A 56483-nucleotide genomic window follows, 5' to 3' on the forward strand; every position below is an offset into this window, starting at 1 on the left:
GCGCAAGCAGCCGTCAGCGCGGCGGCCGTCACCTGGCGGTCGGCCACGCCGTCGCGGTAGAAGCTGTAGCTGGCCTTGCCCTCGGCATCCAGTGCGGCCAGTGCCAGCGCGCTGGGCGCACGCACCGGCGTGGGCGCTGCCAGGGCCACGCCAGCATCGTGCAGGCCGCGCGCCAGTTGTCGCCCCAGCATGTCGCCCGACAGCGGGTTGAGGTACAGCGCGCCCACCCCTTGCAAACCCAGCGCGCGCGTGAGGTTGTAGACCGCGCCGCCCGCGCAGGGCTTGAGGCGGCCATCGGGCTCTTCGATCAGGTCAAACAAGGCCTCGCCCGCCGTGGCCACGCGCAGCGGCGGCGCGGTGTGGGCGGGGCTGGAGTCGGCGGATTGGATAGGGAAAACCATAAGTAAATCCACTTGATTTATTAACTCGTCGGCCACTATAGTTCGATCCCATCCACCCGACAAGAGTGGTTCACCTGCCAGCCGCGCAGCACGGGGCCGACAGGAATCTGCCATCCCAAAACCCGGAGACAACACCATGCAACGCACCCCCGCCTTCGCGCTTTCTGCCCTTGCCCTCACCGGCGCCCTGGCCTGCGGCCTAGCCCAGGCGCAGACGTCCGAGCCCGTCATCGGCCTCATCACCAAGACCGAGACCAACCCCTTCTTTGTGAAGATGAAAGAGGGCGCCACGGCCGAGGCCAAGAAGCTGGGCGCCAAACTGGTGTCGGCCGCAGGCAAGACCGATGGCGACAACGCGGGCCAGGTCACGGCCATGGAGAACCTGATCGCCGCAGGTGCCAAGACCATCCTCATCACCCCCAGCGACGCCAAGGCCATCGTGCCCGCGATCAAGAAGGCGCAGGCGCGCGGCGTGATGGTGATTGCGCTCGACAGCCCCACCGAGCCCATGGATGCGACGGACGCGCTGTTTGCCACCGACAACTACAAGGCGGGCGAGCTGATCGGCCAGTACGCCAAGGCAGCCGCTGCAGGCAAGAAGCCTGTGATTGCCACGCTGGACCTGTTCCCCGGCCACCCCGTGGGCGCACAGCGGCACAACGGCTTCCTGAAGGGCTTTGGTCTGCAGGCCAACGATGCCAAGAGCAATGAGTTGTCGCGCCCCGCCGAAGTGGTCTGCATGGCCGACAGCTTTGGCGACCGCGCCAAGGGCCAGACCGGCATGGAAAACTGCTTGCAGAAGAACCCTGACATCAACATCGTCTACACCATCAACGAGCCCGCTGCCGCCGGTGCCTACAACGCGCTCAAGGCCGCAGGCAAGGAGAAGAACGTGCTCGTCGTCTCGGTGGACGGTGGCTGTGCGGGCATTGCCGACGTGGGCAAGGGTGTGATCGCCGCCACCAGCCAGCAGTACCCACTGCGCATGGCCGCCATGGGCGTGGCGGCAGGCGTGGACTATGCCAAGACCGGCAAGAAGGTCAGCGGCTACACCGACACCGGCGTGACGCTGATCGCTGCCAAGCCCATGGCGGGCGTGGACAGCAAGGATGTGAAGACCGGCACCGACCTGTGCTGGGGCGCCAAGTAAGAGCCGTTCTCAAAACTCTTCTGGCGTCGTTGCTGCGTCTTGTCGTACTACCGTACTGCCTGCGACGCAGCGCCTAGCCAGAACCGCTTCGCTGAGTTTTGCGATCGGCTCCCAACCGTCAACTGCTTTCTGAGCGCCCCCTTTGTCCACCCGCACGGAGCCGCCATGTCCTCGACCGCTTCCAAACTACCGCCCCTGGCCACGCTGGGGCCGTTCATCGCGCTGATCCTGGCGTGCGCCTTTTTTGCCACGCAGAGCGAGCGTTTCCTGTCGGCGCAGAACTTCGCGCTCATCCTGCAGCAGGTCATGGTGGTGGCGGTGATCGCCATCGGCCAGACGCTGGTCATCCTCACGGCGGGCATTGATCTGTCGTGTGGCATGGTGATGGCTCTGGGCGGCATCGTGATGACCAAGATGGCGGCGGACTACGGCCTTTCGGCCCCCGTGGCGATTGCCTGCGGCATGGCGGTGACCATGCTGTTCGGCCTGATCAACGGCCTGCTGGTCACCAAGATCAAGCTGCCGCCCTTCATCGTCACGCTGGGTACGCTCAACATCGCGTTTGCCGCCACGCAGCTGTACTCGGGCGCGCAGACCATCACCGACATCCCGGCTGGCATGACCGCACTGGGCAACACCTTCCAGCTGGGGCAGACCGCCATCGTCTGGGGCGCGGTGCTCATGCTGGTGCTGTACCTCGTCACCTGGTTTGCGCTGCGCGAGACCGCGCCGGGCCGCCATGTCTACGCCGTGGGCAACAGCCCCGAAGCCACGCGCCTTACCGGCATTGCCACCGACAAGGTGCTGCTGGGCGTGTATGTGCTGGCGGGCCTGTTCTACGGCATCGCGTCGGTGCTGTCGGTGGCCCGCACTGGCGCGGGTGACCCGAACGCGGGCCAGACCGAAAACCTCGACGCCATCAGCGCCGTGGTGCTGGGCGGCACCAGTCTGTTTGGCGGGCGCGGCATGATTTTGGGCACGCTGGTGGGGGCGCTCATCGTGGGCGTGTTCCGCAATGGACTCACGCTGATGGGCGTGTCGTCGGTCTACCAGATCCTCGTCACCGGCATCCTCGTGATCCTGGCCGTGGCCACCGACCAACTCTCGCGCAAAGGAGTGCGTTGATCATGACCACCTCCCCACACACCACGAACGCCCCCCTGGTCATGCAGGCCAAGGGCCTGGTCAAGCGCTACGGGCAGGTCACCGCGTTGGATGGCGCCGACTTTGAACTGCGCGCCGGGGAGATCCTGGCTGTGATCGGCGACAACGGCGCGGGCAAATCGAGCCTCATCAAGGCGCTGTCGGGCGCCACCGTGCCCGACGAAGGCGAGATCCTGCTCGACGGCCAGCGCATCCAGTTCAAGAGCCCCATCGACGCACGCCGCGCGGGCATCGAAACCGTGTACCAGGACCTGGCCGTGGCCCCGGCCATGACCATTGCCGAGAACCTGTTTCTGGGCCGCGAACTGCGCCGCCCCGGACTGCTGGGCAGCGCGCTGCGCATGCTCGACAAGAAAAAGATGCTCGAAGAAAGCGTGGCCCGCATGGCCGAGCTGAAGGTCGGCATCCGCTCCATGACACAGGCGGTGGAGACACTCTCGGGCGGCCAGCGCCAGTGCGTGGCCGTGGCGCGCGCCGCAGCGTTTGCGCGCCATGTGGTCATCATGGATGAACCCACCGCCGCCCTCGGCGTGAAGGAGGGCAACATGGTGCTGGAGCTGATCCGCCGCGTACGCGACAAGGGCCTGCCCGTCATCCTCATCAGCCACAACATGCCCCATGTGTTCGAGATTGCCGACCGCATCCACATCGCCCGCCTGGGCAAGCGTGCGGCGGTGGTCAACCCCAAGAAGATCAGCATGAGCGACACCGTGGCCGTGATGACGGGCGCTATGGCGGCCACCGACCTGCCCGCTGAATGCCTTGCCTGAAGACGCTGCCATGCTCAAAAACATCGACCCGCTGCTGACCCCCGACCTGCTCAAGGTGCTGGCCGAGATGGGCCACGACGACGCCATCGTGCTGGCCGACGCCAACTTCACCGCCATGAGCCTGGGCGCGGGCAAGCCCGTGCTGCGCCTGCCCGGTATCGGCATGGCGCGCGCCGTGCAAGCGGTGGCCAGCGTGCTGCCGCTGGCGCAGGATGTGCCGCATCCTGTGGCCTACATGCAGGTGGGCGGCACCGAGGTGCCCTACCGCTCAGCCCTGCAGCGCGAAACCATGGACGTGCTGGCGCGCGAGGGCGTGGCCAGTGAGCAGGCCGAAGGCGTGGAGCGTTTTGCGTTCTACGAACGCGTCAAAAAGGCCTATGCCATCGTTGTGACGGGAGAGCTGCAGCCCTGGGGCAACTTCCTGCTGCGCAAGGGCGTCATCGGCGACACTCTGAACGCCTGATCGTTTCATCACCATGCTGGACACCGACGCATCCCTACCCGCCGTTGACAACACTGCCGCCAGCCCCGCGCTGCTGCGCCAGCGCGGCTCCAACCATGTGGGGCTGCGCCAGTTCAACGAGCGCGTGGTGCTGCAGGCGCTGCGCACCCATGGCAGCCTGGCCAAGGCCGAGATGGCGCGGGTCACGGGCCTCACGGCGCAGACCATCGGCCTCATCACCGCCCGGCTGGACGAAGACCAGTTGCTGCGCCGCGAAGCGCCCGTGCGCGGCCGCGTGGGCCAGCCCTCGGTGCCGATTGGCCTGAACCCCGACGGCGCCTTTGCCATCGGCATCAAGATCGGCCGCCGCAGTGCCGACTGGCTGCTGGTCGATTTCACCGGCCATGTGCGCGAGCGCATCGTGCTCGACTACGCCTTCCCTGACATCGACGTGCTGTTGCCTGCGATCCGCACGCACCTGAACCAGCTGCTCGACGGCCTGGGCCCGCTGCGCTCGCGCGTGGTAGGGGTGGGCGTGGCCGCGCCGTTCCAGCTCGGTGGCTGGCACCGCATGCTGGGGCTCACCGAGGCCCAGTCCGAAGCCTGGAACAACATCGATCTGGCCGAGCAGGTGCAGCAGATGACCGAGCTGCCCGTGAGTTTTGCCAAGGACACCTCGGCCGCCTGCGTGGCCGAGCTGCTGCAGGGGCGCGGGCGCGACATCCCGAGTTTTTTGTACCTGTTCATGGACACCTTTGTGGGCGGCGGGCTGGTCATCAATTCGCACCTGCACCGGGGCTTGCACGGCAATGCAGGCGCGGTGGCCTCGCTGCCGCTGTCACCAGCCCTTCCCGGGCAGGCCCCCGCGCAGCTCATCAGCCAGGCATCGCTGTGGGAGCTGGAGCAGCGCTTTCGCGAACATGGCCTCGACCCCATGGCCGCCTACGACAAGCGTGTGCTGCAGGCCCCGTGGCTGGAACACAGCCGGGGCTGGATTGCGCGCGCTGCGGCGGGCCTGGCGCACTGCATCGTCTCGGCCACGGCGTTCCTGGACCTGGATGCCGTGGTGGTCGATGGCGCCGCAGCCCCTGAGCTGCTGCAGGCCCTTTGCGAAGGCGCCCGCCACGCGCTGGCCGACTACAACTGGGAGGGCTTGCACCAGCCGCCCCGGCTGGAGCTGGGCACCATGGGCTCGGACGCCCGCGCGCTGGGTGGGGCGCTGCTGCCGCTGCATGCCTGTTTTGCGCCGGATACGGACATCTTCCTCAAGGCCTGAGAAGGGCGTGGGGTTGTGAAGGTTTACTATTAAAAATATAGCTATTTGCGCATATCCATCAAGCGCTAGGCCGTATTTCTATTCAAATTTCTCGGCCAAGGCTGCTTCAGGCTCAGCTCCCGCCGCGATCCAGACCCGCCAGGATCGCCCGTGCCACTTCGGCAAACCCCGCGCCCCGCTCGCCCTCGGTCACATAACGCGGCAGGTGCTGCAGTTGTGGCACAAAGCGCGCGATGTTGGCCACGCCCACGCTGTGGGGGAAGTGCTCGAACATGAGCTGGTCGTTGGTCGAGTCGCCCACATACACCCAGCGGTCGATCTCCGCGTCGAGGTCGCGTCCCAGCAACTCGCGCACGATCCAGCGCGCGCCCTCCAGTTTGTTGTGCGCCCCGAACCAGCCGTTGATGTGGATGCTGCTCACGGTGGCGTTCATGCCTGCGGCGCGCAGGATCGCCACGCATTGGTCGATCCGCTCTTGGGGCAGGTGTGTGAACTCGCTGTGGTCGATGGCGATGTCCGTTTCGCGTCCGGGCGAGTCGGTCGCGCGGCGGGCGCCGGGCACCCTGGCTTCGATGTCAGCCAACACTTGCTGCATGCGGGCGAAATGGGCTGAGCGCGTGGCTGCATCCTGTTGATATCGTTTTAATAGCGCATCGCGCTTGTCCAGAGAGCGCTGCAGGGCCACAGCACCATTCTCGGCCACGATGGCATCCACAGGCCAGGCGGCCGCAAAGGGCTCGCTCCAGCCTACGGGGCGACCCGTGATGGGGATCACGGCCAGTCCCCGGGCCTTGAGCGACTCCATCGCCTGCACCACGTGCGCAGGCACAACCCCCTCCGTGGTCAGCGTGTCGTCGATGTCGGTGAGCAGGCCGACGAGGCGGGCGGGAGGATTCCAGGTACTCAACGGAAGCATGGGGGAACGAGAAGGCATAGGGATGGCGAGAGGGGGCGTTGGTGAAAGTCGCGGAGGGCTGTCGCTCGGGCTTGCACCTTTTTCTGTGGACGAAGAGATGGCTGCTTCTAACGGACACTTTGGGCAGGTTGCCCACGCGCCAGGCTCGGGAGTTTCTCTGCGACCCTTTCGGGGGGCATGGGCACCATGTCCCCGCCACGGAACTCGAATAGCTGCAGGGTGGCCAATGGGACCTGTTCCAGGCCACGACCCTTTTCGTCCACGACGTGCAAATCGCCTGGCTGCGGCTTTGGCACAAACAGGTCGGCGGTGTTTCTGGCGCGGATCAGTACAGAGCGTTTGTATCCATCATCGGTGCCTCCGAACTCTGGGACTACGAATATGGCCTGCCGCTCTTTGTCGAGTGACAGGGCAAAGCGATACAGCGTGTCCCAATACGCCAGGTTGGGCCTGAGCGCCTGTTTCTCCTGCGCATGCAGGCCTGCCAGGGCCGCAACAATCGCTGCGCCTCCGACAAGGGCAAAAACCGGGCGCGTCTCTCGCGGCCAGACGACCGCCAGGCAGGCTGAAAACGCCACCCACGGCACGAACAGGTAACGGTCCGGACTGTGAATTCCCGGAAAGGCCGTCAGCGGTATCAGCGGCAGCAGGACGATGCCCAAGGACACGAAGAAAACAGGCGCATGGAGGCGGCGCTTCACCGCCGCGAGGCACAGAAGGCCGAGAAATACAACGGCAAGGATGTTGCCGGGCGGTTTGGAGCCGAGGAGCAATTTGGGAACCCGGAGCAACTGGCGCAGGGCCTCGCTGGCATCGAAAACCCCCTGGCTGTAGCCTCCCACGAGGCGCCCAAGTAGCAGGTAGCGCCACCCTATGTAGAGCAGTGCAATCAGCACAAACGGTATCAGTGCGCGCACTCGTTGCGGCCGCGTGCCCACGGGCAGGAAGGGCAAGAGGACGACCAGGGGTACATAGACTTCCTTGCAGGTAGTCGCCAGCAGGTAGGCCAGGGCCGACAGCCCCAGCCAGTATCCGCGCCCGCCTTTGAGATACCGGGTCCAGCCCAGTATCGACAGCATGGCGAACACGAAGCCGGTCGCATAGTGCCCATGCATCAGGCCCGCCGCGATGTGGGCAGTGGGCTTGCCAAGCAACAGCGCAACGGCGCCGATCAGTGCGGGCAGGGGCTCCACCCACTCTCGCAACACGGCATAGAACAACGCGGCTCCCAGCCCCACAAGCAGCAGCAAGTGCGCGTAGTGGCCAGCGGCGGCCATGCCGAACAAGCTCAGGTTGATGTCGTAGAACAGCAGGTTCCATGGAGCGACATTGGCACTGGAGTGCCCTTGGGCAATGTGGGGCTCCAAGAAATATTGCCAGGGTGTGTATTGGGCGGCGTAGCTCAGGTGAGCGCCGTCATCCCAGCGCCAAGATCCCTGGAGTGATGCGCCATGCACCAGCAGGGTGAGCAAAGACAGAAGCAGTGTGGCGCTGAGACACTCGATCCAGGGATGGCGGTCGATGTGTTCGCGCAGCGCGTGGCGCGCGGCTTTCAATGCTGGAGCGTCCATTGCCAATGACGCAGGAAGTTGAGCGCTGCAGGCGTGTAGTGGCTAGGAGTGCGGGCGGCAGAAGGAGCATCGGCTGCGACGCGCGATAAACGGGTCCCGCGTGGTACCACCTCCAGCGCCCAGGGGCCCACCCTGGGCTTGTCGGTAGCACCACGCGATCCTCGGTTTTCGTACGTTTCGCTTCGATGCCTTCTGCCGCCCACACTCCCAGGCACATCACGCCCTCGGGTCAAAGTCTTCAGCAGCAGCAAGTCCGCACCGACCAGGGCGAGTGCGGAAATGGTGGAGCCGATGCCAGTCCTGGTGCAAAGCGGCGCCATGGAGAAATTGATCGGCTGACTGCGCAAGAATTTCCCCCTCTTGTGCGGGCTATGCGCCCTGCAGCGCCAACCCCGCATGCTCGCGCAGCGGGTGGAAATGGATCTTCGGAAACCGCTCTTGCGCCAGGCGCACGTCATACGGGCTGGTGCACAGGTAGGCCAGCGTGTCGGCCGCGTCGTGCGCCAGCCGCAGCGGGTAGGCGTCGGTGAACGCGCGCAGGTCGGCCGCATTGTCGGCGGTGATCCAACGCGCGCCGGTGTACTGGCAGCCTTCCAGGCGCACGTCGGCGTCGTACTCGGCCTTGAGGCGGTGCTGCACCACTTCAAACTGGAGCTGGCCCACGGCGCCCAGCAGCATGTTGCCGCCTGCGTCGGGCTTGAAGACCTGGATGGCGCCTTCCTCGCCCAGCTGGGCCAGGCCCTGCTGGAGCTGTTTGGTGCGCAGCGGGTTCTTGAGCACCACGGTCATGAACATTTCTGGCGCGAAGAAGGGCAGGCCGGTGAACTGCAGGTTGGCACCATCGGTGATGGTGTCGCCCAGCTGCACGCCGCCGTGGGTGGTAAAGCCAATGATGTCGCCTGCGTAGGCTTCTTCGACGGCCTCGCGGCGTTGCGACATGAAGGTCACCACGCTGGTGGGGCGCAGCTCCTTGGAGGTGCGCTGCACCTTGAGCTTCATGCCCGGCGTGTATTTGCCCGAGGCCACGCGCACAAAGGCGATGCGGTCGCGGTGGTTGGCATCCATGTTGGCCTGCACCTTGAACACCACCCCGGCAAAGCCTTCGTCTTCGGGCTGGATGGTTTTCACCACGGGTTGCTTGTTCACTTCAAGCGTGCTCACGCGCGGGCCGGGGGGAGGGGCCATATCCACCAGGGCATCGAGCACTTCCATCACCCCGAAGTTGTTCACGCCGGAGCCGAAGAACACGGGGGTGAGCTTGCCAGCCAGGAAGGCTTCATGGTCCCACGCGGGCGATGCGCCCACGGCCAGTTCCATGCTCTCCAGCGCGGCGTCGAACTCAGCGCCAAAGCGTGTGCGCAGAGTCGCCTCGTCCGACAAGGGGATGGCCTCGAAGTCCTGTGGGCGGCGTTCGCTGCCGGACTCGAACACCGTCATGGTCTTGGTGCGCAGGTTGATGATGCCGCCAAAGCTCTTGCCCTGGCCCACAGGCCATGTCATCGGGCAGCAGGGCATGCCCAGCTCGCGCTCCACCTCGTCCATGATGTCCAGTGGGTCGCGCACTTCGCGGTCCATCTTGTTGACGAAGGTGATGATGGGCGTATCGCGCTGGCGGCAGACCTCGATCAGGCGGCGGGTCTGTGCTTCCACACCGTTGGCCGCGTCGATCACCATGAGGGCCGAGTCCACGGCGGTGAGCACGCGGTAGGTGTCTTCCGAGAAGTCCTTGTGGCCGGGCGTGTCGAGCAGGTTGATGACATGCTCGCGGTACAGCATCTGCATGACCGAGCTGGCCACCGAGATGCCGCGCTGCTTTTCGATTTCCATCCAGTCGGAGGTGGCGTGGCGGCTGGCCTTGCGGCCCTTCACGGCGCCTGCGATCTGGATCGCGCCCGAGAACAGCAGCAGCTTTTCCGTCAGCGTCGTCTTACCCGCGTCGGGGTGGGAAATGATGGCAAAGGTACGGCGGCGCCGGGTTTCTGGGGCGTAGGACACAGGGGGTTCCTGAATGGGATGGGTGCGGGGCAGAGCGCCCTGCGCAAGAATCTTCGGGCCGGGACCGGCGTGGGACGCAGGGGCGGCAGTGGCGGGATTTTACTGTTCCGTGCAAGGCCGAGGACGGATTCATCCCGGGGCATGGTGCGGGGAATGCACTTGCTTTTATAATCCGTCGATCCGAGGAGCGTTGCAGCGTCCCCAGCACAGGCGGGGCGTGAGGCTCGGAGTCATCTAGCAACGACGCTCATCCACTTCTCGTGTGGTGAGCTTTTTCACTCCCGCGACCAGTGGTTTTTCAAACATGCTTTGGAGCAAGAAACCATCATGAACGCACGCGTCAACGCCCCGGTCAACACCGACTGCATCATTGCCGACATCGGCCTGGCCGCATGGGGCCGCAAAGAAATCCGCATCGCCGAAACCGAGATGCCCGGCCTCATGGCCATCCGAGAGGAATTCGCGCCCAAGCAGTCGCTCAAGGGCGCCCGCATCACGGGCTCGCTGCACATGACGATCCAGACCGCCGTGCTGATCGAGACGCTGCAGGCCCTGGGCGCTGAGGTGCGCTGGGCTTCTTGCAATATTTTCTCCACGCAAGACCACGCCGCCGCCGCCATTGCTGCCGCCGGTACGCCCGTGTTTGCCATCAAGGGCGAGACCCTGGCCGAATACTGGGACTACACCCACCGCATTTTTGACTTTGGCCCCGCCGGCACCGAAGGCGAAGGCCCCAACCTGATCCTGGACGACGGCGGCGATGCCACGCTGCTGATGCACCTGGGCAAGCGCGCCGAAAAGGACGCCTCGCTGATCGCCAACCCCACCAGCGAAGAAGAGACCTGCCTGTTTGCCTCCATCAAGGCCAAGCTGGCTGAGGACCCGACCTGGTACAGCCGCAAGAGCGCCCAGATCATCGGCGTGACCGAAGAAACCACCACCGGCGTGCACCGCTTGAAGGAAATGTCGGCCAAGGGCTCGCTGATGTTCCGCGCCATCAACGTGAACGACTCGGTGACCAAGAGCAAGTTCGACAACCTGTACGGTTGCCGTGAATCGCTGGTGGACGGCATTAAGCGCGCCACCGACGTGATGATCGCTGGCAAGGTGGCCGTGGTGGCCGGCTACGGCGACGTGGGCAAGGGCAGCGCCCAGGCCCTGCGTGCACTGAGCGCCCAGGTGTGGGTGACCGAGATCGACCCCATCAACGCCCTGCAGGCCGCGATGGAAGGCTACAAGGTCGTGACGATGGAATACGCTGCCGACAAGGCCGATATCTTCGTGACCACCACCGGCAACAAGGACGTGATCCGCCACGAGCACATGCTGGCCATGAAGGATCAGGCCATCGTCTGCAACATCGGCCACTTCGACAACGAGATCCAGGTGGCGTCGCTGGAGCAGTACGAGTGGGAAGAGATCAAGCCCCAGGTGGACCACGTGATCTTCCCGGACGGCAAGCGCATCATCCTGCTGGCCAAGGGCCGCCTGGTGAACCTGGGCTGCGGCACGGGCCACCCGAGCTTTGTGATGTCGTCGAGCTTTGCCAACCAGACCATTGCCCAGATCGAGCTGTTCACCCACAGCGACTACTACGAAAACGGCAAGGTCTACGTGTTGCCCAAGCACCTGGACGAAAAGGTGGCCCGTCTGCACCTCAAGAAGGTGGGCGCCATGCTGACCGAGCTGACCGACGAGCAGGCCGCCTACATTGGCGTGCCCAAGCAAGGCCCGTACAAGCCGGACACCTACCGCTATTGATCCCGCGCCCCAGGCGCATTGCGCGCCTTGGCGGCATGCCGTCGGGGCGCTGGTGGATCACTGCATCGTGGTTGCTACTATTGTGATAGCTGCTTGCGCTTGATGGATAAGCGCTGGAGGCTGATTTGACTCTTAAAGGATGAGCGCCATGCGTGCAGATGTATTTTTGGTGGAAGCGGGCCATGCGGCCACGCGCTCGCAAGCGCAGCGGCTGATTGCTGCGGGCGTGGAGTGGCGTCTGTCACCCCTGGCGCCCTGGCAGAAGGTGGTCAAGAACGGCGATGACATCCCGTCCGTGGCCGAGGTGAAGCTGTTGGACGATGCCGAGGCCAAGTACATCTCTCGCGGTGGCCTCAAGCTGGAAGGCGCCTTGTTGGCCACGGGGCTGTCCGTGGCCGGGCTGCGCTGCCTGGATGTGGGGCAGAGCACCGGCGGCTTTACCGATTGCCTGCTGCAGCAGGGCGCAGCGCAGGTCATCGGTGTGGACGTGGGCCATGGCCAGCTCCACGAGCGGCTGCGCAGCGATCTGCGTGTGGTCTGCGTGGAGGGCGTGAACGCGCGCTCGCTGACCGCCCAGGCGCTGCAGGAAGCCTGCGAGCTGGCGCTCTCTGAAGTCGTCGAAGCCGACGAAGACAACGAAACCCAGCCCGAGGCGCCCTACAGCTGGATGCGCAACGGCGGCCTGGTGGACGAAGCCTACGACGATAGCGGCGACGCCAAGGACCAGGACATCGAAGCCTTCAAGTCCGAGCGCGCCCAGCGCGCCGAAGCCCGCGCGCAGGGCACACTGCCCGTCCAGCGCCGACGCCGCGCCGAATGCGCGGGGGTGGACACGACACCGGCGTTCGACCTGGTGACGGGTGATCTGTCCTTCATCTCGCTGACCCTGGTGCTGCCCGCCATCGCCGCATTCCTGCGCCCTGACGGCCACCTGCTCATGCTGGTCAAGCCGCAGTTTGAACTGCAGCCGGGCCAGGTGGGCAAGGGCGGTGTGGTGCGGGATGCCGCCCTGTATGCCGTGGTGGAAAAACGCATCCGCGACTGCTGCGCCGAACTGGGTCTGGCCGTACAGGCCTGGCTCGAAAGCCCCATCCAGGGCGGCGACGGCAACCATGAATTTTTTGTTTATGCGAGGAGGGCACCATGATTGCTGCCAATGCCCAGGGCACCGGTTTTCCGGTGAGTTTTGAATTTTTTCCGCCCAAGACGCCCGAAGGTGCGGACAAGCTGCGGGCTGCGCGCCAGCAGCTGTATGCGCTGCACCCGGATTTCTGCTCGGTGACCTACGGCGCCGGTGGCTCCACGCAGGAAGGCACTTTTGGCACGGTGCGTGAAATCTTGGCCGAAGGTGTGAGCGCCGCCTCGCACTTCTCGTGCATTGGTGCCACACGCCAGTCCGTGCGCGAGCAGCTCGCCACGCTCAAGGCCATGGGCGTCAAGCGCCTGGTGGCATTGCGTGGCGATCTGCCCAGCGGCTACGGCGCGGGCGGCGAGTTTCAGTACGCCAGCGACCTGGTGGCCTTCATCCGCGCGGAGACGGGCCGGGATTTCCACATCGAAGTGGCCGCCTACCCCGAGGTGCATCCCCAGGCCAAGTCGCCCGAGGCAGACCTGAACGCCTACATCGCCAAGGTGCAGGCGGGTGCGGACTCGGCCATCACCCAGTATTTCTACAACAGCGATGCCTATTTCCGCTTTGTGGAAGACACACAGCGCCTGGGCGCCACCGTGCCCGTGGTGCCCGGCATCATGCCCATCGGAAGCTCCACGCAGCTGATGCGTTTCTCGGACGCCTGCGGTGCCGAGATTCCCCGCTGGATCCGGCTGCGCCTGCAGGCGTTTGGCGACGACACAGCCAGCATCAAGGCCTTTGGGCTGGATGTGGTGACCGACCTGTGTGACCAGCTGCGCAGCGCGGGCGTGCCCGCACTGCATTTCTACACCATGAACCAGAGTGCGGCCACTCTGGAAATCTGCCGCCGCCTGGGGATCTGACGGCCACGGCTTGGCTACCATTAGCACTTTGCAACATTTGCAGGGGGGTGGTGGTCATGGAACGAGCTGGGGTGGCGGTATGGTGTGCGCTGTGTGTGTGGGTGTTGGGCATATCGGGCGTTCAGGCGCAGACCCGCTACCACTGCCGGGACGATAGCGGGAACACCTTCGTCCTGTCGCGGCCATGTCCTGACGGTGCCCGCACCACAGCCGCTGTGGCGGGGCCTGCCCCGGCGCAATATTCATCGCCACGTTATGACAGCTATTCGCCGGTGCGGTCATCGCCCGAAACCCCAGACCACCATCAGTATCTGAGCGCGCGCTGCCGGGCCCTGGATGAAAACATCCGGGGAGCGTATGGCCGGGGCATCAAGGCCGATGTGGTGGAAGGAATGCGGCGCGAATACCGGCGCGATTGCCGGGAGGAGGAGCAGGATGCGTACTCACGGCTTTCGGCGGAGCGCCGCCACCGCGACAAGCAGCGCCGGGAAGACGAAAAGTCTGCCCAGGTTGCAGCACAGGCTTCCAGGGAGCAGCAGGAGCGGCACGCCCAGCAATGCGCCGAGTCTCGCCGCATTCTTACCAACAAACGCGCCAGAACGGATTTGACGGATGGAGAGAAAAACGATCTGCGACGGTTTGAGGAAGCATTTCTGGAGCGCTGCAAGCGCTAGCGCCCACCTGCGGCTGCTGCCCCTGCTGGTTGCGGCCTACTGTGCGTGGTTGCCTGCTGCGCAGGCAGAGGGGGCCGGTAACACGGCAGAGCCCTCCACCCCGAATGCCGTGGATGCCGCGTTGGCCGAGGCGGGGCTGCTGGATGAGGAGGTGCAACCTCTTGGTGAGCCCATTGACGCTCCATGGGCTGCGCCTTCGGGGGAGTCTGGCCGGTACGAGGTGGCGCCAGAGACCGGACTCGCGTCCTGGTACGGGCCTGGGTTTCACCGGCGCAAGACAGCCAGTGGTGAGCGGTTTGACATGCACGCAATGACCGCTGCGCACCCCACCCTGGCCTTTGGCACATTCATCTGTGTGCGCAGTCAGATCACGGGCCGAGGGGTTGTGGTGCGCGTGAATGACCGGGGGCCCCATGCGCGGGGCCGGATCGTGGACTTGAGCCGCGCTGCAGCCATTGCCCTGGGGCTGCACGGTCTGGGGCTCAAGCCGGTGGAGGTGTTTCCTGTGGCCAATGGAGAATCGACCTGCCCTGAAGAGTGAGGACGTGGGGGCGGATGGGCCGTAAGAACGACCCGCCACTTGGACGCATCAGCCGCCTGATTCCAGGGTGTGCGTGGCGTGTTTGTCCTGGGCCAGCAATTCCACCATTTGTGGCAGTGCGGTTTTGAGCGCGGCCTTCAGGGTGAAGGGCGGGTTGATCAGAAACATGCCACTGGCTGGCAAGCCTGGGCGCTTGACGTCGCCAGCAGCGTTTTCGGTGAGCTTGCTGTTCTTGACGGTCAGCGTGGCATGCAGCCAGCTTTTGCCTGCCTTGGTGGCCAGGGTCTTGAGACGGCGAGGCAGGTCGTGCGCCTCGGGGCGCGGGATGATGGGGTACCAAAATGCGTACGTGCCGGTGGCAAAGCGCTTGAGCGAATCCGCCGCCATATCGAGCACCTTGGCATAGTCGCTCTTGATTTCATAGCTGGGATCGCACAGTACCAAAGCGCGGCGGGCCGGTGGAGGCAGGAATTTCCTGATCCCTTCGAACCCGTCTTCGTGCAGCACGGCCACCTGGCGGCCTGCTTCGAGCTGGGCCACGTTGCCCGCCAGAGCGCGCAGGTCGGTGGGATGCAGCTCAAAGAGCTTGAGTTTGTCGTGGTCGCGCAACAGGCGCTGGGTGATGAACGGGGAGCCTGGGTAAACCCGCAGCGTGTTGCCCTGGTTGAAGGCACGGACCATGTCCACATAGGCCTGCAGGGCCGGCGTGAGGGTTGGGGCCGTGGGGGCAAACAGGCGGACGATGCCGTCTGCAGCTTCGCCGCTGGTGCTGGCGTAGTCGCCATCGAGCCGGTAGAGGCCCGCGCCCGCATGCGTGTCCAGCACGGTGAGGGCCGCGTCTTTCTCGGTAAGGTGTTGCAAGGCGGCGATCAAGACCGTGTGCTTGAGCACATCGGCATGGTTGCCTGCGTGGAAGGCGTGGCGATAACTGAACATGGCTCTATGGTAACGAGTGCGCCCTGTCGCCTCACTGGGCCGGGTCGAGGGGTGGCTGCACTGGGTGGCGGGCACCAGACGCCGGTTCATGGTTCCATGCGAATTTGTCATGGGCTTGGGGCGGCCAGGAACCATGGCGCGGCACAATCGGCGTATCTCTGACCAGGGTGTGTAACTTTTTTGGCAGACGGGAAGCCTTTTGTTTCTGTAGCGCGTGCTGGCATGCTTCATGATTGCGTTTGGAGCGGTGTTGGCACCCGTTCACCCACAATCTCTGTCGAAACAAGCCCGCACGCCACACCCTTTTCACCATGATCGCAAGTTCCAGCCAAGCCCCAGCCAGCGGTGTCAGCCATGTGGATGCGCTGCCGCCAGGCACCCGCCTCGCTGAGTTCGAGATCCTTGCGCTCCTGGGGGTTGGCGGGTTTGGCATGGTCTACAAAGCCTTTGACCACTCCCTGCACCGGGCCGTGGCGATCAAGGAATACATGCCTTCGGCGCTGGCGGGGCGTGCGCAGGGCCAGTCGCTCTGGGTGAGATCCTCGTCGGACCAGCAAACGTTCCAGGCCGGGCTGGCCTCTTTTGTGGGTGAGGCGCGCCTGCTGGCGCAGTTTGACCACCCTTCGCTGGTCAAGGTGTTCCGCTTCTGGGAGGCGAACAACACCGCCTACATGGTCATGCCCCTCTACAGCGGCATGACCTTCAAGCAGGCCCGTGCCCAGATGCGCACCCCGCCGCCCGAGATCTGGCTGCGCAAGGTGCTGTGGTCAGTGCTGGGTGCCCTGCGGGTGCTCCATGACGGTAAGACCCTGCATCGGGATATTTCGCCCGACAACATTTTTCTGCAGGACATCGGCCCCCCGGTGCTGCTCGACCTGGGCGCTGCCCGGCACGCGATCAACGACCAGGACCGCAAACACACCGCCGTCCTCAAGGTCAACTACGCGCCCATAGAGCAATATTCCGATGGCGACGAGGATTTGCGCCAGGGCCCGTGGAGCGACCTGTATTCCCTGGCTGCGGTGGTGCATGGCTGCTTGTGCAACGACACGCCGCTGCCTGCCACGTTGCGCTCCATCCGCGATCGCATGGTGTCGTTCTCCCGCGTGGCCAGAACCGTCAAGCGCCAGTTTGGTGTGGAGTATTCCGCGCCTTTCGTGGCGGCGATCGCGCAGTCGCTGGCGCTCAAGCCGGAGGACCGGCCGCAGAGCATCGACGCGTTCCTGCAGCTCATGGAGATGACGTCCGCGCCGGAGGGGAGCGAGCACTTCGACTTCCGGAACGACCTGGGGGATATCTGGGTGGAGCCTGCCGATCAGCCGGGCCCGGGCTTGGTAACGCCCACGGTGGATGTGACCTCAGCACCCAGCATCGTGGCAGAGATGCACGCCCAGGCGCAACGCGCCACCGGGAACGGAGTGGCCCACGATGCCGGAGGGCGTGCCACTCCCGCGGGCGAAGCGAATGTTGGCGGAGACACCGTGATGCTGGGCGGCCCGGACACTGTGGCTGCCGATGCGGGTGACACGGTCTTCATCGACGCAGGAGACACGGTGGTGGTCGATGACTCCCGCTACGACGATCCCGCGGGCGGCCACAAGCCGGGGAACACCACCCGCCATGCGTCCGACCATCGGCCACAGCCATTGGAGCGGGAGATCGCCCGCCCCCACGGCAAGGCGGTGAAAACCACGCGGCGCTCGCCGGTTCTGGTGTGGCTCGGGGTGGCTGTGGTGGCCGTGGTGGTTTCTGCCGCCGGCCTGCGCTGGGCCCAGAGCAGCAAGGCGCCGCAGGACGACATCATCACCGAGATGGCAGAGCCGCCCGCAGCGCCGCCGCCTGCAGTGATGGAGACGGCGCTGCAGGACCCGGCCGCAGCGGCCTCTGCTGCTGTGGACGGCGCTGCGAGCGATACGGTGGCTGCTGCATCCATGCCTGCGCCAGCACTTGTCCCTGCTGCTGCTCCGCGCGCCCCCACTCGTGCGCGACGGGCCGCCCCTGAGCCGGCTCCGACCCCGATCGTGGTGCATGAGGAGCCGCCCCCGCCACCGCCCCCCGTGGTGGCCGAGCCCAAGCCCCGCCCGCCACCACCGCGTGTGCCCAACCCGCAAGAGGCCTGTGCAGATGCCAATTTCCTCGCACGCCCCATGTGCATCCACCAGGAATGCCAGAAGCCATCCCAGGCCAACCAGCCCATCTGCGTGGAGAACCGCCGCCGCTACGAAGCCGACGAGCAGCGCCGCCGGCAGACCCCCAATTAGCCGTGGGCGAGGGGGCCGTGGGCTGCTTTCCGGCTACGGGCTTGCGCCACAGGCCTGCAAATTCGTATAATCGCGGGCTTCGCAGCGCTTTTGTGGTCCCGCGGCGAAGACTTTACGCCACCTAAGAGGCTTCCTTCAGAGAAGCACCGACCGTGGAAAAGGACCCGCCAAACCCTCTTTTGAAGAGAAAACTCATGACTACTACTTTCAGCGCAAAGCCCGCTGAGGTTGTGCACGAGTGGTTTGTGATTGACGCGACCGACAAGGTCCTCGGACGAGTAGCCAGCGAAGTTGCTCTCCGTTTGCGCGGCAAACACAAGGCCATTTACACGCCTCACGTCGATACCGGTGACTTCATCGTCATCATCAACGCCGCCCAGCTCAAGGTCACCGGCACCAAGTCCCTGGACAAGGTGTACTACCGCCACTCGGGTTACCCCGGCGGTATCACGGCCACGAACTTCCGCGACATGCAAGCCAAGCACCCCGGCCGCGCGCTGGAAAAGGCTGTCAAGGGCATGCTGCCCAAGGGCCCCCTTGGCTACGCGATGATCAAGAAACTCAAGGTGTACGGTGGTGCTGAGCATCCCCACACCGCCCAGCAGCCCAAAGTGCTGGAAATCTAAGGAGCCTTGAGATGATTGGTGAATGGAACAATGGCACCGGCCGTCGCAAGTCCAGCGTCGCCCGCGTGTTTCTGAAAAAAGGCTCCGGCAAGATCACGGTGAACGGCAAGGACATCCAGTCCTACTTCGGCCGCGAAACCTCGATCATGATTGCCAAGCAACCCCTGGCGTTGACCAACCATGTCGAAACCTTCGACATCCAGATCAACGTGCACGGTGGTGGTGAATCCGGCCAGGCTGGCGCTGCCCGCCACGGTATCACCCGTGCTTTGATCGACTACGACGCATCCCTCAAGCCCGTCCTGAGCCAAGCTGGCTTCGTGACGCGTGATGCCCGTGAAGTCGAGCGTAAGAAGGTCGGTCTGCATTCCGCACGCCGCGCCAAGCAGTTCTCCAAGCGTTAAGCTGGTTGGGCTCTGGAGGGATGGCGGCTTTTGGGCTGGCATCCTTCTCCCTGCGAAGCTTTCCTCGGACTGCTTTACAGAACAAAAAACCGCCTTCGGGCGGTTTTTTCGTTTAAGGTGCGCTCTTTTCTCCGAGCCATCCTGATGTTTCACCCCTTCTCACCATGCGCCTTCGCCTTCTGCGCCGCCGACTGACGATCAGCGCCCCGAGGGTGGCCATCCGCAGTGCCTTGCCCTGGCCCCTTCGCTGGCTGGCCCTGGCCGTGGTTTTTGGTTTCTGTGCGGCAGTAGCCCTCTGGGCCTTTGAGTTTGGAAAGTCCATCGCAGGGCTGGATACCGTCTCCCGTGACGAACTCCTGCAATTGCGGGCGGAAGTGGATCGCCTGCGGGCTGAGGGGCAAGAGCAACAGACGGTAGCCCATACGGCGGAGAGTCTTCTGGTGGCCGAGCGGGCTGCCAAGGAAAGCCTGATGGCGCAGGTTCGGCAGCTGGAGACCGACAACCGCACGCTGCGCGAAGACCTGGGGTTCTTTGAAAAGCTGATTCCCGCCGCAAAGGCCGAAGGGCTGGCGATCCGTAGTCTGCAGGCCGAGGTGCTGGGGGGAATGCAGCTGCGCTGGCAGGTCCTGGTGATCCAGGCGACGCGCAATGCCCCCGAATTCAATGGCCGGCTGGAACTGGTGCTGACGGGCACCCAGGATGGCAAGCCCTGGACCCAGACCCAGCCAGCCCAGGGACAGCCGCTGCAGGTCAAGCAGTACCGGCGCATTGAGGGTGTGCTCGATCTGCCCCCCAGCGCCGTGGTAAAAACCGTGACCGCACGCGTGCTGGAGGGCTCTGCGGTTCGCGCCGTGCAGGCGATGACCATCGACTAGTCCGGCGGCAGGGTTGGGAAGGCCCCTCCGGGGAGCCTCATCCAGCCTGCTGCAAGGCCCCATGCAGCCCTGCGCCGGTCGTTGTGGCAGGCAGGGGTGATGTGTGCGGGGCTTCGCGCCGTAGCCGTTTTCCGTGGGCTTTCTGCCCCGTCGTTTTCCGTTTGCATGCTCCGGGTTGGAGCATGCGCATTGAGGAGTTTTCACCCATGTTTTCCCGCAAGAAGCAGCCACCGATCAAAAGCCTGATCGCCCAGGGCACCCGGATCGAGGGAGATGTGCACTTTGCCGAAGGCATGCGCATTGATGGCGAGGTGGTGGGGGACATCCGTGCGGGTTCGGAGCAGCCCAGCATCCTGGTGATTTCCGAGACGGCGCGCGTGGAGGGGGCTGTGCATGCCGACCATGTGATCGTCAATGGCCAGGTGGTGGGGCCTGTGCACGCTGCCGAACTGCTGGAGCTGCAGCCCAAGGCCAAGATCACCGGCAATGTGCACTACAAGGCGCTGGAGATGCACCAGGGCGCCGTGATTGCCGGGCAGATGTGCCCGGTGGCTGTGCTGGTGGAGGAAAAGCCCCCACTGAAGTTAGCGTCAAACGGGCAGTGAACTGAATTCCCGAGAAGACTGCAGTACTATTCACCGCAAACTTTGAACCCGGAGTACCCCATGAGCGCTGTTGCCGAAAACATCCAGACCGAAATGCCTGCCCCCATCCTGTTTACGGACAGCGCGGCGGCCAAGGTGGCGGACCTGATTGCCGAAGAGGGCAACCCTGACCTGAAACTGCGCGTTTTTGTGCAAGGTGGCGGTTGCTCGGGTTTTCAGTACGGCTTCACCTTTGATGAAATCACCAATGAAGATGACACCACCATGACGAAGAACGGTGTGTCGCTGTTGATCGATGCCATGAGCTACCAATACCTCGTCGGCGCCGAGATCGACTACAAGGAAGACCTGCAAGGGGCTCAGTTCGTTATCAAGAACCCCAATGCCACGACGACCTGCGGCTGTGGCTCCAGCTTCTCTGCCTGACACGGAGAGGGTAGGGGTCAGGTGGTACACACCGCTCTGTACCTGACCTCTGACCACGTAGCCGCCCGCATGGGCGGCTTTTGTTTTTTCAGGCTGGGTAAACAGCGCCCAGCACACGGGCTCCCGCAGCGCCGGTCACACTGGCCAGGTTGCCGGGCCGTCCGTGCAGCGCCTGCCGTGCCAGCCAGGCAAAGGCCGCCGCCTCCACCTGCAATGCGGGCAAGCCCAGGGTATCGGTGGCGGTGACCTGCACGCCAGGGCAGGCTGCCTGCAGCCGTGCCATCAAGTAGGCATTGAGTGCGCCACCGCCGCACATTGCCATCGTTTTGCTATTTTTTTTGTAGCTGTTTGCGCTTATTGCACATGCGCGGGCGGTGTATTCGGTCAGGGTCGCCTGTACGTCGGCAGGGTTTGCCTGTGCGAACGGCGCCAAGTGGTGTGCGAGCCATGCGGGGTTGAACAGATCGCGCCCCGTGCTCTTGGGGGGTGGCTTGTGCAAAAAGGGTTCGTCCAGCAGCGATGCCAGCAATTCCGGCAGCACCTTTCCGCTGGCAGCCCACGCGCCTCCTGCGTCGAAAGCCTGGCCGGTGTGCCGTTGGCACCAGTAGTCCATCAGCGCGTTGCCGGGGCCGCAGTCAAAGCCCAGCACACTGCCGTCGGCGCCCAGCACGCTGAGGTTGGAGATGCCGCCGATGTTGAGCACCAGCACGGTCTCACCCGCGCGGCCAAAAACCCCCTGGTGAAACGCTGGCACCAGGGGTGCACCCTGTCCACCTGCCGCTACATCGCGGCTGCGGAAATCGGCCACCACGGTGATGCCGGTGCGCTCCGCCAGCAGGGCTGGGTTGCCCAGCTGCAGGGTGTAGCCCGTGCCATCAAATTCCTGGGGACGGTGGCGCACCGTCTGCCCGTGGGCGCCGATGGCGCGGATGGAGGATGCTGGCTGCCCGCTGCGCTTGAGCAGCGTTTGCACAATCTGCGCGTAGGCCCGCGACAGGGCGTTGCCTGCCAGCGCGGCGCGGTGCAATTCGTCAGTGCCCGAAGTGTTGAGGGCCATCAGTTCGGCTCGCAGTTCGGGCGCGAAGGGTGCGCTGGCATGGTGGGTGACCACGCAGTGCGAGTCGGAAAAATCGGCCAGCACCCCGTCGATGCCATCGAGCGAGGTGCCCGACATCAGGCCGATGTACAGCTCGGATGCACTCACAGGAGCCGTGTGGACTGTGAAGGCGTGGACGAAAGAGCCTCAGGTCCAGGGGCCTCAAAGCCCAGGCAAGCGGCGCGGCCGAGGCCTGTGGCTGCCGCGCAAGGGCCGCCGCGCCGCGTATGCGGCGCTTCGCTTGCGTGCGCTGGCGGCGTCCCCCCGTGGGGGGAAGGCGCGAAGCGACTCAGGGGGGGCTTCACTTCACTCTGCGCTGGCTTGTTCGATCCGTGCAGCGGCCGACAGCTGGATGCGCATGTTGGCAGCCAGGCGGTCAAACGCAGGGCGCGAAGCCGCTGAGACTGGCGCTGCGGCCTCGCTCTGGGCCACGATGGTCTGCGGATCCTGGTGTACGCCGTTGACGCGGAACTCAAAGTGCAGGTGCGGGCCGGTGGCCCAGCCTGTGGCGCCCACGGCGCCCAGGGTCTGGCCTTGTTCGACCGACTGTCCCTGGCGCACGTCGATGCGGCTCAGGTGGGCATACACGGTGACGTGCTGGTTGCGGTGCTTGACGAAGACCACATTGCCAAAACCGTTCTGCACGCCTGCAAACTCCACCACGCCATCGCCCACGGTGCGCACTGCAGTGCCGGTGGGCGCGGCGAAGTCGGTGCCCAGGTGGGCGCGCCAAGTCTTCAGGATGGGGTGCAGGCGCATCTTGAAGCCGCTGGTCACGCGCGAGAACTCCACCGGGGATGTGAGGTACGCGCGGCGCATGCTTTCGCCGTCCAGCGTGTAGTAGGCGCCCTTGGCGGCACCGGGTTCCTGGAACCAGACGGCCTCATGGGTCTTGCCGTTATTCACGAACTCGGCGCTCAGAACGCGGCCACTGGACAGGGGCTCGCCATCGGCTTCCAGCGTTTCGTACACCACCGAGAAGCGGTCGCCCTTGCGCAGGGAGCGGCGAAAGTCGATGTTGCCCGAGAACAGCTCGGCCATCTGCACGGCCACGGCGTCGGGGATGTTGGACGCATCGGTGGCGGCAAACAGCGAGCTGTGGATGATGCCGCCCGCCAACCGACTGTTGGTCGTCATCTTGGCGGTTTCGATGCGCGTCGCAAACTTGTTGTCGCCCGTGCGCTCGACGATCAGGCGGCGGAAGTTGCCGCTGTCATCGGGCACCCAGCGCACGGTCAGACGAATCAGGCGGTGGTCGTCAGTGGTTTCTGCCGACACGATGCGGCCGGTGCGGCCCAGCACATTTTGTCGCACAGGAGTGTCACCACGCATGAATGCAGCGGCGGCCGGGTCGGCAACGCCCATGCGCTGCAGCAGCGACTCGGGGGTGTCGCTGCTGCGCACCTGTTCGGAGCGGAACAGCGAAAAGCCCGGGGCTTCCAGCTCGCCCAGCACGAGGTTTTCTGCCAGCGATTCAACGGGGTAGCTCACCATGCGCACCGGCAGCTCGGCCGGGTCCGGCGCAAAGGACGCCACAGCGAATGCGCCGCCACCACCCGTCAGCAGGATGGCTGCGACGGCGGCGGTGATGCGTTTGGGATGTTGTTGGATCGTGCGGGACAGCCGGTCAAGCAAAGCCGAGCTGGCGGTGGTCAAGCCGTGAATCAATGGTCTATCCCCAGGGTGAGAGTGAATCCGTGACACTTCCCCGGTGCTGGCGCGGGGCAAGGCATGGAGCACAGACTGTCAGGCTGCAGCCGTTCGACAGAATGGTCAAAAACAGGTCGAAACAGCGGTCCCACTAGAATCCGCCTCAAGCAATGTGGGCTGAAGTATAGCGGTGCATGCTGTCTAGACATCCCAAAAAACCCTTATGAATCAATCTGCTGTTACAACAACCCCGGTCTCTGATGGTGTAAGACAGGCCCTCGAAATCTCCCTGCGTGGCGTGCAAGAGCTGCTGCCGCAGGACGAATGGGTCAAGAAGCTGGCGCGCTCGGAGGCCACAGGCCAGCCGCTGCGCATCAAACTCGGGCTCGATCCCACGGCTCCCGACATCCACATCGGCCACACGGTGGTGCTGAACAAGATGCGGCAATTGCAAGATCTGGGCCACCAGGTGATTTTCCTGATCGGGGACTTCACCAGCCTGATCGGCGACCCCTCGGGCCGCAACAGCACGCGCCCGCCGCTCACGCCCGAGCAGATCAAGGTGAACGCCGAGACCTATTACAAGCAGGCCAGCATGGTGCTGGACCCGGCCAAGACCGAGATTCGCTACAACAGCGAGTGGAGCGAACCCCTGGGCGCGAGCGGAATGATCCAGCTCGCCTCGCGCTACACCGTGGCGCGCATGATGGAGCGCGACGACTTCCACAAGCGCTTCACCACCGGCCAGTCCATTGCGGTGCACGAGTTCCTGTACCCGCTGATGCAGGGCTACGACTCGGTGGCGCTCAAGAGCGACCTGGAGTTGGGCGGCACGGACCAGAAGTTCAACCTGCTCATGGGCCGCCATCTGCAGCAGGAATACGGCCAGGAGCCGCAGTGTGTGCTCACCATGCCGCTGCTGGTGGGGCTCGATGGCGTGGACAAGATGTCCAAGTCCAAGAACAACTACATCGGCATCACCGAAGACGCCAACACCATGTTCGCCAAGGTGCTGTCCATCAGCGACACCCTGATGTGGGACTGGTACACGCTGCTGTCGTTCAAGAGCCTGGCTGAGATCGCCGCACTCAAGGCCGAGGTGGAGGGCGGGCGCAACCCCAAGGATGCCAAGGTGATGCTGGCCAAGGAGATCACCACGCGCTTCCACAGCGCGGCGGCGGCCGATGCGGCCGAACAGGACTTCATCAACCGCAGCAAGGGCGGCGTGCCCGAAGACATTCCCGAGGTGGCGCTCTCCGGTGCGCCGCTGGGCATCGGTGCCTTGCTCAAGCAGGCCAACCTGGCGCCCTCGGGCAGCGAGGCCAACCGCCTGATCGACGGCGGCGGCGTGCGTGTGGATGGCAGCGTGGTCAGCGACAAGGGCTTGAAGCTGGCTGCGGGCACCTACGTGGTGCAGGTGGGCAAGCGCAAGTTCGCAAGAGTGACTTTGTCCTGATTTTTAAGTCAGATTGGCCGGCAGCGCTTGTCGAATAAGCGCTGGCAGCTATCAAAATAGAAGCGCTGAAGCCGCAAGGCCCAGCGCTTTCTTCATCAGGCCCCGTCCAGGTTGTCGTTCAAATCCGGGTCGGGCACATCGCCAATTGCCTGGCGGGTGGCCTCGGCCTGCACCTGCAGCCAGGCGCAGAAGGCCTTGATCTCCGGCCGCTGCGCGCTGCGTGGCCCCACCATGAGCCAATAGGCCAGCGGCGAGTCGATGCGGTGGCCGGGCAGCACCTCCACCAGGTCGCCAGCGGCCAGCGCATCGGCAATCAGCGGCATGCGCGCCAGTGCCAGGCCCTGGCCGGCCAGCGCGGCCTGCACGATCTGGTGGGCGTAGTTGAAGTACAGCCAACGCTGGGGTTGCAGCTTGGTCAGGTCGCGCGTGTCGAACCAGCGGCGCCAGCTCAGGTACTCCAGGTAGTGCGTGCGGTGGGCGTCGCCTGCCTCGATCAGGGTGAACTGCGCCACGTCGGCCGGCGTGCGCAGCGGTTTGCCGCTCTTGAGCAGCCAAGGGCTGGCCACCACGGCCAGTTGCTCGCCAAACAGGCGGATGCCGCCTTGCGTGGCGCCGGCGGGCATGGCGTAGCGCAGGGCCAGGTCCACGTCCGAGGTTTCCAGATCGACCTGCACGTCGCTCGCATCAATGCGTATGTCGATGCCCGGGTTGTCGCGCTGGAACTCCTCCATGCGCGGGATCAGCCACATCGATGCAAAGCTGGCCCAGGTGGTGATGGCCACACTGCGTCGCCCGGCCGTCTGGCGCACCAGGCGCACGGCGGCGTCCATGCGCTCCAGCGCCGGGCCCACCGCGCGCTGCAGCTGCGCGCCCGCGCTGGTCAGCTCCACCGCGCGGGTGTGGCGCAGAAACAGGGGCACGCCCACTTCTTCCTCCAGCGCCTGGATCTGGCGGCTTACGGCCGACTGGGTGAGCGCCAGTTCGTCGGCGGCGGCGCGGAAGTTCAGGTGTTTGGCCACCGCGAGAAAGGCGCGCCAGTGCCCGGTGGCCACGGGGCGGGTGCGCAGAACAGCGGGGGAATATTCGGCAGAGGCCATGGCAGGTGTCCTGAAGACGATTCATGCGTTGACGGAATGAATAGCGTACCGCGTTTTCATTGGACTGTGTATGGTGGAAGGCGCACCATTCAGGCTCCTCAACACGTTTTACTGAAGCCAAGGAGCCTGTCATGTCCCCCCGCAACGTTCTGGAATCGCAACAATCCGTCCACGCCGCCCTGGCTGGCCGTCGTGCGGCCGGTTGCTGGAAACTGGCCACAGGCCGGGCCTTGTCGCTGCGCCCGCACACCCATGGTGTATTGCAGATTGCGCAGGGGCAGGTCTGGCTCACCCTGAGCGGGTCTTTGGCAGATTTGCCGGGGGCGGCGGCCGATCATGTGCTGCGGGCTGGGGAGCAATTGACCATTGCGCCGGGCCAGCATGTGGTGATGGAAGCCTGGAACCCCCGGGGCAACGCTGAGGCCGTGGCTTTCCGTTGGGACAGCGTGGTGGCACCCGCCACGGCGCAGCCCGCCAGCCTGGCCGCCCGCGACTGGGAATGTGGCGTGGTGCAGCCGCTGCGCGACCTGGTGCAGGCACTGGGGCAAGGCGGGCGCGCCCTGGGTGCGGCGCTGGCCGATGTGACGGGCGCAGGCGGCCGGTTTGCCGCCGGTCTGGCCCGGTTTGCTCTGCATCGGATAGCAGCACCGCTACAGCGCAAGCCAGCTTGAAGCGTATATGCAGGAAAAGCATCAATAGGTGCCGTGCTTTTCATTGGACGTTGTTCTGCAAGCCGCGCACCATACGGTCTTATTAGGGTTTACCCGGAGAACACCATGACAACCTCTCACGCTCTTCATCTGTTTGCATCTTCGCGCGCTGTGGCCGCCGCCGCCGGTAGCACCGGCACCGTGGCTGCAGGGGCTGCCGTCACCCTGGCCCCCAAGGCCGCGATGGTCCTGCGCATTGCGGAAGGCCAAGCCTGGGTCACCCTCGGACAGGGGCTGGGCGACAGCAGCGACGTGTTCCTGTGCGCTGGGCAGTCGCTGCCCGTGGCTGCGGGCCAGTCTGTGGTGGTCGAGCCGCTGAACGGCCGCCGTCTGCAGTACCGCTGGGTGGATGGCGATGCCGCCAGTGCCCGCCCCGCATCCTGGTGGCGCCGTGCGTCCGTTGGCAACGGGGCTCCCGCCTGGGGCGATGCCTGCTGCGCCTGACCTGATCTGAGGCGCTCGGTCGCCTCGGCTGGGGTGTGGGGTTAGAGTCGAAAGAGCTGCTAGCGCTTGTCCATCAAGCGGTAGCAGCTCTTTTTTTGATAGCGAACGGAACAAGCACCAGGCCGTCAGCGCGGGTCTTCCCCCAACAGCCCGATCAGCTGGGTCTGCAGCGTCGTCAGCAGTTCATCCGACAACGCGGGCTGCGCCGCAGCGGTGGCTCGGGCCAGCACCAGCCCGCCGACCATCGTGGCCAGGACTTGCATGGCGCGCGCTCGGTCTTGTGGCGGTATGGGGGCGCTGCCCGCCCCGGCACTGCTGTCTGCCAGCAACTGCGCAAAACGCTCGATATTGCGCTCAATGCCCTGAGCAAACACTTCGGATAGCTCGCCGCCCGCCCGCGCAGCGTCCACCGCCAGCGCGGCGGCCGGGCAGCCCGAGCCCGGCGAATCGCGGTGCTGGGGCGAGAGGTAGCTCTTTATGCGCTCGCCGATGGTGGTGTTCGGGGTGGCGCCGTCTAGCGGGGCGATGGACCAGTCGAATGCTCTCGCACACGCCTCCTGCACCAGCGCGTCCTTGGAGGCGAAATGCCGGTACAGCCCGCCATGGGTGAGCCCGGCATCGCGCGTGATGTCGGCCACGCCCACGCCGGTCAGCCCCCGCTCGCGGTACAAGCGGGAGGCTGCATCCAGGATGCCCTGCCGGTTCTCTGCGGCCTGTGCTTTGGAAACCTTCATGGGAGCCTCTTATTGATTGCGAGCGTACGCAAAAAGCGGTTGTGCCTTTATGATGATGGTTGCAATCATAAAGGCGCGGGCCCTTTCCGCGCGTCGCTGCAGCGTCCCAGAACCGGTTCTTGGTGCTGCGCCTAATTTGTCTGATGAGGTGAATGCATGAAAAAAATGATCCCTGGCGGCCGTGGTGCCGAGGTGTGGAGTGGTTTGTGCTGCGACAAGGCGGTGGCCTGATGCGGCGCGTTGTGGTCACGGGCATGGGCCTGGTGTCGCCGCTGGGCTGCGGCGTGGAACTGGTCTGGCAGCGCCTGCTGGCCGGGCGCTCGGGCCTCTCACGCCTGCCGGACGCGGTCACGGACGGCATTGCCGCCAAGGTGGCGGGGCAGGTGCCGGATGTGGCGCAAGACCCCGAAGGCGGCTGGGATGTGGACGCCATCGTCTCGTCCAAGGACCAGCGCAAGATGGACCGCTTCATCCCCTTTGCGCTGGGCGCGGCGCAGCAGGCGCTGGCGCAGGCCGGCTGGCCGCCTGCCGATGAGCATGCGCGCGAGCGCACGGCCACGGTGATCGCTTCGGGCATTGGCGGCTTTGGCGCGATTGCCGAGGCGGTGCGCACCACCGACACGCGCGGCCCGCAGCGCCTGTCGCCGTTCACGGTGCCCTCCTTCCTCGTCAATCTGGCGGCAGGGCAGGTGTCGATTCGCCATGGCCTCAAGGGGCCGCTGGGGGCGCCGGTCACCGCCTGCGCCGCCAGCGTGCAGGCGATTGGCGATGCCGCGCGCCTGATCCGCAGCGGCGAGGCCGATGTGGCCCTGTGCGGCGGTAGCGAGGCGGCCATTGACCGCGTGAGCCTGGGCGGCTTTGCAGCGGCCAAGGCGCTCGGCACGGCGTTCAATGACACCCCCGAGCAGGCATCGCGCCCCTTCGATGCGCAGCGCGACGGCTTTGTGATGGGCGAGGGCGCGGGCATGCTGGTGATCGAGGCGCTGGACCATGCCCTCGCGCGCGGCGCCACGCCGCTGGCCGAGCTGGTGGGCTACGGCACGTCGGCCGACGCGTACCACATCACCTCCGGCCCCGAAGACGGTGACGGCGCAGCGCGCAGCATGCTGGCAGCGCTGGCGCAGGCAGGCCTCACGGCGCAGGACGTGCAGCATCTGAACGCCCACGCCACGTCCACCGGCGTGGGTGACCGGGGCGAGCTGGCGGCCATTCGCCGTGTGTTTGGCGCGGGGTCACAGGTGGCCATCAGTTCCACCAAGTCGGCCACAGGCCATCTGCTGGGGGCGGCGGGCGCGGTGGCCGCCATCTTCACCACGTTGGCGCTGCGCGACCAGGTGGTGCCGGGCACGCTGAACCTGCACACGCCCGATGCGTTGGCCGAGGGGCTGGACCTGGTAGCGCTGCGGCCCCGGCCCATGGCGCTCTCCCACGCCATGCTCAACGGGTTTGGTTTTGGCGGCGTGAACGCCACGCTGGTCCTGCGGCGCTGGCCCGTCGCCGCTTGATGTCTGGTGCCTGCCCCGTGCTGTGGGGGGAGCGATCTCAGTGAACGAGTTCGCCCCGCACGGCTTCGAAGGCGGCCAGGGCTGCTTCCCCATCCAATTTCTCCATGCGGGCGAGTGCATCCTCGTCTTCCACGGTGCTGAATGCCAGACTGAAGTGCTGAAAACGCCGGCCCGCCAGCGGGCCGTGGTGTAGCACCTCGACGTTGACATGGCGGGGGTCGTTGCGGATGCGTTCGATGAGTTTGAGCACCGCCTTCTGCGGACCTTCGAGCTGCTGGCAAAAACGCTGGCCGTCAAAAATCAGCAATCCCGTCACGTCCAGCTCCGCGTTGACCTGGCGCGCTCGCCCGGCAATCTCGGCGACCACGCTCAGCGGTTGCTCGGGGGCGAGGGTGCTCACGTAGAGGACCTCGTAAAGGGCGGGGGATACGTTCATAAGTGAGGCCCAATGTAGGGGGCACACGGCGGTTGCACAATGTCAAAAGACATAGATGTAACTGCTGCGCCACCCGGCGCGTTGTGGTGCTGTCGCCAAATGTGAATCGATGAGAATTGCGCCACCATGAACGCCACCCTGCCCGCCCATGTCTGCCCCCCAACGTGCCACGATTGCAGATTGCGCAAGACCGGCGCCTTCACCGCCGTGAAGCCCGAGGTGCTGGACTTCATTGAAGGCTTTCGCACCGACAGCCTGGCCGTGGAAGCAGGCGGCGCGCTGGTACGCGAAAACCAGACCAACGCCAAGCTGTTCACGCTGTATTCGGGCTGGGCCTTTCGCTACAAGACCATGAGCGACGGGCGCCGCCAGATCCTCAATTTTTTGCTGCCTGGCGACCTGGTGGGCCTGCAGCAGGAGTTTGGCGATGTCTCCACCCATGGCATCGAGGCGCTGACCGATTGTTCGCTGTGTGTGTTCCAGAACGACAGCTTGTGGGCGCTGTTTCGCGAGCACCCGCGCCTGGGCTACGACATCACCTGGCTGTCGGCGCACGAAGAAGGCCATGTGGACGACAACCTGCTTACCGCCGGCCGCCGCAACGCCACCGAGCGCGTGGCCATGCTGCTCATGCACCTGTACCGGCGGCTTGACCGCATCGGGCTGGTGGAGGACGGCACAGTGGCGTTCCCGCTCAACCAGCAACACATTGCCGACGCCCTGGGGCTGTCGCTGGTGCACACCAACAAGACGCTGCGGCGCCTGTCGCTGCTGGGCCTGCACGAGCTGAAGAACGGCCGCTTGCGCCTGCTCAACACCCGGGCTCTTGCGCGCATCGCCGAGTACTACGACACGCCGCCCCGGCTAATGCCGTTGCTGTAAAACGCTGTCTGCTGCGGCAGAAATCTGAGAGAAATTGCCTCTAGCGCTTGATAGATAAGCGTGAATAGCTATTGTTTTAATAGCTTTTTGCGCCCAGCGGGCTGCAGCCGATAATCCACGCCATGCCCGCGCGCCGGGCTTTTGCAGCGCCCACCCATCTCCTCTTTCATGACCTCACTCGACATCCTCATCATGGCGGCCGGCAAAGGCACGCGCATGAAAAGCCGCCTGCCCAAGGTCCTGCAGCGCCTTGCCGGCCGCCCGCTGCTGCACCATGTGCTGGACCAGGCTGCGCACCTGCAGGCCCGCAGTGCCATCATCATCACCGGCCACGGCGCTACAGAAGTAGAAGCGGCTACCGCAGGTGCAGCAAGCGCTGGCGCCTCTTTTGACCTCAAATTCGTGCGCCAGGAACCCCAGCTGGGCACCGGCCACGCGGTGCAGCAGGCCGTGCCGCATTTGCGCGACGATGGCACGGCAGTTGTCCTCTCGGGCGATGTGCCGCTGACCCAGGCCGACACCCTGCGCGCCCTGGTGGCTGCCAGCGAAGGTGGCAAGCTGGCCCTGCTGACGGTGACCCTGCCCGACCCTACCGGCTACGGCCGCATCGTGCGCAATGCCGATGGCGCCGTGCAAGGCATCGTCGAGCACAAGGACGCGAGCGACGCCCAGCGCGCCATCACCGAGGTCTACAGCGGCATCATGGCCGTGCCCGCGCGGGTGCTCACGCCCTGGCTGGCGCGGCTGACCAACAACAACGCGCAGGGCGAGTACTACCTGACCGACATCGTCGCCATAGCCGTGGCCGATGGTGTGCCCGTGGTGGCCCACCGCATCACCGACGCTCTGCAGGTGGCAGGCGTCAACAGCCCGCTGCAACTGGCCGAGCTGGAGCGTGCCCACCAGCTGCGCCAGGCGCGGGCGCTGATGGAGCAGGGCGTGCGCCTGGCCGACCCGGCCCGCTTTGACCTGCGCGACGACACCCGCACCGGCGTGCGTGGCGAGTTGGTCTGCGGGCAGGACGTGGAGATCGACGTGAACTGCGTCTTCACCGGCCGTGTGGAGCTGGGCGAGGGCGTGAGCATTGGCGCGAACTGCTGCATTGCCAACGCACGCATCGCGGCGGGCGCGGTGATCCACCCCTACACCCACATCGACGGCGAAAAGCTGGGCGCCACCGTGGGCGAGGGCGCGCTGATCGGCCCGTTTGCCCGCCTGCGCCCTGGTGCACAGCTTGGCCGCGAAGTGCACATTGGCAACTTTGTGGAAGTGAAGAACTCGACGATGGCCGACGGCGCCAAGGCCAACCACCTGGCCTACCTGGGCGACGCCACGGTGGGCGAGCGCGTGAACTACGGCGCAGGCAGCATCACCGCCAACTACGACGGCGCCAACAAGCACCGCACGGTGATCGAGGCCGATGTGCATGTGGGCAGCAACTGCGTGCTGGTGGCGCCGGTGACCATTGGTGCGGGCGGCACGGTGGGTGGTGGCAGCACCATCACCAAGAGCACGGCGCCCGGCGCGCTGAGTGTGGCGCGGGGCAAGCAAATCAGCATTGCGAACTGGGCTCGCCCCGCCAAACAACCCAAGCCATGAACGAACCAGACGCCAGCGCCGGGGACGAGCTGCAGCAATTGCAGGGATTGCGCGCCGCGCTGGCCCGCAGTCAGCAGCAGGTGGCCGACATGGCCGTTGCGCAAGAGGAGTTCTTGCGTGCCGTGTCGCACGACCTGCGCGCGCCGCTGCGGCACGTGACGTCGTACGGCACGCTGGTGCGCGAGGTGCTGGGCGACCTGCCACCCGAGGTGCTGCACGGCGCCGAGGTGCAGGAGGCGCTGGGTTTTCTGGCCACGATGGACCAGTCTGCCCGGCGCATGGGGCTGATGATCGACGGCCTGCAAACCCTGGTGCGCGCCAGCCGCGCGCCGCTGCGCCTGCAGCCCGTGCCGCTGACTGATGCCATTACCCAGGCGCGCGCCACACTGACCTCGGCGGAGGCCGGGCGCGTGGTGGAATGGTGTGTGGGCGCCGATTTGCCCACGCTGTTGGCCGACCCCACGCTGCTGCAGGAGCTGCTGGTGCAGCTGCTGGGCAATGCCCTGAAGTTCACGCGCCCGGTGGCCCAGCCCTGCATCACGGTGTTGGCCGACGCGGCACCCGCAGGCCAGGTGGCTTTTACGGTGCAAGACAACGGCGTGGGCTTTGACCCCGCGCGCGCGGGCGGCTTGTTCGGCGTGTTCCAGCGCCTGCACCGCGAGACGGAGTTTGACGGCGTGGGCGCGGGGCTGGCGCTGTGCCGCGCGGTGGCGCAGCGCCATGGCGCGCAGATCAGTGCCACGGCGGTGCCGGGCGGTGGCTGCACGGTGCGGGTGTGCTGGCCGGGGTGAGCAAGGATTTGATGATTTGCTATTAAAAATATAGCTTTTTACGCTTGGTGGGTAAGCGCTAGCGGCAATTTTTATGCTGATTCCTGGGCCCCGCGGCGTTGTCGGCGCCCCGGGCTCAGCAGGTGCAGCAAACCCCCTCCGTGTTCAATGGGTCTGCACCACCGGCGCAGGTGGTGCCGCGTGGGATGTCTGCGCTTCATGGTCTGCCACCTGGTTGCGCCCGGCGTGTTTGGCGCGGTACAGGGCGGCGTCGGCGTCGTTGATCCACTCGCGCAGGCCCGCCTGGTGGGGCGCGGCTTGTGCCAGGCCGATGCTGCTGGTGAGGTGCAAATCAGGCTGGTCGCGCAGGTGCAGGGCCGCGATGCGGCTGCGAATGCGTTCGGCGATGGCCAGCGCATCGGCTGCGCGGGTGCCGCTGAGCACCACCGCAAATTCGTCCCCGCCGTAGCGGCCTGCGTGGTCGTGTGCGCGCACGCAGTCCAGGATCACCTGGCCCACGGCGTGGATCACTTCGTCCCCCACGGTGTGGCCGTGCAGGTCGTTGATGGACTTGAAGTGGTCGATGTCGATCATCAGCAGGCAGGCGGGGCTGCCGCTGGCGTGAAACCGCTCCAGGCTGAGCTTGGCTTGGTCCTGCCAGTGGCTGCGGGCCACCAGGCCGGTCTGGGCGTCGGTGCGGCGCAGACTCTCCAGTTCGCGGTTTTGCCGCGCCACCGTGCGGATCAGCCGGTAGCTGGACGTGCTGACCGCCAACCCATGCACGATGAGCAGGGGCAGGGTGCACACCACCACCAGCAGCGAGCTTTCCAGGCGCGGCTCGGGCCGCAGCAGCAAGGTCATCAGCAGGCACATGCCCGCCATGCCGGGCAGGGAGTGCAGCCACAGGCGTTTGATGCCAGTGCTGAACTTGTCGTAGGTGGTGATGAGGGCCATCACCACGCAGGGCAGCAAGTTGAAGTGCAGCAGCGGCACCCACATGCCAGCGATGGCCGAGTCGATCAGCAGATTGCGCACTTCGGCCCGGTAGGGATCGGCGCTGTGCCGGGCCAGCAGGTAGGCCAGCTGGGGCCAGACCAGCGCGGTGACCCCCAGCAACCACCACATCCACGCCGGAGACTGGTTGTCGTGCAGAACACTGCCCAGCAACACGGCACCCAGGCCCATGCCCAGCATGCGCAACGGGTAGATGCGGCGGTAGGTCAGCCGCTCCGACACAGAGTCTGTGCCGCCGTGGTGGCCGGAAGGTGCAGGCTGCGGATCGATCGCTGGGGTCATGGTGGCGAGGGGCACTGGATGCATTGCGCTGAAGCATGCTCTTTGAACAGGTTCTTGCACGCTGCAGCCTAACCCATAGGTGTCACCCAGGGTGTCGCAAAGGGGTGGGGCGCCACAGACCGTGGCTTGATCGTGGGTAGATGGGTTTGCAAGGTCGTCCTCGCAAGGGGCAGGGGGCGGACTGCTACACCGCAGGCGCCAGCGCTGGCTCCATGCACCCCGCCACGCGGTTGCGCCCACCGTTTTTGGCGGCATACAGCGCGGCGTCGGCGGCGTCGATCCAGGCGCGCAGGTTGCTGTGGCGGTGGTCGGCGGGGGCTACGCCAATGCTGCTGGTGATGCGCACGCCGGGCAGGCTGCGCAGGCGCACGCCTTCGGTTTGCTCGCGGATGCGGTGGGCAATGGCCAGCGCGTCCTTGGCGAGCATGCCCGGCAGCACGATGGCAAATTCATCGCCGCCGTAGCGCCCCGCGCAGTCGCCCGCGCGCACGTTGCCGCGCACCACATGGGCCAGCGCGCGGATCACCTCGTCACCCACGGTGTGGCCATGGGCGTCGTTGATTTCCTTGAAATGGTCAATGTCTAGCATCAGCATGCAGGCGGGCTCGTTGCTGGCGTGGTGGCGGCGCAGGGCCGCCTCGGCCTGCTCTTGCCAGTGGCCGCGCCCGAACAGGCCCGTGAGCGCATCCACGCGCCGCAGTTCGTCCAGCATCTGGTTGTGCCGTGCCGACTGGCGGATGAGCTGGTAGCTGACCATGCTGACCGACAGCGTGTGCAGCGCCATCACCGGCAGGCAGGCAACCATGACACGCATGGAGGTTTCCGGCGCCCAGTGCAGGCCGGCCAGCGCCGCGCCCGCCAGCCCCCCGACCAGCATGGCAGGCAGCGCACGCGCCCACAGCCCACGGATGCCGGTGGTGATCTTGTCCACCATGGTCAGTGTCAGCAGCAACACGCTGGGCAGCAGGTTGAAGTGCATCAACGGCACAAAACTGGCGGCCAGGGCGGAGTCAATGAGCAGGTTGCGGGTTTCGGCGCGGTAGGGGTCGGCGCTGTGCCGTGTGATCAGGTAGGCCACATGGGGCCACACAAAAGCAGGCAGCACCATGGCCAGCCAGGCGGTGACGCTGGCGTGGCGCTCCCACAGCACCACGCCCACCACCATGCCTCCGAGCCCCATGCCCAGAATGCGCAGGGGGTAGATGCGGCGGGGCATCTGGCGGCGGGGTGTGGGCATGGATGGATAGGGTGATGCCGCTCGTGCTGCGCTCTGGGGGGGCGGGCTCGCGAAGGGGCTGGGGGGAGCTTACATGCCCCTGTGGGGCGATGCCAGCATGAAATGACCAGGTGCTGCGGCGTGGCCCCCCAGTGTTCCGTCGTGCTCTGCTGCGTTCAACGGCCTTTCAGGTGCCGCAGTTGCTGGCGCAGGGCGGTGACTTCCTCGATCAGGTCGGCCGTGAGCGCGGCCAGGTGCGGATCGGCGTCGAAGGTGAGTTCCAGGTGGGCAATGCGCCGGGCGCGCACTACGGTGGCCCCGCTGAAGCGCAAGGCCGAGCGGTCGCCTTCGCCTTCGGTGCCAGCCTGCAGCAGCCCCTCTTGCAGCCGCGCGACCACCCAGTCGGCATCCATGCGACAGGCGCGGGCCAGGGCGTCCAGCGTGAGGGCGGCGCTGCCATCGTCGAGCAGTTCTGCGGGGGGCGTGGGGGAGTGGGCGCTCATGGCTGGGCTCCTTGCGCAGCGCGCGGGTTGTAGTGGGGAAAGGCCTGGGCCAGCGCGGCGTACGCAGCGCGTTCGGCATCGGTGGTGGCCGGTGGCAGGGCCATGTGCAGTTCCAGATAAAGGTCGCCCGGTGGTGTGCCCGGGATGCCCCGGCCTTTGAGGCGCAGCTTGCGCCCCGCCTTCCAGCCTGCGGGCACCGCCACCTCGATGACCGAGCCGCCCGGCGTGCCCACCTCGACCGAGGCGCCCAGGGCTGCCTCCCACGGTGCCACTACCAGCGGCTGGTAGACATCGCGGCCCTCGGCGCGCCAGCGCGGGTCAGGCTTGAACAGCACCTCCAGAAACAAATCGCCCGCCGGTGCGCCACCCCAGCCCGGGCTGCCCTGGCCAGCCAGGCGGATGAGCTGGCCTTCGCGCACGCCCTGCGGGATCTTGACGGCCAGGTGGCGCTCGTCGCGCACCAGCGATCCGTCATCGGCCTGGTGCGCGCTTTGCAGCGTGAGGGTGCGTTCGGCGCCCTGGTAGGCGTCGGCCAGGTCCAGCTCGATGCGGGCGTGGTGGTCTGCGCCGCGCTGGGTGGGGGGCGGTCTTCCGCTGGTGTGTTCGCTGCGCCCGGCGCCACGCGCCCGGGCGGCACGGCCAAACAGCTGTTCAAAGAAGTCGCTGTAGTCGCCTGGAGCGCCACCCGGACCACCCGCGCCGTCCGAAAACTCGAACCCCGCATCCCAGTGCGGGGGCGGGCGGAAGTCCTGCCCCGGCTGCATGCGCGGTTCTTGCGCAAGGCGGTCGTAGGCGGCGCGTTTTTCCGGGTCGGAGAGCACGGCGTTGGCCTCGTTCACCGCCGTCATGCGCGCCACGGCGTCGGGCTCCTTGCTCACGTCGGGGTGGTATTTGCGCGCCAGCTGGCGATAGGCCTTCTTGATCTCGTCGGCCGTGGCGGTGGGGCTGACCCCCAGCGTCTGGTAGTAGTCCTTGAACTCCATGCGGCGTGGCTCCTGTGTGTCCAACCACTCTATGCCGATGCGGCGGGAAGGCAAGAGGACTGGGACAACCGCATGCAAAGGGGCTGTCAATCATTTGCTATAAATTAAATAGCTGCTTGCGCTTTCTGATCAAGCGCTAGAGGCACTTTTGTACCAAATTTTGCCCTGCGGGTTGCAAAGAAGGCCTTCACGTTGCGCACATTGGCATCGCCCGTGAACAGGCGCTGCGACAGCGCCAGGTACCCCGGCATGTCCCGTGTGTGCACCACCAGCACAAAGTCCGGCCCGGGCGATACGCGCCAGCATTGCTGCACGGCGTCGTCGGCCACGGCGCGGGCTTCGAACGCGTCAAGCTGTTCGGCGCCTTGGCGGTCCAGCGACACCTCGACGATGCAGGCCAGCCCGTGGCCCTGAATGGCCGCAAGCCGATCGGGCTGCAGGATGGCCACCTGGCGCTCGATCAGACCGGCATCGTGCAGGCGCTTGACGCGGCGCAGACAGGTGGGCGGGGAGACATGCACCTGTTCGGCCAGGGATTGGTTGCTCTGCGCCGCGTCGGTTTGCAGCAGGTTGAGCAGCTGCAAGTCTGTGCTGTCGAGTGATATGGATTCCATGATTTTCTATAAATTGAATAAAAATTTCATGAATTGTGTTTGGTGAAATTTAAGTTCAATTTCATTGAAATATCAATCGATAATTTTTCTCGATGCTGCTTACGATCCGCCCATCAAATCCAACCCAAGGGCAAACACCATGTGCGGCATCGTCGGCGCGGTCTCTACGCGCAACATCGTTCCCATCCTCGTCCAGGGCCTGCAGCGGCTTGAATACCGGGGCTACGACTCCTGCGGCGTGGCGGTACATGCCTCCAGCCTCGATGCAGCGCGCCCGGCGGGCCTGCAGCGCGCCCGCAGCACCGCCCGCGTGGCTGAGTTGCTGGAGCAGGTGACCACCGAACACATCGACGGTGCCACCGGCATTGCCCACACCCGCTGGGCCACCCATGGCGCGCCAGCCGTGCACAACGCCCACCCGCACTTCAGCCACGGCACTGGCGCAGACGCGCAGGCCCAAAGCGCAGGCCGAGTAGCCCTGGTGCACAACGGCATCATTGAAAACCACGAAGAACTGCGCAAGGCGCTGCAGGCACGCGGCTATGTGTTTGTGAGCCAGACCGACACCGAAGTCATCGCCCACCTGGTGGACAGCCACTACAGCGGCGACCTGTTCGACGCCGTGCAGGCCACCGTGGCCGAACTGCATGGCGCCTACGCCATCGCCGTGATGCACAAGGACGAACCGCACCGCGTGGTGGGTGCACGCGCCGGTTCGCCGCTGATCCTGGGGGTTGGAAACGGGGGCGCAGAGCACTTTCTGGCCAGCGATGCCATGGCCCTGGCGGGCGTCACCGACCAGATCGTGTACCTGGAAGAGGGCGACCTGGTGGACCTGCAGCTGGGCCGCTACTGGATCGTGCGCAAGGACGGTGTCGCACTCACGCCCGAACAGCGCCCCGTGCGCACCGTGCTGGCCCACAGCGGCGCGGCCGAGCTGGGCCCCTACCGACACTACATGCAAAAGGAAATCTTCGAGCAACCGCGTGCCATCGCCGACACGCTCGAAGGTCTGGCTGGCATCGTGCCCGAGCTGTTCGACGGCGCGGGCCAGCATGGCGAACCTGGCGCCGCCGCCTGGCGCGTGTTCAAGGAAATCGACAGCGTGTTGATCCTGGCCTGCGGCACCAGCTACTACAGCGGCTGCACCGCCAAATACTGGCTCGAAGACATCGCGGGCATCCCCACGCAAGTCGAAGTGGCCAGCGAATACCGCTACCGCACCAGCGTGCCCAACCCACGCACCCTGGTTGTCACCATCAGCCAGTCTGGCGAGACCGCTGACACCCTGGCCGCGTTGCGCCACGCGCAGAGCCTGGGCATGCAGCACACGCTGACCATCTGCAATGTGGCCACCAGCGCCATGGTGCGCGAATGCAAGCTGGCGTACATCACGCGCGCCGGTGTCGAGATCGGTGTGGCCAGCACCAAGGCCTTCACCACCCAGCTGGCGGGCTTGTTTTTACTGACGCTGGCGCTGGCCCAATCCAAAGGCCGTTTGAGCGATGAGCAAGAAGCCGCCCACCTCAAAACCATGCGCCACCTGCCCGTGGCCTTGCAGGCTGTGCTGGCGCTGGAGCCACAAATCATCAGTTGGGCCGAAGACTTTGCCCGGATGGAAAACGCTCTCTTTTTGGGCCGAGGCCTGCACTACCCCATTGCGCTGGAAGGCGCCTTGAAGCTCAAGGAAATCAGCTACATCCACGCCGAGGCCTACCCGGCCGGTGAACTCAAGCACGGTCCCCTGGCCCTGGTGACCAGTGCCATGCCCGTAGTCACCGTGGCGCCCAATGACACCTTGCTCGAAAAGCTCAAGAGCAACATGCAGGAAGTGCGTGCGCGCGCCGGTGTGCTCTACGTGCTGGCCGACGCCGACACCCGCATCGAAAGCAGCGACGGCATCCATGTCATCCGCATGCCCGAGCACTACGGCCCCTTGAGCCCGCTGCTGCACGTGGTGCCGCTGCAGCTGCTGGCGTACCACACCGCGTGTGCGCGGGGGACGGATGTGGACAAGCCCAGAAACCTGGCGAAGAGTGTCACGGTGGAGTGACGCGCAGGGTGAGGGGATTTTTGTGACTCCAACAAATAAAGTCAGTCGGGCACAAATAAAGTTCGTCGGGAATATTTCACATTAAGAAATGCAAAAGCGCCTCAGAGTTGAGGCGCTTTTCGTTCCTGATAGCGAAGGTTAGTGGGTGCCGGGGCGGTCTGCTTCAGGCTGGGCGCAGTCGGTCGATAGCGAACCGCCGAAGACTGCAAGAAGACAGTTTCCTGATTTTGCCAATCCGCAATGAACGCACGCCCATAAAAAAAGCGCATCAAAATCACTTCCGCCAGACTTGCATCTGTTTACAACGGAATCGGCTAGGCTGAGCGTCGGGGTGAGGCCTACAGCCCCAAGAAACCAGCGGCCTGCATAGGGACCGAGATGGGGTGCTTCATTGCAGCACCGCTTCCGGCTTGTCGAAGGCAAATTTAAGCGCCCAATCAGCAAAGTTCTCTGCTGGCATTGGCCGTGCCACAAAATAGCCCTGTGCAATATCGCAGCCGAGCGCAGCGAGTTTCTCCCAATCTTGCTGCGTTTCCACGCCTTCGTCCACAACCTTTCGTCCTAACGAATGAGCTAGAGCTATCGTTGATTTGACAATGACGGCTGAGTCCCGGGAGACGGACATGCCGCGGACAAATGATTGGTCAATCTTGATGTAGGCAACGGGCAGTTGCAACAAATAGCTGAGCGACGAATAGCCCGTCCCAAAGTCGTCGATATTGAATCGCCCCGGTTTTGAACTGACCCCCAGAAGTTGGATGGTTGCCATTCCGCCAACTAAGTGGTGTTTCTCAGCCGGTACCTCACCCGGCTTAGCCCTTGCTTTCAATCTGAGCTTGATGCGCTCATGGTCGCAGTATTGGATGGAGTCATGCGCGCCCGCTTCGAGCACACCGGCGTGCACAGCACCGCGCTTAGGAAGCACTCAGGCATCAATTTTGCAGCCTCGGACAATAGCGATCGAGATGATCTGGGCCATTTCCAACGTACCTGACTCCACCCCCCAAGGGAGAAGGGGCGCCTGGAGGCTGCCTCGCCAATCCCTGGCTCAAAGTATGCGTTTTCGCGTTGAAGCGTCGGCTCGCACCCCGCATGGATGGAGATAGTCGTTAAATCCAGGCATTCATCCCACTGGCCTCTGGTACGTGGGCTGCTAGGCGTACCAAGAAGCTACCTTTGCGCACCGCCTGCCACCATAGCATCGGCCGCTTGTCCCGGCGCCAGTAGCATCAGCCTCGCGCTCAGAGCCACCAGATCCTGCTGGCGCTGGGTGCTGGTCTTGAGCAGAAGGGTGCTCATCTGCGTGCGTACTGTGCGGATACGCACGCCGCGCGCGTCGGCAAAGTCCTGCGGAGTCCGACCGCGCATCAACGCCAGCAGCAGGGCGCCTTCGGCCGGGCTCAAGCGGTAGGCCTGGCTCACCAGGGCGACGGCGGCGGCCGCGTCCAGCGTTCTCTCCATCAGAACCCAGGCCACTCCAGGGGCCGCGTGGTTCAAGCCCAGCGCAGCCAGATCGCCCACAGCCAGCGAGACCAGCAGCAGTCCGCCCGGCAGCTCGGCGCAGCCACTTTTGCCGCGCATGGACTGCGCGAACAGCGCGCCCAGCGCCGCATCTGTCTGCCGAACGTTTGTGATGCCCGTGAGCAGCTTGCGCAGGCTTCCATGCCCGGGGTTCGCGGCGAGGCGCCGCGCGCGGGCGTTAGCGTGCAGCAGTCGCCCGCCTACGTCAAAGAACAACATGCCCATGGGCAGGCGCTCCATTAGCTCCTCCAGTCCCTGCGTGCGCGTACGCAATGACAGCATCTCGCGGTGCAAGAAGGCGGTGTGCTGCAACGCTCCGAACTCAGCATGAAAGCGCCGCATCTGTTCGGCCGTGAAGCCATCGTCGTCTCTGAGGCGATAGACCGACGCGAACAGGTGGCCCCCGGGGTGCCGCGCGTTCCACCCGCCACCAAACATACGTGTGCCGATGCCGTGTGGGCGCAGGAAATCGTTGTAGAACGCCGTCTGCCGAAAGCGTTGTGCCGCAGGGGCTGGTGCATCTGTAACCACCGAAATGCCGCCGGGGCCAGCTTGGGTGTAGCGCGACATGGCGGCATCCCACAGTGGGTCCTGCTCGCGATACAGCGCGGCGTAACGCAGCGTGGCCTCGGCCGTCACTCCCCTGCCTACCAAAGCAGGCGCACCCTCTGCGGAGGGCGCGTGCAACCAGTATCGCGGGTCGGGGTGTTCGGCAAAGCGCGGCCCCCACTGCGCCAGTTGCTCTGGCCCACTGGCAAGGACGAACCAGCCTATCTGGTCGGCGCCCAGGCTGATGGCATAGCTGTGTAGCGCCTCACCCCAGCGCTCATCGTCGGCCACGGCGCCCAGCAGATCGGTCAGTGCGTGATGCAAGGGTTTTTCCTTTTTAGCGGCGCTGATTGTGCGGGACTGCCGCAACGCGCGCTATTCCTCTGGGAATACCCCGAACCAAATTTGCAACGTTGTGCCAACTAACGCACACATATCGGTCAGGTGACCGATAGCCAGAAAGCACGGGCGTTCCAAGAATCGCGGGATTCTGTTTGCTCTCTGGAGATCCCCCAATGACCACCCCCGCATGGGCCGTTACGGCCCGTCGCGTACTGCACGCCGCCGCGCTGTGCCTGGGCGTTGCCAGCACTGCGCACGGCGCGGGCTGGCAGGCTGCCGGCAGCTATACCGGCGCGCGCTACCAGCACACCTCCACGCAACTGGCCGATGGCCGCGTGCTCCTCGCCGGGGGGCGCGGCAGCGGCGTGCTGGCCAGCACGCAGCTCTACGACACGGCCACGGGTCGCTGGGTTGGCGGCCCCGCACTGCCCGGCCCGCGCGCGGGCCACACGGCCACGCCGCTGCGTGACGGCACGGTGCTGATCGCGGGCGGCGAAGGCGGCAGCGCAGCTTCGGTGCGAGAAGCCGCCACCTTCGACCCGCAGAGCGGCGCGTTCACCGCCACCGACACCACCATGTCGCTGCGCCGCAGCCAGCACACGGCCACGCTACTACAAGACGGCCGCGTGCTCGTCGCCGGCGGTCGGGGCACTGCGGGCCAAGAGGGGCTGAAGTCCGCCGAAATCTACGACCCCGCCACTCGCACCTGGGACAGCACCGGCGCCATGCCAGGGATGGGCGCGCGCCAGCACACGGCCACACTGCTGCGCGACGGACGTGTGTTGGTGGTGGGCGGCATGGATAACGGAGAAAGCCCCACCAACGCAGCTGCCCTTTGGGACCCTGCCACTGGCACCTGGACCAACGCCGCCCCCCTACCCGCGCGGCGCATGAACCACACCGCCACGCTGCTGCCTGACGGCCGCGTGTTCGTGGCAGGCGGCAACAATGCGGACGGCGCGCTGGGCGACACGCTGCTGTACGACGTAGCCACCAACACCTGGACGCCCGCCACCTCGCTGCACGTGGCGCGCACGCTGCACAGCGCCGCGCTGCTGCCCGACGGCCGCGTGCTGCTTGCGGGTGGCGCATCAGACGACGCCAGCGGAACGCCCACAGCGGCAGTGGAAATCTTCAACCCCGCCACCAGTCTGAGCAGTGTCTATGCCCCGATGGCACAGGCACGCGGCCAGCACAGCGCACTGCTGCTGCATACGGGCGAGCTGCTTGTGGCGGGTGGCGAGGGTGCTAGCGGCGCGGTGGCGAGTGCAGAGCGGCTGCAACTAAATTCGCTGGACGCAGCCACCACAGGCCCGTTGCCCGCGCTGCGCCAGAACCATCGAGCCACCGCGTTGCAGGATGGATTGGTACTCGTCACCGGGGGCATCGTGGCCAGCGGTGGCTCGGCCAACCCCTCCGCGACCACGTTGCGGTATGGCATCGCCACCGGCTTGTGGCAGCCTGCAGCTTCGATGGCCGACGCGCGCCGCTACCACACGCAAACCTTGCTGGCCGATGGCCGCGTGCTGGTGGCGGGCGGCTCGGAGGCTCTCGCCAGCGCCGAGCTGTACGACCCCATTGCCAACCAGTGGGCCCCAACGCCCGCGCTGCTGCAGGGCCGCTACGACCACACAGCTACGTTGCTGCCCGGCGGCGACGTACTGGTGGCCGGCGGCAGCAATGGCTTCAGCACCAACGTTGGCATGGCCGAGATCTACCGCCCCAGCGCCAACCTGTGGGTGTCGGCCGGCGCTATGCTGAACTCCCGCCACGGCCACACGGCAACGCTTCTGGCCGATGGCCGTGTGCTCGTGGCCGGCGGCAACGTCGCCAACGGCCAAGGCACCGCGACTGTGGAGTTCTACAACCCCGCGACCGGCGCCTGGACGGCCGGCCCCAGCCTGCAGCAGGCCCGCAACCAGCACACAGCCACGCTGCTTGCCGACGGGCGCGTGCTGGTGGCAGGTGGCCACACCTTCGCCGGAGGCTACTTGGCTAGTGCCGAAATCTACAACCCCGCCACCAACACCTGGCAGGCCACGGGCCCGCTGCAGCAGGCGCGCAATGTGCATACCGCCACACTGCTGGCCGATGGCCGGGTGTTCGTCACTGGGGGTGGCTACAACGGCGGAAGTGTCGCCGCCACTGAGGTGTATGACCCCGGTTCCGGTACGTGGCAAACGGCTGGTCCCATGCCTCAGGCGCGTAGCAGCCACACCGCAACCCTGCTGGCCAACGGGCAGGTGCTGGTGGTGGGTGGGCTGCAGTCGAACTCGGCACCCGCGCTTCTATATGGGCACCAAATCGGCGTGTCTGATGCGCGCCGCCCGCGTATCACGTCCTACCCCGCACAGCTCGCAGTTGGCGCGGCACTGCAACTGCTGGGCCAGCGCTTCACCGGCGACGGCGAAGCCAGCGGCGGCGGCACCAGCCAGTCCGCCACCCCCGCGCCCCTGCTGCGCCTGCAGCGCGTGGACAACGGCGCCGTTGCGTGGCTGCCGGCCTCGGCGTCGGAAGCGGCTAGGTTCACCGCGCGCGCCCTGCCGCCGACCACAGTCCCCGGCCCGTACACGGCCACGCTGTTCGCCAATGGCATGGCTTCCGACTCAGTGCCGATGCTGGTGGTGCCCGCAGGCGGGCCGAACGCCCCGACCAACGTCAATGCCACGCCCGGCGACGCGCAAGTCACCGTGCGGTGGCAGGCACCGGTGGGCGGCACCGCGCCCACGTCTTACACCGTCACCTCCCAGCCCGGCGGCGCGAGCTGCACCGTACAGGCGCCCGCCACTACCTGCACGGTGTCGGGCCTTACCAACGGCACCACCTACACCTTCACCGTCACTGCCAACAACGCTGGCGGCAGCGCGTCGGCCCCGCCCACTGGTGGCGTGGCGCCCGCGCCCAGGCCAGTGGTTGGCGGCGCGCAGGCCATCCCTACGTTGGGCGAATGGGGCGTGCTGCTGCTCGCCGCGCTGATGCTGCTGGCCGGTCTGCACACACGTCGCTTTGTTGTTTGACTATCAAAAGGAGAGCATCTGGCGCTTTCCTGGAAAGCGCTGGATGGCAAAATACATGAAAAAATTCACAATTCCCCATTGGACTACACGCGCCCTGGCCGCATCACTGCTGCTAGTCGGCACCCAGGCTTTCGCGCTGGAGTGCGCCCCAGGCCAATGGCTGGCGGAGTATTTTCCCAACACCAAGCTGGCGGGTAACGCCGTGCTGGAGCGCTGTGAGAGTGGTCCCATCGACTACTACTGGATGACCGACAGCCCAGCCCCCAAGTTGCCGGTGGACGGCTTCTCCGCGCGCTGGACGGCAAGTCTGCCATTCGCTGGGGGCGCCGCTAAGTTCACGACGTACACCGACGACGGTGTGCGCGTGTTCGTAGATGGCAAACGCATCATCAACAACTGGACCGTGCACGGCATCACGATGGACGCGGCCTCCGTGCGTCTCTCGGAAGGCCGCCACACGGTGCGCATGGAGTACTTCGAGGCGGGCGGCGAAGGACTCGCGCAGCTCTTCATTGACGGCACGGCGCCGACCACGCCACCGCCCCAGCCTCCACTTATCCAGGCTTTCACGGCCCAGCCCGACGTGATCGAGGCGGGCAACAGCAGCATCCTCTCGTGGAGTACAGAGAACGCCACGGCCTGTACCGCCACTGGAGGCTGGAGCGGAGAACAGGCAGGCGCTGGTGGCACCAGCGTGCGGCCCACCGTCACCACCACCTACGGCCTGAGCTGCCGCAACGCGGCTGGCTCCACCACGGCGGCATCGGCCACGGTGACCGTACGCAAGACACAGCAGCCCCCCACCATCGGCAGTTTCAGTGCCACGCCCACACGCATCATGGCGGGCCAGAGCGCCCAACTGGCCTGGCAGGCCCACAATGCGACCACCTGCACGGCATCGGGCGGCTGGAGTGGGCCGCGCGCGGCCGAGGGCAACGAACTGGTGCGCCCCGCAGCGAACGCGGCGTACACGCTGACCTGCACCAACACCGCGGGCCAAAGCGTGGCCGCCACCACCCAGGTGGCCGTGGAGGCCACCAATCCGCTGCCACCCGTGGGCGGCGTGACGGCCGCCAGGACCAGCGGCGGGGTGAGCGTGGGATGGAACCCCGCCGCCCAGAGCGGCAAATGGGTCAACGGCTACTACGCGGGTTGGTTCTGGGAAACGTACCCGCCCGAAGCCGTGGACATGGGCACCATGACGCACTTCGTCTTCGGCCGCTATGCGCCCGCGCTCGGTTCACTGCCCGGTGGCCGGGCGGGCGATCTGCTCGAAGGCGCCGGCTCGGGCCACCTGGCCAACGTGGAGGACGCGCTGATCGCCAAGGCCCACGCCGCGGGCGCCAAGGCGGTGATGATGGTGGGCGGAGACAGCGACGGGCCCGGTTTTGTTGCCGCCACCGCCAATGCCACGGTGCGCGCACGCTTCATCAAGAACGTCCTCGACAAAGCCGTCCAGAAGAACTACGACGGCGTGGACATCGATTGGGAAGAGAACCTCGACACGGCGGCTACCCGCGCCCAGGCCCTGGCGCTGCTGCGCGAGCTGCGCGCCGCCTCGGCGCTGCGCGCCCGCTACCAGGCGCCGAACGCGCCGCTGGAACTGAGCTGGCCCGGCTTCTGGGTCAACAAGAACGACCCCGACATCACGCCCTGGCACGCGGAGGTGGCCGCCACAGTCGATCGTTTCAACCTGATGACCTACAGCATGGCCGGCGACTGGGGATGGCAGTCGTGGCACCACTCGCCGCTGTCCGGTGCGGGCGATCTGTACCCGACCTCGATCGAATCGACGGTGCAGGCCTATCTGGACATGGGCATCGCGCGCTCCAAGCTAGGTATCGGCATCGGCCTGTACGGTGCGTACTACAACAGTCCAGTCACGGGGCCGCGCCAGAGCATGGACGGCATGCAAGGCTGGATGAACAACGGCGACTGGGAGAACAACTACCAGCGCTTGGTGAACGACAACGCCTTCAACCGCACGGGCGCCACGTACCACTGGGACGACGTGGCCAAGCAAGGCTACATGACCTACTCGCCACCCTGGAACCGTGGCACGAACACGCCGGTTACCTACCTGAGCTTCGAAGACGAGCGCTCCATCGCCGAGAAAGGCAAATGGGTGCGCGAGCAGGGCCTGGGCGGCACACTGGTGTGGACCATCAACTATGGCTACCTGCCGCAGTCGAACAGCAATCCGCAGATGCAGGCCGTCAAGCAGGCCTTCATCGCAGACAGCGCCACGCGCTACCGCATATACCGCGACGGTGTGGTCATTGCAACGATCACCGGCTTGAGTTACACGGACGTTACGCCCCCGCTCGGTAGCCACTACTACCAAGTCAGCGTCTTGGATGCGGCGGGTAACGAGGGACCACAGTCTGCCCCGGTAACGGTACAGCTCCCCTAAGTGAACAAGAGGATGGCTCGCGCTAGGTCCTAAGCGCTTTGGACCTAGTTTCGTTGAGGAAAATTATCCACAAGTCGAACCAAGCAAGTTCACCTTTCTCGTTCGGTATTACCGAGAAGATCCGAGGCACATCAACGGCCGAGGTGCATCCATCGAGCAGGATGGGTTTGCTACCGCCGAAAGATTTATGCGAAGTCGCAACACGGCTCAATTGGGCGTTGCTGCGTGCTAGCCTATAGGCAAAGTTCTTGCGGTAGTGGAGTTGAGACGGGCGCCAGTCTTGAAAACTCTGACCGCAAGCCACCTCCTGGAGTAGTCAGAGTCCAACATAACCCGTACCGTCCAGTTGATCCCGCTGGCTTTGCGGCCCAAATGACGTTGGGCTTCACAGAAAACATGGTGTCGCGCCTCGACCACATCACCATCGTTGCACCGAGCCTCGACGCGGGATCAGCCTACGTCGAGGCCGCTCTCGGCGTAGCCCCGGGGCCGGGCAGAGAGCATCCGAGCATGGCTACGCATAACCTGCTGCTGTCGCTGGGGTCTTCAGTTTACCTAGAGGTGATTGCTGCTAACCCTGACGCAGCGCCTGTTTCGCGGGCTCGCTGGTTTGGCATCGACGAGATACTGGACGGCACTACACCTCGTTTGGCCGCCTGGGTAGCGAGTACAAATGACATTGCTGCCGCGACCGTGCCTGCCCTTGGTCAGGTTGAGACGATGTACCGTGAGTCCCACACTTGGCAGATGGCGTTCCGTCCCGACGGCGCACTCGCGTTAGATGGAGCTGCGCCGCTATTGATTCAACGGGCCGTTGACGCGAATCCTATCGCAACGATGCCCGCAAGCCCACTTCAGATCAGGGAACTTCAAATACAGCATCCAGCCCCGGAAGAAGTTCTCGCACTCTTTGCCGCCATTCGCCTAGCCTCAATACCGAGCGTCACAGTCGCCCGAGGCGCGACATGTGCTTTGGTTGCAGAGATTCAAACGCCGTCAGGGCTGCGCAGGCTTGGTGGAGCCTAGCCCTCGCTCAAGCGGAGCGCCAACGGCTGCTTTTGGCGGCGATAGTACTCATTCGCTCGCGGTCGTCATATGTCCGCAATCAGCTTGAGCCGGCCTCCCCTAAAGGATTCTGGGGTTTGTCGTTGCAGCGCGATTGGAAGAGTTGACGACTTTAAATTGGCGGCCACTTGGCTAGGCAGTTCGCTAAGCCGCATGGATGCTGGGCGGGTGTTTACGATCAGAATAGTTGCGATTCGGAGATGCGGGCAAGAGCGAAGAAGGAAGCCCCGTGGGAACCGCCTTCATCCTCGATCCCCGCGCCGGATGCGCAAAACGCGCAGGGATAGACAGCTGCTTGCCGAGGCATAGGCGTAGCAACAAACTGGGCTCCCAGTGGGAGCCCAGTTTGCTTGCCTGACAGTGAGGAAAACACTCCCCATGGCAGCAGCACCCGCGAAGTGCCGCCACCAGGGGAAGGCCCGCAACTGCGTCAATTACATGGCGCTGAATTCGCCGTGGGGAATCTTGCCGGTGCGCAGGGCTTCGGCTGCCTGGGCACGCACTGCAGCCCGGTCCGCTGTGGAGGTGTATGTCACCACGCGCGAGCCAGCGGGTTCCTGGCTGCGGGTCTGGGCCACCGTGGCGGCTTCCGCTTGCACTTCAGCACGGGTGCGGTTGGTGTCGAACTGGAGCGCAAATTGCGAGCCATCGGCTTCGTCAGCGTGGACGCCGAAAGAGGCGAAAGCAGCAACAGCGGCTATAGAGAGGAAACGGGCAGTCGTGTTCATGGTGCAAATCCTTGGACAAAAGCGTCTCAAAAAAAGCCGGAACAAAGCGCCAAAAGCGGATGCTGAAAACTACTTCAAACCGGGTTCGGTGAGTCGCCTTGCGGGCTCGGCTCATCGATGGATTGAACTGTACGCCGGTGCTGTTCAGAGAAAAACTATCCAGTCGCAAACTAACTGTTCCAGTATTGGAAACAATTGATCTGCTGCGCCAAGAAGCGCTTCGCAGGGAGGGGGTATGCAGGGATTGGAGGCCCATGGGCGTATTTCACCCACTAGGTTTCACGGTGAGAAACTCTGGTGCCCGGGCCTGCGACGCCGGGAAAGCGTGGAGCTGTCGAACTGCTCCACGTCAGTCAGAGCCTGGGCGATGCAGACCACCCGCCGGTGGCGGTGCAGGTGACCTTGCACGGGGCGTCAGCCCTTCGGCAGCCTGTTGTGCGCAGGTGGTGGTCCGGCTTGAGATGTGTGGGGCCAAATTGTCGAAGCGTCTGTTCTCGATCTCCGGCTAGATCGTAGACACGTGCTCAGTGCTGCACGTACGGGAAATGCCTGCACCGCACGCGCAGCGTTTGCCGCGTCTGGCTACTTTTTCAAGGGGCAGGTGTTGATACCCAGCAGTGTGTAGGCGGGGCAGAAGCGGAACAGGCCGGTGGCCAAGGGGACGACGCCCAACCAGCCCCACCATCCCACAGTGTTGGTGGCAGCCAAGGCAATCAGCACCAAGCCTGCCACGATGCGCAGCACGCGATCGATGGTTCCAACGTTGACGTTCATGACAATTCCTTTGGGTTACGCATGGGCCCCGGGGGCGGGACCTTTCTTGCACAGGAGGTGGAGCATGGCTGATGCACCACCGAATCAGTCGAAAGACGGTGGCTCGGGAGACGCCACGGGTTTGCCCGCCGCAGCCCAGGCGTCAAAGCCGCCTGCGATGGACTGCACCTGCAGGTAGCCCATCTCGCGCATGGCGCAGGCTGCCAAGGCGGCCCTCCCGCTGGTCTTGCAGTACACCACCACCTTCAGATCGCGCGAGGTGAGTGCAGGCGTGCTGCTGAGCTTGAACTCCAGAACGCCGCGCGAGGCGTGGATGGCACCGGGTATGTGTCCGGCCTGGTACTCATCGGCCTCACGCACGTCGATGAGCACATCGGCCAGTTTGATGGCTTCATCGGCTTGGTCGATGGGGACTTCATGGACCTGGGCTTTCGCCGCAGCCACGAGATCGTGGGCTGTTTTCATCGGATGTTTCCTCAAGTAGTGTGACGGTGGATATGCCTTGGTGTCATTTGAGGACGGCGTTGTTGGCGTCCAGCACTTTCAGCACGATGGGAATGCCCTGCCCCACGCTCTGGGTTACCGTGCAATAGCTTTCGAACTGGCCCAGCACGCGGTCCAGGTGTTGCAGTTGTGTGGCAGGTACGCCCAGTTGCAAGGTGGCGTCCATGCGCAGCACACGCAGGCGTCCCTCTGGGTTGCGGCCCACCTGGGCCACCACGGTGGCGGTTAGGGGCTCCGGTGACTGTTTGAATTTGCGCAGCGCAAACAGCAGGGAGTCACTCAGGCAGTTGCCCACCGCTGCGCAAAGCAGCTGCACCGGCGATGGGCCCTTGCCCGAGCCCAACGGGGCGGGTTCATCGCCGATCAGGTGGGGGACGGTGCCGCCAAAATGGATGTCAAAGCGGTAGTCCTTTTGCTGGACCAGCTCAACGGTGACTTGTTTGTTGCTCATGGAAATCTCCGGGATCTTCTGAGGGGGCTCGTGGATAGCGTGTCACAGCGCGTTCACGGGAATCTTGAGATAGGTCATGCCGTTGTCTTCTGCCGGGGGCATCGCCCCGGCCCTGATGTTGACCTGCACCGAGGGCAGGATGAGAACGGGCATGTCGAGCGTTGCATCGCGCCGGGTGCGCAGTTCAACGAATGCCGCTTCGGTCATGCCGTCGTGCACGTGGATGTTGTGGGCGCGCTGATCGGCGACCGTGGTCTGCCAGGCTGGGGCGCGCTCCGCGGGGGGGTAGTCGTGGCACATGAAAAGGCGGGTCTGTGCGGGCAGGCTGAGCAGCTTGCGCACCGACTGGTACAGCGTGTGCGCATTGCCACCCGGGAAGTCGCAGCGCGCGGTGCCGACGTCGGGCATGAACAGGGTGTCGCCCACCAACACGGCGTCTGCGATCTGGTACGCCATGCACGCAGGGGTGTGGCCCGGCACGGCCAGCGCCTTGGCTTCGAGCTGGCCAATAGAAAACACTTCTTCGTCGTGCAGCAGGTGGTCGAACTGACGGCCATCCGCGTGGAACTCTGGCTCCAGGTGGAAGATGGCTTTGAACACCTCTTGCACCTGGGTGATCGCGGCTCCGATGGCGATTTTCCCTCCCAGCTTGCTGCGAAGGTAGTGCGCGGCGGACAGGTGGTCGGCATGGGCATGGGTTTCCAGAATCCATTGCACGGTCAACCCCTTGCTCTGGACGAAAGCTACCAGGCGATCCGCAGAATGCGTGCGGGTGCGGCCTGATTTTGCGTCGTAGTCCAGCACCGAATCCACCAGTGCGCAGTGGCCCCCGGGTTCGTCAAACACCACGTAGCTCACGGTCCAGGTCGCGTCGTCAAAGAAGGCTTCTATCTGGGGCTTCACGGGGGTCTCCTGTTGCAGGTTCGATGGACACAATGCTCCGAGTGTGGCGGTGGCAAGCGCCAGATCCCATCAGTCGCGTTCGATGGGGCGGCCCAGCTGCAGGGCCACACTGCTCACACCGCCGCCATTGGACACCTGGCTATAGCCTTGCGTGCGCAACCACTGGACTGCCATGCCCGAGCGAGCGCCCGAAAGGCAGCAAAGCACCATCGGTTGGTCGCGGTGCGGCAGCGCTGCAGCGGCTTGCTGGGCCAGGCTGTCCAGCGGCAGGTTGATGGAGCCAGCCACATGGCCTGCTGCGAATTCGCCGGGCGAACGGACATCGACGACCAGGGGAAGCGTGGGGGCGGGGTGGGGGTTCATGGCGCTGGCGGGGTGAGGGTGTGGGATGAGGGCATGGTTGGAGGCGTTCAAGGCGTGGGCGGGGCCAGCATGTGCGCTGTGTCGGTGGCCGCTTGCAACGCGGCCTCATCCAGTTGGCCCGCCAACGCCATCAGCTGCAGGCGTTCTTGCGCCATGCGGGTCTGGTGCCCCAGCAGGTTGGATTGCGACTGCATGGCGTCATTGTGTGCCTGCAGCAAATCCAGTGTGGTGCGGTCGCCCACCTGGCGACCCAGTTGGGTCGCCTGCAACCGGACCTGGGCCGACCTGAGCGCCGACTCCAGGGCCTGGGTCCGGGCGGCCCCAGCCTGCAGGTGCAGCCAGCTGGTGCGTACCTGCTGGGCGACGGCAAGCCGGGCGCTGTCGAGGTCGGCCTGGGCCTTGTCCTGAAGGCGCAGCAGTTCCTGCTGGCGCGCATCAAGTTGGCCACCGGTGTACAGCGGCACCTGGATTTGCACACCCACCATGTACTGGCGTGCGGAGTTGCTGGCCGAGCCCCACCGGCCTGATCCTGACAGGTGGTCGCCTCCCGTCTGGGCCACCAGGTCCACCTTGGTGCTGGCAAAACGCGCCGCCTTGGTTGCCTCTTGCTCGGCCAGTGCGAGGGCCTGCGCCTGGGTGCGCACCTGGAGGTTGTCCTGCGCGGCGAGATTCAGCCAGTGAGGCAGGGGCGCGAGGGGTTTGCCATCGCGCAAGGCGGTGGTTTCGTTGCCCGACGAGGCTGGCAGGTGCAGGGGGGGCAGTTGCGCAGGACTCCAGCCTGTGGTCTGGGCCAGAGCCTGGCGCGCAATCTGCATCTCAACATCGGCAGCCTGCACCAGTGCAGCGTTGGCCTGCGCGCGCGCCTCGGCTTCGCGCACATCCGTGATCGGCGAGTCCCCCAATGCAAAGCGGTCCTGCGCCTCTTTGAGAGCCTGATCGGTTGCCTCCTGCTGGCGCAGTAGCAACGCGCGCTGCTGCTGCGCCAGCACGGCCGAGAAGTATTGCTGGGCCGTTCGCAGCATCAGCTGTTGCTGCACCGAGGCGGCCTGCAGTTCTGCCAGATCGGCGGACAGCAGCAGCTGGCGCCCCTGTGCGCTGCGCTCGGGGTTGTACAGTGGCATGCGCGCCTCCACACCCCAGCGTGTACCCGGGCCGCTGCGGACCGAGGTGTCAAAACCCACCCCAGAGGTCTGTGGTGTCCCTGGCATGGAAAACGCGGCCCCCTGGGCGGAGGTCTGTGAGCCCATCGCGCCTGCCGCAGCCTGGGCCGTCACAGAGGGGCTCCATAAGCGGCTGGCCTGCACGCGGCGGGCCTCGCCTGCGGCGCGTGTGGCCGCCGCTGCTGCCATGTCCGGGTGTTGCTGCCGTGCGGCCAGCCAAGCCTCGTGCAAATCTGCCGCCTGGGCTGCACCCATGCCGCAGGCCAGCAAGGCAGCGCTCAGGAGGAGTTTGCGCATGGCGTGGTCCTCCTTAGCAGCCTGGGCGCACGCCCAGCTTGCGCAAGATGGTCTCCATCAGGCACCACTTGGTGAGCCCACTCTGCAGCAGGTTCACGCCCACAAACGCCGTGAAGGCCAGCCACCACTGGCTGGCAAAAACAGGGCTGCCGGGAATGCCCAACGCCAGAGAAAGCAGGATGAAGGTGCCTGCGACCAAACGAACGATTTGCCAGGTTGTCATGATGAACTCCTTGTTAAGAAACGATAGAAACTGGGGGGGGGCTTGGTCACGCGCCGGTCAATGGGGCTTTTGCTCGTGCAAGCGGGTGATGCCCAGGAGCTTGAGCACGTACTTCTCGTAGATGGGCTCGGAATTGCCCGACTTCATCTTGTTCAGGAAGTACTTCTCGAAAGCAATCTTGCCCAGGTGCACCCATTTGCCCTTCTTGAACCAGTTGACGTTGCGCGGCGGCATCTGTGGCAGCGCGACAAACGCCGCGCCGGTGTCCCCCATGTCGGCCAGGCAGATGGCGTTCCACGTGGCGGTGGCGGTGGCGGGCTGGCCCGCGATGTCAGCGGCAATGTTGTGCACGATGGCCGAGACCATGGTCTCGATCATGTAACCCGTCTTGGGCGCCCCCGTGGGGACGGGTGTCACCTCGACGGGGGGAATCGCAACGCAGACCCCGGCAGAGAAGATGTGGGGGTAGGCCTTGCTGCGCTGATGCTCGTCGATCAACACGAACCCGCGCGGGTTGCACAGCCCGGGCACGGACGCCACGGCATCGACCCCTTTGAAGGCTGGCAGCATCATCGATAGCTTGAAGCCCAGCTCGTGCTGCTGGTGCACCTGGCCTTTGTCGTCCAGCTGTTCGACAAACATCTTGCCCGCCTCAACCCGCGTGGTGCGCGCGTTGTGGATCCACTTGATGTCCTGGCTGCGCAGCTCGCTCTCCAGCATGCTCTTGCTGTCGCCCACGCCGCCCAGGCCCAGGTGGCCGATGTAGGGCTCGCTGGTGACAAAGGTGATCGGCACCTTGTGGCGCAGCTTGCGCTTGCGCAGGTCCGCTGCAACGATGAATGCGAACTCGTAGGCCGGGCCAAAACAGCTTGCGCCTGGCATGGCGCCAATGACGATGGGGCCGGGGGCTTCCAGAAACTTTTGGTAGTCGCGCCAGAAGTGCTCGGCGTGGTCCACGGAGCACACCGAATGTGTGTGCCCGTTCAGAGGGCCAGAACCAGGCACTTCCTCAAACGCCAGCCGGGGGCCGGTGGTGATCACCAGGTAGTCATAGGCCACGGTGCTTCCGTCTTCCAGCATGACGGTTTTGCCCGGAGCATCGATGGATTTCACCGGTTGGGCGATGAAATCAATGCCCTTGCGCTCCAGCAAGGGGCGGATCTGCAGGACGATGTCATCGCGCTTTCGCCAGCCCACGGCGATCCAGGGGTTGGAGGGCACGAACTGGAAGTAGTCCACCGCGCTGATCACCGTGATCCGATCCTCGCGTGGCAGCTTGCTGCGCATTTCGTACGCAGCCGGCATGCCACCGATACCCGCTCCAATAATCACTACATGTGCCATGGTTGTCTCCTGTGGTTGAAGGATGGTTGCCCGACCGTTCGTTCATTGCGTTCAGTGCGTTCGGTGCGTTGTTCACTGCGTTCCGTGGTGAACGGCAGCCTCTGAGGGGCTGTTGTCAGGTGGGTTGGCAGGACCGGCACCGTTGGTGCCGCTGCCGGCGCTGCGGTCCCGGTACGCTGCGTAGTACAGGGTGGGGATCACCACGAGCGTGAGCACGGTGGAAACAAAGATGCCGAAGATCAGTGAAATGGCCAGGCCATTGAAGATCGGGTCGTCCAGGATGAAGAACGCGCCGATCATGGCCGCCAGCCCCGTCAGCACAATGGGCTGCGCACGGGTAATGGCCGAGTGGACGATGGCCGTCTTCAGGGGTACGCCCTCGCGCACCTGCAGGTTGATGAAGTCCACCAGCAGGATGGAGTTGCGCACGATGATGCCCGCCAGGGCAATCATTCCGATCATGCTGGTGGCCGTGTACTGCGCGCCCAGCAAGGCATGGCCGGGCATCACGCCGATGATGGTCAGCGGGATGGGCGCCATGATGATGAGTGGCGTGAGGTAGGAGCCAAACTGCGCCACCACCAGCAGGTAGATCAGGATCAGGCCCACCGCGTAGGCAGCGCCCATGTCGCGGAAGGTCTCAAACGTGATCTGCCATTCGCCATCCCATTTGATGGCGTAGCCCCGCAGGGCATCCGCAGGCTGGCGCACAAAGTATTCCTGCACCGATCCGCCGTCAGGCGCCACGATGCGGGCAATCGCGCTGCGCGCCTGGAACATGCCGTACAGCGGGCTGTCGACACGGCCCGCCATGTCGGCCACCACAAAATTCACCGGTAATAGGTCCTTGTGATAAATGAGCTGTTCGCGCAGGGTGTCGCTCACCGTGACCAGCTCGCGGATGGCGACCAACTGGCCTTGAGAACCCCGGACCGTCAGGCGCAACAGTGACTCCAAGTCGCCGTGGCTTTCTGCGGGCAATTGCAAAAGCACGGG

At 65.1% G+C, this 56483-nt stretch carries 53 protein-coding genes, 1 pseudogene and 1 riboswitch (2 of these 55 running past the window's edge); of the genes and pseudogenes, 27 read left to right on the forward strand and 27 right to left on the reverse strand.

Annotation, left to right across the window (positions count from 1 at the left end):
- A protein-coding gene (locus KW832_RS23210) for a PfkB family carbohydrate kinase (RefSeq protein WP_218301637.1) crosses the window boundary here: on the reverse strand, nt 1-401 show its start. It extends 658 nt beyond the left edge of the window; 401 of the gene's 1059 nt are visible here — the first part of the coding sequence; the start codon lies at nt 399-401; its stop codon lies off the left edge, out of view.
- Between the two features lie 136 nt (nt 402-537).
- On the opposite strand from KW832_RS23210, the gene KW832_RS23215 reads away from it, so the two are divergent.
- The 5 genes from KW832_RS23215 to KW832_RS23235 all read left to right on the forward strand — a co-directional run bounded on the left by KW832_RS23215 (nt 538) and on the right by KW832_RS23235 (nt 5203).
- Nucleotides 538-1551 (forward strand): sugar ABC transporter substrate-binding protein, encoded by a 1014-nt coding sequence (locus tag KW832_RS23215; RefSeq protein WP_218301638.1) that lies wholly within the window; start codon nt 538-540, stop codon nt 1549-1551.
- A 165-nt stretch (nt 1552-1716) separates the two neighbouring features.
- Entirely contained in the window at nt 1717-2676 is a 960-nt protein-coding gene (locus KW832_RS23220; protein ID WP_055393070.1) for an ABC transporter permease, read from the forward strand.
- Nucleotides 2677-2678: 2 nt separating this feature from the next.
- On the forward strand, nt 2679-3485 hold the full coding sequence (locus tag KW832_RS23225) for an ATP-binding cassette domain-containing protein (protein ID WP_218301639.1): 807 nt from the start codon (nt 2679-2681) through the stop codon (nt 3483-3485).
- A 10-nt stretch (nt 3486-3495) separates the two neighbouring features.
- Nucleotides 3496-3948 (forward strand): RbsD/FucU family protein, encoded by a 453-nt coding sequence (locus tag KW832_RS23230; RefSeq protein WP_057270393.1) that lies wholly within the window; start codon nt 3496-3498, stop codon nt 3946-3948.
- A gap of 13 nt (nt 3949-3961) precedes the next feature.
- Complete coding sequence (locus KW832_RS23235) at nt 3962-5203, forward strand: ROK family transcriptional regulator (RefSeq protein ID WP_218301640.1); 1242 nt, start codon at nt 3962-3964, stop codon at nt 5201-5203.
- Nucleotides 5204-5315: 112 nt separating this feature from the next.
- Here KW832_RS23235 and KW832_RS23240 read toward each other — a convergent pair whose 3' ends face one another.
- The 3 genes from KW832_RS23240 to KW832_RS23250 form a co-directional block, all read right to left on the reverse strand.
- A complete protein-coding gene (locus tag KW832_RS23240; protein ID WP_218301778.1) occupies nt 5316-6119 on the reverse strand; it encodes an HAD family hydrolase in 804 nt (267 codons plus the stop codon).
- Between the two features lie 107 nt (nt 6120-6226).
- Nucleotides 6227-7675 (reverse strand): hypothetical protein, encoded by a 1449-nt coding sequence (locus KW832_RS23245; protein ID WP_218338458.1) that lies wholly within the window; start codon nt 7673-7675, stop codon nt 6227-6229.
- A 384-nt stretch (nt 7676-8059) separates the two neighbouring features.
- Nucleotides 8060-9685, reverse strand: a complete 1626-nt coding sequence (locus KW832_RS23250) for a peptide chain release factor 3 (protein ID WP_121508500.1) — start codon at nt 9683-9685, stop codon at nt 8060-8062.
- A gap of 176 nt (nt 9686-9861) precedes the next feature.
- A riboswitch (S-adenosyl-L-homocysteine riboswitch) is annotated at nt 9862-9941 on the forward strand.
- Nucleotides 9942-10012: 71 nt separating this feature from the next.
- Here KW832_RS23250 and ahcY point away from each other — a divergent pair.
- The 5 genes from ahcY to KW832_RS23275 all read left to right on the forward strand — a co-directional run bounded on the left by ahcY (nt 10013) and on the right by KW832_RS23275 (nt 14656).
- Nucleotides 10013-11446 carry an adenosylhomocysteinase gene (gene ahcY, locus KW832_RS23255; protein ID WP_121422878.1) on the forward strand — a complete coding sequence of 478 codons (1434 nt, stop codon included), beginning with the start codon at nt 10013-10015 and terminating at the stop codon, nt 11444-11446.
- 148 nt (nt 11447-11594) lie between these two features.
- The gene (locus tag KW832_RS23260; RefSeq protein WP_218301642.1) at nt 11595-12593 is read left to right on the forward strand and encodes a TlyA family RNA methyltransferase; all 999 of its coding nucleotides are present in this window, start codon (nt 11595-11597) and stop codon (nt 12591-12593) included.
- The gene (gene metF / locus KW832_RS23265; protein ID WP_218301643.1) at nt 12590-13441 is read left to right on the forward strand and encodes a methylenetetrahydrofolate reductase [NAD(P)H]; all 852 of its coding nucleotides are present in this window, start codon (nt 12590-12592) and stop codon (nt 13439-13441) included. The genes KW832_RS23260 and metF overlap by 4 nt, the downstream gene beginning before the upstream one ends.
- Before the next feature lie 56 nt (nt 13442-13497).
- Nucleotides 13498-14115, forward strand: coding sequence for a hypothetical protein (locus tag KW832_RS23270; RefSeq protein WP_218301644.1), 618 nt, complete (start codon nt 13498-13500; stop codon nt 14113-14115).
- Nucleotides 14081-14656 (forward strand): septal ring lytic transglycosylase RlpA family protein, encoded by a 576-nt coding sequence (locus KW832_RS23275; protein WP_228896090.1) that lies wholly within the window; start codon nt 14081-14083, stop codon nt 14654-14656. The genes KW832_RS23270 and KW832_RS23275 overlap by 35 nt, the downstream gene beginning before the upstream one ends.
- A gap of 48 nt (nt 14657-14704) precedes the next feature.
- Here KW832_RS23275 and KW832_RS23280 read toward each other — a convergent pair whose 3' ends face one another.
- Entirely contained in the window at nt 14705-15592 is an 888-nt protein-coding gene (locus KW832_RS23280) for a 23S rRNA (adenine(2030)-N(6))-methyltransferase RlmJ (protein ID WP_218301645.1), read from the reverse strand.
- Between the two features lie 311 nt (nt 15593-15903).
- Between KW832_RS23280 and KW832_RS23285 the strand changes: the two genes are divergently transcribed.
- From KW832_RS23285 to erpA, 6 genes are all read left to right on the forward strand, one after another.
- Entirely contained in the window at nt 15904-17853 is a 1950-nt protein-coding gene (locus tag KW832_RS23285; protein ID WP_218301646.1) for a serine/threonine-protein kinase, read from the forward strand.
- A 194-nt stretch (nt 17854-18047) separates the two neighbouring features.
- Nucleotides 18048-18479 carry a 50S ribosomal protein L13 gene (rplM, locus tag KW832_RS23290; protein WP_008907237.1) on the forward strand — a complete coding sequence of 144 codons (432 nt, stop codon included), beginning with the start codon at nt 18048-18050 and terminating at the stop codon, nt 18477-18479.
- Nucleotides 18480-18490: 11 nt separating this feature from the next.
- A complete protein-coding gene (gene rpsI / locus KW832_RS23295; protein WP_005798582.1) occupies nt 18491-18883 on the forward strand; it encodes a 30S ribosomal protein S9 in 393 nt (130 codons plus the stop codon).
- A 164-nt stretch (nt 18884-19047) separates the two neighbouring features.
- Nucleotides 19048-19758, forward strand: a complete 711-nt coding sequence (locus tag KW832_RS23300) for a DUF6776 family protein (protein ID WP_055394671.1) — start codon at nt 19048-19050, stop codon at nt 19756-19758.
- A 206-nt stretch (nt 19759-19964) separates the two neighbouring features.
- Complete coding sequence (locus KW832_RS23305; protein WP_055394679.1) at nt 19965-20363, forward strand: polymer-forming cytoskeletal protein; 399 nt, start codon at nt 19965-19967, stop codon at nt 20361-20363.
- A 60-nt stretch (nt 20364-20423) separates the two neighbouring features.
- Nucleotides 20424-20789: an iron-sulfur cluster insertion protein ErpA gene (erpA, locus tag KW832_RS23310; RefSeq protein ID WP_008907234.1), complete on the forward strand. Its 366-nt coding sequence runs from the start codon at nt 20424-20426 to the stop codon at nt 20787-20789.
- 88 nt (nt 20790-20877) lie between these two features.
- Here erpA and KW832_RS23315 read toward each other — a convergent pair whose 3' ends face one another.
- A complete protein-coding gene (locus KW832_RS23315; protein ID WP_370628780.1) occupies nt 20878-21993 on the reverse strand; it encodes an anhydro-N-acetylmuramic acid kinase in 1116 nt (371 codons plus the stop codon).
- A 198-nt stretch (nt 21994-22191) separates the two neighbouring features.
- Entirely contained in the window at nt 22192-23553 is a 1362-nt protein-coding gene (locus KW832_RS23320) for a M23 family metallopeptidase (protein ID WP_121421223.1), read from the reverse strand.
- Nucleotides 23554-23758: 205 nt separating this feature from the next.
- Between KW832_RS23320 and tyrS the strand changes: the two genes are divergently transcribed.
- The gene (tyrS, locus tag KW832_RS23325; RefSeq protein WP_218301647.1) at nt 23759-24991 is read left to right on the forward strand and encodes a tyrosine--tRNA ligase; all 1233 of its coding nucleotides are present in this window, start codon (nt 23759-23761) and stop codon (nt 24989-24991) included.
- Between the two features lie 95 nt (nt 24992-25086).
- Here tyrS and KW832_RS23330 read toward each other — a convergent pair whose 3' ends face one another.
- Complete coding sequence (locus tag KW832_RS23330; RefSeq protein ID WP_121421221.1) at nt 25087-26088, reverse strand: LysR substrate-binding domain-containing protein; 1002 nt, start codon at nt 26086-26088, stop codon at nt 25087-25089.
- A gap of 131 nt (nt 26089-26219) precedes the next feature.
- On the opposite strand from KW832_RS23330, the gene KW832_RS23335 reads away from it, so the two are divergent.
- Together KW832_RS23335 and KW832_RS23340 are read left to right on the forward strand one after the other, a co-directional pair.
- The gene (locus tag KW832_RS23335) at nt 26220-26759 is read left to right on the forward strand and encodes a DUF2917 domain-containing protein (RefSeq protein WP_218301648.1); all 540 of its coding nucleotides are present in this window, start codon (nt 26220-26222) and stop codon (nt 26757-26759) included.
- A 105-nt stretch (nt 26760-26864) separates the two neighbouring features.
- The gene (locus tag KW832_RS23340) at nt 26865-27242 is read left to right on the forward strand and encodes a DUF2917 domain-containing protein (protein ID WP_218301649.1); all 378 of its coding nucleotides are present in this window, start codon (nt 26865-26867) and stop codon (nt 27240-27242) included.
- Between the two features lie 125 nt (nt 27243-27367).
- Here KW832_RS23340 and KW832_RS23345 read toward each other — a convergent pair whose 3' ends face one another.
- The gene (locus KW832_RS23345) at nt 27368-27976 is read right to left on the reverse strand and encodes a TetR/AcrR family transcriptional regulator (protein ID WP_176887083.1); all 609 of its coding nucleotides are present in this window, start codon (nt 27974-27976) and stop codon (nt 27368-27370) included.
- Nucleotides 27977-28206: 230 nt separating this feature from the next.
- On the opposite strand from KW832_RS23345, the gene fabF reads away from it, so the two are divergent.
- Entirely contained in the window at nt 28207-29481 is a 1275-nt protein-coding gene (gene fabF / locus KW832_RS23350) for a beta-ketoacyl-ACP synthase II (RefSeq protein WP_218301780.1), read from the forward strand.
- 37 nt (nt 29482-29518) lie between these two features.
- On the opposite strand, the gene KW832_RS23355 is transcribed toward fabF, so the two are convergent.
- A complete protein-coding gene (locus tag KW832_RS23355) occupies nt 29519-29917 on the reverse strand; it encodes a BLUF domain-containing protein (RefSeq protein WP_121508511.1) in 399 nt (132 codons plus the stop codon).
- A 126-nt stretch (nt 29918-30043) separates the two neighbouring features.
- Between KW832_RS23355 and KW832_RS23360 the strand changes: the two genes are divergently transcribed.
- From KW832_RS23360 to KW832_RS23370, 3 genes are all read left to right on the forward strand, one after another.
- Nucleotides 30044-30799, forward strand: coding sequence for a Crp/Fnr family transcriptional regulator (locus tag KW832_RS23360; protein ID WP_121421217.1), 756 nt, complete (start codon nt 30044-30046; stop codon nt 30797-30799).
- 168 nt (nt 30800-30967) lie between these two features.
- Nucleotides 30968-32398: a bifunctional UDP-N-acetylglucosamine diphosphorylase/glucosamine-1-phosphate N-acetyltransferase GlmU gene (gene glmU / locus KW832_RS23365; RefSeq protein ID WP_218301650.1), complete on the forward strand. Its 1431-nt coding sequence runs from the start codon at nt 30968-30970 to the stop codon at nt 32396-32398.
- Nucleotides 32395-33189: an ATP-binding protein gene (locus tag KW832_RS23370; RefSeq protein WP_218301651.1), complete on the forward strand. Its 795-nt coding sequence runs from the start codon at nt 32395-32397 to the stop codon at nt 33187-33189. Before glmU ends, KW832_RS23370 begins: the two co-directional genes overlap by 4 nt.
- A gap of 144 nt (nt 33190-33333) precedes the next feature.
- Here the strand turns inward: KW832_RS23370 and KW832_RS23375 are convergent, their stop codons facing one another.
- The 5 genes from KW832_RS23375 to KW832_RS23395 form a co-directional block, all read right to left on the reverse strand.
- Nucleotides 33334-34464, reverse strand: coding sequence for a diguanylate cyclase (locus KW832_RS23375; RefSeq protein WP_218301652.1), 1131 nt, complete (start codon nt 34462-34464; stop codon nt 33334-33336).
- Nucleotides 34465-34648: 184 nt separating this feature from the next.
- Nucleotides 34649-35701 (reverse strand): diguanylate cyclase, encoded by a 1053-nt coding sequence (locus KW832_RS23380; protein ID WP_218301653.1) that lies wholly within the window; start codon nt 35699-35701, stop codon nt 34649-34651.
- A 155-nt stretch (nt 35702-35856) separates the two neighbouring features.
- Nucleotides 35857-36183 carry a MerR family transcriptional regulator gene (locus KW832_RS23385; protein WP_218301654.1) on the reverse strand — a complete coding sequence of 109 codons (327 nt, stop codon included), beginning with the start codon at nt 36181-36183 and terminating at the stop codon, nt 35857-35859.
- Nucleotides 36180-37166 carry a DnaJ C-terminal domain-containing protein gene (locus KW832_RS23390; protein ID WP_218301655.1) on the reverse strand — a complete coding sequence of 329 codons (987 nt, stop codon included), beginning with the start codon at nt 37164-37166 and terminating at the stop codon, nt 36180-36182. Before KW832_RS23390 ends, KW832_RS23385 begins: the two co-directional genes overlap by 4 nt.
- A 104-nt stretch (nt 37167-37270) precedes the next feature.
- Complete coding sequence (locus tag KW832_RS23395; protein ID WP_055394649.1) at nt 37271-37780, reverse strand: Lrp/AsnC family transcriptional regulator; 510 nt, start codon at nt 37778-37780, stop codon at nt 37271-37273.
- Nucleotides 37781-37919: 139 nt separating this feature from the next.
- Between KW832_RS23395 and glmS the strand changes: the two genes are divergently transcribed.
- Nucleotides 37920-39833 (forward strand): glutamine--fructose-6-phosphate transaminase (isomerizing), encoded by a 1914-nt coding sequence (gene glmS, locus KW832_RS23400; protein ID WP_218301656.1) that lies wholly within the window; start codon nt 37920-37922, stop codon nt 39831-39833.
- A gap of 388 nt (nt 39834-40221) precedes the next feature.
- Here glmS and KW832_RS23405 read toward each other — a convergent pair.
- A pseudogene (locus tag KW832_RS23405) lies at nt 40222-40551 on the reverse strand (EAL domain-containing protein); the annotation flags it as partial.
- A gap of 452 nt (nt 40552-41003) precedes the next feature.
- Nucleotides 41004-42227: a helix-turn-helix transcriptional regulator gene (locus KW832_RS23410; protein WP_255577925.1), complete on the reverse strand. Its 1224-nt coding sequence runs from the start codon at nt 42225-42227 to the stop codon at nt 41004-41006.
- 191 nt (nt 42228-42418) lie between these two features.
- On the opposite strand from KW832_RS23410, the gene KW832_RS23415 reads away from it, so the two are divergent.
- The 3 genes from KW832_RS23415 to KW832_RS23425 all read left to right on the forward strand — a co-directional run bounded on the left by KW832_RS23415 (nt 42419) and on the right by KW832_RS23425 (nt 48701).
- A complete protein-coding gene (locus KW832_RS23415) occupies nt 42419-45262 on the forward strand; it encodes an IPTL-CTERM sorting domain-containing protein (RefSeq protein WP_218301657.1) in 2844 nt (947 codons plus the stop codon).
- A 55-nt stretch (nt 45263-45317) separates the two neighbouring features.
- A complete protein-coding gene (locus KW832_RS23420) occupies nt 45318-47675 on the forward strand; it encodes a glycosyl hydrolase family 18 protein (protein ID WP_218301658.1) in 2358 nt (785 codons plus the stop codon).
- A 372-nt stretch (nt 47676-48047) separates the two neighbouring features.
- Nucleotides 48048-48701 carry a VOC family protein gene (locus KW832_RS23425; RefSeq protein ID WP_218301659.1) on the forward strand — a complete coding sequence of 218 codons (654 nt, stop codon included), beginning with the start codon at nt 48048-48050 and terminating at the stop codon, nt 48699-48701.
- A gap of 473 nt (nt 48702-49174) precedes the next feature.
- Here the strand turns inward: KW832_RS23425 and KW832_RS23430 are convergent, their stop codons facing one another.
- From KW832_RS23430 to KW832_RS23475, 10 genes are all read right to left on the reverse strand, one after another.
- Nucleotides 49175-49468 (reverse strand): hypothetical protein, encoded by a 294-nt coding sequence (locus tag KW832_RS23430; RefSeq protein WP_055396511.1) that lies wholly within the window; start codon nt 49466-49468, stop codon nt 49175-49177.
- Nucleotides 49469-50050: 582 nt separating this feature from the next.
- Entirely contained in the window at nt 50051-50242 is a 192-nt protein-coding gene (locus tag KW832_RS23435) for a DUF2892 domain-containing protein (protein WP_121421177.1), read from the reverse strand.
- Nucleotides 50243-50326: 84 nt separating this feature from the next.
- Complete coding sequence (locus KW832_RS23440; protein ID WP_218301660.1) at nt 50327-50707, reverse strand: rhodanese-like domain-containing protein; 381 nt, start codon at nt 50705-50707, stop codon at nt 50327-50329.
- A 43-nt stretch (nt 50708-50750) separates the two neighbouring features.
- Complete coding sequence (locus KW832_RS23445) at nt 50751-51197, reverse strand: OsmC family protein (RefSeq protein WP_218301661.1); 447 nt, start codon at nt 51195-51197, stop codon at nt 50751-50753.
- 42 nt (nt 51198-51239) lie between these two features.
- Complete coding sequence (locus KW832_RS23450; RefSeq protein ID WP_218301662.1) at nt 51240-52100, reverse strand: MBL fold metallo-hydrolase; 861 nt, start codon at nt 52098-52100, stop codon at nt 51240-51242.
- 69 nt (nt 52101-52169) lie between these two features.
- On the reverse strand, nt 52170-52514 hold the full coding sequence (locus KW832_RS23455) for a rhodanese-like domain-containing protein (RefSeq protein WP_233559562.1): 345 nt from the start codon (nt 52512-52514) through the stop codon (nt 52170-52172).
- Nucleotides 52511-53920 carry a TolC family protein gene (locus KW832_RS23460; protein ID WP_218301663.1) on the reverse strand — a complete coding sequence of 470 codons (1410 nt, stop codon included), beginning with the start codon at nt 53918-53920 and terminating at the stop codon, nt 52511-52513. The genes KW832_RS23455 and KW832_RS23460 overlap by 4 nt, the downstream gene beginning before the upstream one ends.
- 13 nt (nt 53921-53933) lie before the next feature.
- The gene (locus KW832_RS23465) at nt 53934-54143 is read right to left on the reverse strand and encodes a DUF2892 domain-containing protein (RefSeq protein WP_055395335.1); all 210 of its coding nucleotides are present in this window, start codon (nt 54141-54143) and stop codon (nt 53934-53936) included.
- A 57-nt stretch (nt 54144-54200) separates the two neighbouring features.
- Nucleotides 54201-55487 (reverse strand): NAD(P)/FAD-dependent oxidoreductase, encoded by a 1287-nt coding sequence (locus tag KW832_RS23470; RefSeq protein WP_218301664.1) that lies wholly within the window; start codon nt 55485-55487, stop codon nt 54201-54203.
- 72 nt (nt 55488-55559) lie between these two features.
- Nucleotides 55560-56483, reverse strand: partial view of an efflux RND transporter permease subunit gene (locus tag KW832_RS23475; protein ID WP_218301665.1) — the 3' portion only. The gene runs 2424 nt beyond the window's last position; the window shows 924 of its 3348 coding nt (coding positions 2425-3348); its start codon lies beyond the right edge, outside the window; it ends in the stop codon at nt 55560-55562.

The organism is Acidovorax sp. sif0632 (genome assembly GCF_019218805.1).
In the GTDB taxonomy this organism is placed as follows: Bacteria; Pseudomonadota; Gammaproteobacteria; order Burkholderiales; family Burkholderiaceae_C; genus Acidovorax; species Acidovorax facilis.

What these genes read in the sequence shown, in the direction of transcription:
- KW832_RS23215 (WP_218301638.1), top strand. Translation starts at nt 538, where the DNA reads ATGCAACGCACCCCCGCCTTCGCGCTTTCTGCCCTTGCCCTCACCGGC.
- KW832_RS23220 (WP_055393070.1), top strand. Translation starts at nt 1,717, where the DNA reads ATGTCCTCGACCGCTTCCAAACTACCGCCCCTGGCCACGCTGGGGCCG.
- KW832_RS23225 (WP_218301639.1), top strand. Translation starts at nt 2,679, where the DNA reads ATGACCACCTCCCCACACACCACGAACGCCCCCCTGGTCATGCAGGCC.
- KW832_RS23230 (WP_057270393.1), top strand. Translation starts at nt 3,496, where the DNA reads ATGCTCAAAAACATCGACCCGCTGCTGACCCCCGACCTGCTCAAGGTG.
- KW832_RS23235 (WP_218301640.1), top strand. Translation starts at nt 3,962, where the DNA reads ATGCTGGACACCGACGCATCCCTACCCGCCGTTGACAACACTGCCGCC.
- KW832_RS23240 (WP_218301778.1), bottom strand. Translation starts at nt 6,119, where the DNA reads ATGCTTCCGTTGAGTACCTGGAATCCTCCCGCCCGCCTCGTCGGCCTG.
- ahcY (WP_121422878.1), top strand. Translation starts at nt 10,013, where the DNA reads ATGAACGCACGCGTCAACGCCCCGGTCAACACCGACTGCATCATTGCC.
- KW832_RS23260 (WP_218301642.1), top strand. Translation starts at nt 11,595, where the DNA reads ATGCGTGCAGATGTATTTTTGGTGGAAGCGGGCCATGCGGCCACGCGC.
- metF (WP_218301643.1), top strand. Translation starts at nt 12,590, where the DNA reads ATGATTGCTGCCAATGCCCAGGGCACCGGTTTTCCGGTGAGTTTTGAA.
- KW832_RS23270 (WP_218301644.1), top strand. Translation starts at nt 13,498, where the DNA reads ATGGAACGAGCTGGGGTGGCGGTATGGTGTGCGCTGTGTGTGTGGGTG.
- KW832_RS23280 (WP_218301645.1), bottom strand. Translation starts at nt 15,592, where the DNA reads ATGTTCAGTTATCGCCACGCCTTCCACGCAGGCAACCATGCCGATGTG.
- KW832_RS23285 (WP_218301646.1), top strand. Translation starts at nt 15,904, where the DNA reads ATGATCGCAAGTTCCAGCCAAGCCCCAGCCAGCGGTGTCAGCCATGTG.
- rplM (WP_008907237.1), top strand. Translation starts at nt 18,048, where the DNA reads ATGACTACTACTTTCAGCGCAAAGCCCGCTGAGGTTGTGCACGAGTGG.
- rpsI (WP_005798582.1), top strand. Translation starts at nt 18,491, where the DNA reads ATGATTGGTGAATGGAACAATGGCACCGGCCGTCGCAAGTCCAGCGTC.
- KW832_RS23300 (WP_055394671.1), top strand. Translation starts at nt 19,048, where the DNA reads ATGCGCCTTCGCCTTCTGCGCCGCCGACTGACGATCAGCGCCCCGAGG.
- KW832_RS23305 (WP_055394679.1), top strand. Translation starts at nt 19,965, where the DNA reads ATGTTTTCCCGCAAGAAGCAGCCACCGATCAAAAGCCTGATCGCCCAG.
- erpA (WP_008907234.1), top strand. Translation starts at nt 20,424, where the DNA reads ATGAGCGCTGTTGCCGAAAACATCCAGACCGAAATGCCTGCCCCCATC.
- tyrS (WP_218301647.1), top strand. Translation starts at nt 23,759, where the DNA reads ATGAATCAATCTGCTGTTACAACAACCCCGGTCTCTGATGGTGTAAGA.
- KW832_RS23330 (WP_121421221.1), bottom strand. Translation starts at nt 26,088, where the DNA reads ATGGCCTCTGCCGAATATTCCCCCGCTGTTCTGCGCACCCGCCCCGTG.
- KW832_RS23335 (WP_218301648.1), top strand. Translation starts at nt 26,220, where the DNA reads ATGTCCCCCCGCAACGTTCTGGAATCGCAACAATCCGTCCACGCCGCC.
- KW832_RS23340 (WP_218301649.1), top strand. Translation starts at nt 26,865, where the DNA reads ATGACAACCTCTCACGCTCTTCATCTGTTTGCATCTTCGCGCGCTGTG.
- KW832_RS23345 (WP_176887083.1), bottom strand. Translation starts at nt 27,976, where the DNA reads ATGAAGGTTTCCAAAGCACAGGCCGCAGAGAACCGGCAGGGCATCCTG.
- fabF (WP_218301780.1), top strand. Translation starts at nt 28,207, where the DNA reads ATGCGGCGCGTTGTGGTCACGGGCATGGGCCTGGTGTCGCCGCTGGGC.
- KW832_RS23355 (WP_121508511.1), bottom strand. Translation starts at nt 29,917, where the DNA reads ATGAACGTATCCCCCGCCCTTTACGAGGTCCTCTACGTGAGCACCCTC.
- KW832_RS23360 (WP_121421217.1), top strand. Translation starts at nt 30,044, where the DNA reads ATGAACGCCACCCTGCCCGCCCATGTCTGCCCCCCAACGTGCCACGAT.
- glmU (WP_218301650.1), top strand. Translation starts at nt 30,968, where the DNA reads ATGACCTCACTCGACATCCTCATCATGGCGGCCGGCAAAGGCACGCGC.
- KW832_RS23370 (WP_218301651.1), top strand. Translation starts at nt 32,395, where the DNA reads ATGAACGAACCAGACGCCAGCGCCGGGGACGAGCTGCAGCAATTGCAG.
- KW832_RS23375 (WP_218301652.1), bottom strand. Translation starts at nt 34,464, where the DNA reads ATGACCCCAGCGATCGATCCGCAGCCTGCACCTTCCGGCCACCACGGC.
- KW832_RS23380 (WP_218301653.1), bottom strand. Translation starts at nt 35,701, where the DNA reads ATGCCCACACCCCGCCGCCAGATGCCCCGCCGCATCTACCCCCTGCGC.
- KW832_RS23385 (WP_218301654.1), bottom strand. Translation starts at nt 36,183, where the DNA reads ATGAGCGCCCACTCCCCCACGCCCCCCGCAGAACTGCTCGACGATGGC.
- KW832_RS23390 (WP_218301655.1), bottom strand. Translation starts at nt 37,166, where the DNA reads ATGGAGTTCAAGGACTACTACCAGACGCTGGGGGTCAGCCCCACCGCC.
- KW832_RS23395 (WP_055394649.1), bottom strand. Translation starts at nt 37,780, where the DNA reads ATGGAATCCATATCACTCGACAGCACAGACTTGCAGCTGCTCAACCTG.
- glmS (WP_218301656.1), top strand. Translation starts at nt 37,920, where the DNA reads ATGTGCGGCATCGTCGGCGCGGTCTCTACGCGCAACATCGTTCCCATC.
- KW832_RS23415 (WP_218301657.1), top strand. Translation starts at nt 42,419, where the DNA reads ATGACCACCCCCGCATGGGCCGTTACGGCCCGTCGCGTACTGCACGCC.
- KW832_RS23420 (WP_218301658.1), top strand. Translation starts at nt 45,318, where the DNA reads ATGAAAAAATTCACAATTCCCCATTGGACTACACGCGCCCTGGCCGCA.
- KW832_RS23425 (WP_218301659.1), top strand. Translation starts at nt 48,048, where the DNA reads ATGACGTTGGGCTTCACAGAAAACATGGTGTCGCGCCTCGACCACATC.
- KW832_RS23430 (WP_055396511.1), bottom strand. Translation starts at nt 49,468, where the DNA reads ATGAACACGACTGCCCGTTTCCTCTCTATAGCCGCTGTTGCTGCTTTC.
- KW832_RS23435 (WP_121421177.1), bottom strand. Translation starts at nt 50,242, where the DNA reads ATGAACGTCAACGTTGGAACCATCGATCGCGTGCTGCGCATCGTGGCA.
- KW832_RS23440 (WP_218301660.1), bottom strand. Translation starts at nt 50,707, where the DNA reads ATGAAAACAGCCCACGATCTCGTGGCTGCGGCGAAAGCCCAGGTCCAT.
- KW832_RS23445 (WP_218301661.1), bottom strand. Translation starts at nt 51,197, where the DNA reads ATGAGCAACAAACAAGTCACCGTTGAGCTGGTCCAGCAAAAGGACTAC.
- KW832_RS23460 (WP_218301663.1), bottom strand. Translation starts at nt 53,920, where the DNA reads ATGCGCAAACTCCTCCTGAGCGCTGCCTTGCTGGCCTGCGGCATGGGT.
- KW832_RS23465 (WP_055395335.1), bottom strand. Translation starts at nt 54,143, where the DNA reads ATGACAACCTGGCAAATCGTTCGTTTGGTCGCAGGCACCTTCATCCTG.
- KW832_RS23470 (WP_218301664.1), bottom strand. Translation starts at nt 55,487, where the DNA reads ATGGCACATGTAGTGATTATTGGAGCGGGTATCGGTGGCATGCCGGCT.